This is a genomic window from Agrococcus sp. Ld7, assembly GCF_045064095.1.
Lineage (GTDB): Bacteria > Actinomycetota > Actinomycetes > Actinomycetales > Microbacteriaceae > Agrococcus.
This window is the reverse complement of record NZ_JBISGY010000037.1, coordinates 276,141-332,120: the sequence shown is the minus strand read 5'-3', so window position 1 is coordinate 332,120 and position 55,980 is coordinate 276,141. Positions and strand designations below refer to the sequence as shown.

At 70.3% G+C, this 55,980-nt stretch carries 56 protein-coding genes, 4 tRNA genes and 1 pseudogene (2 of these 61 running past the window's edge); 18 read left to right on the top strand and 43 right to left on the bottom strand.

All coding sequences use genetic code 11. The annotated features are described in order from the left end of the window. From nusG to ACJJVL_RS14110, 3 genes and pseudogenes are all read right to left on the bottom strand, one after another. Positions 1 to 449 (bottom strand): annotated as a pseudogene (nusG, locus tag ACJJVL_RS14120) (transcription termination/antitermination protein NusG) (its annotated part extends 157 nt beyond the left edge of the window); the annotation flags it as partial. A 120-nt stretch (positions 450 to 569) separates the two neighbouring features. Continuing rightward, complete coding sequence (gene secE, locus ACJJVL_RS14115) at positions 570 to 836, bottom strand: preprotein translocase subunit SecE (RefSeq protein WP_405219688.1); 267 nt, start codon at positions 834 to 836, stop codon at positions 570 to 572. Positions 837 to 904: 68 nt separating this feature from the next. After that, positions 905 to 977 (bottom strand) — tRNA-Trp (locus tag ACJJVL_RS14110). A gap of 175 nt (positions 978 to 1,152) precedes the next feature. Here ACJJVL_RS14110 and ACJJVL_RS14105 point away from each other — a divergent pair. Next, positions 1,153 to 2,349, top strand: a complete 1,197-nt coding sequence (locus ACJJVL_RS14105; RefSeq protein WP_405219685.1) for a pyridoxal phosphate-dependent aminotransferase — start codon at positions 1,153 to 1,155, stop codon at positions 2,347 to 2,349. A gap of 103 nt (positions 2,350 to 2,452) precedes the next feature. On the opposite strand, the gene ACJJVL_RS14100 is transcribed toward ACJJVL_RS14105, so the two are convergent. The 7 genes from ACJJVL_RS14100 to ACJJVL_RS14070 form a co-directional block, all read right to left on the bottom strand. After that, the gene (locus ACJJVL_RS14100; RefSeq protein WP_405219682.1) at positions 2,453 to 2,845 is read right to left on the bottom strand and encodes an SRPBCC domain-containing protein; all 393 of its coding nucleotides are present in this window, start codon (positions 2,843 to 2,845) and stop codon (positions 2,453 to 2,455) included. Positions 2,846 to 2,962: 117 nt separating this feature from the next. Next, positions 2,963 to 3,403 (bottom strand): VOC family protein, encoded by a 441-nt coding sequence (locus ACJJVL_RS14095; protein WP_405219681.1) that lies wholly within the window; start codon positions 3,401 to 3,403, stop codon positions 2,963 to 2,965. 75 nt (positions 3,404 to 3,478) lie between these two features. Then, complete coding sequence (locus ACJJVL_RS14090; protein WP_405219679.1) at positions 3,479 to 4,663, bottom strand: UDP-N-acetylmuramate dehydrogenase; 1,185 nt, start codon at positions 4,661 to 4,663, stop codon at positions 3,479 to 3,481. Between the two features lie 8 nt (positions 4,664 to 4,671). After that, positions 4,672 to 5,100, bottom strand: coding sequence for a MaoC/PaaZ C-terminal domain-containing protein (locus ACJJVL_RS14085; RefSeq protein ID WP_405219677.1), 429 nt, complete (start codon positions 5,098 to 5,100; stop codon positions 4,672 to 4,674). Further along, positions 5,097 to 5,543: a MaoC family dehydratase N-terminal domain-containing protein gene (locus ACJJVL_RS14080; protein WP_405219675.1), complete on the bottom strand. Its 447-nt coding sequence runs from the start codon at positions 5,541 to 5,543 to the stop codon at positions 5,097 to 5,099. The genes ACJJVL_RS14085 and ACJJVL_RS14080 overlap by 4 nt, the downstream gene beginning before the upstream one ends. 78 nt (positions 5,544 to 5,621) lie before the next feature. Further along, positions 5,622 to 5,695, bottom strand: a tRNA-Met gene (locus ACJJVL_RS14075). 38 nt (positions 5,696 to 5,733) lie between these two features. Continuing rightward, a tRNA-Thr gene (locus ACJJVL_RS14070) sits at positions 5,734 to 5,805 on the bottom strand. Positions 5,806 to 5,873: 68 nt separating this feature from the next. Here ACJJVL_RS14070 and ACJJVL_RS14065 point away from each other — a divergent pair. After that, positions 5,874 to 6,872, top strand: a complete 999-nt coding sequence (locus ACJJVL_RS14065; protein WP_405219673.1) for an epimerase — start codon at positions 5,874 to 5,876, stop codon at positions 6,870 to 6,872. A 290-nt stretch (positions 6,873 to 7,162) separates the two neighbouring features. Here the strand turns inward: ACJJVL_RS14065 and ACJJVL_RS14060 are convergent, their stop codons facing one another. From ACJJVL_RS14060 to ACJJVL_RS14045, 4 genes are read right to left on the bottom strand one after another with little or no spacing between them, the layout of a single operon-like run. Then, positions 7,163 to 7,969 (bottom strand): galactosyltransferase-related protein, encoded by an 807-nt coding sequence (locus ACJJVL_RS14060; RefSeq protein ID WP_405219740.1) that lies wholly within the window; start codon positions 7,967 to 7,969, stop codon positions 7,163 to 7,165. A 2-nt stretch (positions 7,970 to 7,971) separates the two neighbouring features. Next, complete coding sequence (locus ACJJVL_RS14055; RefSeq protein WP_405219671.1) at positions 7,972 to 8,958, bottom strand: glycosyltransferase; 987 nt, start codon at positions 8,956 to 8,958, stop codon at positions 7,972 to 7,974. Next, positions 8,955 to 10,088, bottom strand: coding sequence for a glycosyltransferase (locus ACJJVL_RS14050; protein ID WP_405219669.1), 1,134 nt, complete (start codon positions 10,086 to 10,088; stop codon positions 8,955 to 8,957). The genes ACJJVL_RS14055 and ACJJVL_RS14050 overlap by 4 nt, the downstream gene beginning before the upstream one ends. After that, on the bottom strand, positions 10,085 to 11,104 hold the full coding sequence (locus ACJJVL_RS14045; protein ID WP_405219668.1) for a glycosyltransferase family 4 protein: 1,020 nt from the start codon (positions 11,102 to 11,104) through the stop codon (positions 10,085 to 10,087). Before ACJJVL_RS14045 ends, ACJJVL_RS14050 begins: the two co-directional genes overlap by 4 nt. Positions 11,105 to 11,332: 228 nt before the next feature. On the opposite strand from ACJJVL_RS14045, the gene ACJJVL_RS14040 reads away from it, so the two are divergent. From ACJJVL_RS14040 to ACJJVL_RS14030, 3 genes are read left to right on the top strand one after another with little or no spacing between them, the layout of a single operon-like run. Next, complete coding sequence (locus tag ACJJVL_RS14040; RefSeq protein ID WP_405219666.1) at positions 11,333 to 12,232, top strand: WcbI family polysaccharide biosynthesis putative acetyltransferase; 900 nt, start codon at positions 11,333 to 11,335, stop codon at positions 12,230 to 12,232. After that, positions 12,229 to 13,203, top strand: a complete 975-nt coding sequence (locus ACJJVL_RS14035; protein ID WP_405219664.1) for a glycosyltransferase — start codon at positions 12,229 to 12,231, stop codon at positions 13,201 to 13,203. Before ACJJVL_RS14040 ends, ACJJVL_RS14035 begins: the two co-directional genes overlap by 4 nt. Continuing rightward, positions 13,200 to 14,480, top strand: a complete 1,281-nt coding sequence (locus tag ACJJVL_RS14030) for a glycosyltransferase family 2 protein (RefSeq protein ID WP_405219662.1) — start codon at positions 13,200 to 13,202, stop codon at positions 14,478 to 14,480. Before ACJJVL_RS14035 ends, ACJJVL_RS14030 begins: the two co-directional genes overlap by 4 nt. 336 nt (positions 14,481 to 14,816) lie before the next feature. Here the strand turns inward: ACJJVL_RS14030 and ACJJVL_RS14025 are convergent, their stop codons facing one another. The 6 genes from ACJJVL_RS14025 to ACJJVL_RS14000 form a co-directional block, all read right to left on the bottom strand. Continuing rightward, positions 14,817 to 16,784, bottom strand: coding sequence for a glycoside hydrolase family 13 protein (locus ACJJVL_RS14025; RefSeq protein WP_405219660.1), 1,968 nt, complete (start codon positions 16,782 to 16,784; stop codon positions 14,817 to 14,819). 23 nt (positions 16,785 to 16,807) lie between these two features. After that, positions 16,808 to 16,936, bottom strand: coding sequence for a methionine/alanine import family NSS transporter small subunit (locus ACJJVL_RS14020; protein ID WP_405219658.1), 129 nt, complete (start codon positions 16,934 to 16,936; stop codon positions 16,808 to 16,810). Next, positions 16,933 to 18,465 (bottom strand): sodium-dependent transporter, encoded by a 1,533-nt coding sequence (locus tag ACJJVL_RS14015; RefSeq protein WP_405219656.1) that lies wholly within the window; start codon positions 18,463 to 18,465, stop codon positions 16,933 to 16,935. The genes ACJJVL_RS14020 and ACJJVL_RS14015 overlap by 4 nt, the downstream gene beginning before the upstream one ends. A 76-nt stretch (positions 18,466 to 18,541) precedes the next feature. Beyond that, positions 18,542 to 19,471 (bottom strand): sugar ABC transporter permease, encoded by a 930-nt coding sequence (locus ACJJVL_RS14010; protein WP_405219654.1) that lies wholly within the window; start codon positions 19,469 to 19,471, stop codon positions 18,542 to 18,544. Continuing rightward, on the bottom strand, positions 19,471 to 21,015 hold the full coding sequence (locus ACJJVL_RS14005; RefSeq protein ID WP_405219737.1) for an ABC transporter permease subunit: 1,545 nt from the start codon (positions 21,013 to 21,015) through the stop codon (positions 19,471 to 19,473). Before ACJJVL_RS14005 ends, ACJJVL_RS14010 begins: the two co-directional genes overlap by 1 nt. 158 nt (positions 21,016 to 21,173) lie before the next feature. After that, positions 21,174 to 22,427, bottom strand: coding sequence for an extracellular solute-binding protein (locus tag ACJJVL_RS14000; protein WP_405219652.1), 1,254 nt, complete (start codon positions 22,425 to 22,427; stop codon positions 21,174 to 21,176). Between the two features lie 229 nt (positions 22,428 to 22,656). On the opposite strand from ACJJVL_RS14000, the gene ACJJVL_RS13995 reads away from it, so the two are divergent. Continuing rightward, a complete protein-coding gene (locus ACJJVL_RS13995) occupies positions 22,657 to 24,312 on the top strand; it encodes a glycoside hydrolase family 13 protein (protein WP_405219650.1) in 1,656 nt (551 codons plus the stop codon). Positions 24,313 to 24,338: 26 nt separating this feature from the next. Here ACJJVL_RS13995 and ACJJVL_RS13990 read toward each other — a convergent pair whose 3' ends face one another. After that, complete coding sequence (locus ACJJVL_RS13990; RefSeq protein WP_405219648.1) at positions 24,339 to 25,481, bottom strand: peptidoglycan DD-metalloendopeptidase family protein; 1,143 nt, start codon at positions 25,479 to 25,481, stop codon at positions 24,339 to 24,341. Positions 25,482 to 25,700: 219 nt separating this feature from the next. Further along, positions 25,701 to 26,504, bottom strand: a complete 804-nt coding sequence (locus tag ACJJVL_RS13985) for an inositol monophosphatase family protein (protein ID WP_405219646.1) — start codon at positions 26,502 to 26,504, stop codon at positions 25,701 to 25,703. A 91-nt stretch (positions 26,505 to 26,595) separates the two neighbouring features. On the opposite strand from ACJJVL_RS13985, the gene ACJJVL_RS13980 reads away from it, so the two are divergent. From ACJJVL_RS13980 to ACJJVL_RS13960, 5 genes are all read left to right on the top strand, one after another. Then, positions 26,596 to 26,677, top strand: a tRNA-Tyr gene (locus ACJJVL_RS13980). A 504-nt stretch (positions 26,678 to 27,181) separates the two neighbouring features. Continuing rightward, positions 27,182 to 27,901, top strand: coding sequence for a hypothetical protein (locus ACJJVL_RS13975; RefSeq protein WP_405219644.1), 720 nt, complete (start codon positions 27,182 to 27,184; stop codon positions 27,899 to 27,901). A 212-nt stretch (positions 27,902 to 28,113) separates the two neighbouring features. Then, a complete protein-coding gene (locus ACJJVL_RS13970; RefSeq protein ID WP_405219642.1) occupies positions 28,114 to 28,527 on the top strand; it encodes a hypothetical protein in 414 nt (137 codons plus the stop codon). 102 nt (positions 28,528 to 28,629) lie between these two features. Beyond that, positions 28,630 to 29,115 (top strand): YajQ family cyclic di-GMP-binding protein, encoded by a 486-nt coding sequence (locus ACJJVL_RS13965; RefSeq protein ID WP_405219640.1) that lies wholly within the window; start codon positions 28,630 to 28,632, stop codon positions 29,113 to 29,115. 34 nt (positions 29,116 to 29,149) lie between these two features. Next, positions 29,150 to 30,601, top strand: a complete 1,452-nt coding sequence (locus ACJJVL_RS13960; RefSeq protein ID WP_405219638.1) for a phospholipase D-like domain-containing protein — start codon at positions 29,150 to 29,152, stop codon at positions 30,599 to 30,601. A 167-nt stretch (positions 30,602 to 30,768) separates the two neighbouring features. On the opposite strand, the gene ACJJVL_RS13955 is transcribed toward ACJJVL_RS13960, so the two are convergent. From ACJJVL_RS13955 to ACJJVL_RS13945, 3 genes are read right to left on the bottom strand one after another with little or no spacing between them, the layout of a single operon-like run. After that, positions 30,769 to 32,118, bottom strand: a complete 1,350-nt coding sequence (locus ACJJVL_RS13955) for an FAD-dependent oxidoreductase (protein WP_405219636.1) — start codon at positions 32,116 to 32,118, stop codon at positions 30,769 to 30,771. Between the two features lie 40 nt (positions 32,119 to 32,158). After that, positions 32,159 to 33,169, bottom strand: a complete 1,011-nt coding sequence (locus tag ACJJVL_RS13950) for a polyprenyl synthetase family protein (RefSeq protein WP_405219634.1) — start codon at positions 33,167 to 33,169, stop codon at positions 32,159 to 32,161. Next, positions 33,169 to 33,918, bottom strand: coding sequence for a class I SAM-dependent methyltransferase (locus ACJJVL_RS13945; RefSeq protein ID WP_405219632.1), 750 nt, complete (start codon positions 33,916 to 33,918; stop codon positions 33,169 to 33,171). Before ACJJVL_RS13945 ends, ACJJVL_RS13950 begins: the two co-directional genes overlap by 1 nt. Before the next feature lie 89 nt (positions 33,919 to 34,007). On the opposite strand from ACJJVL_RS13945, the gene ACJJVL_RS13940 reads away from it, so the two are divergent. After that, entirely contained in the window at positions 34,008 to 35,216 is a 1,209-nt protein-coding gene (locus ACJJVL_RS13940; RefSeq protein ID WP_405219630.1) for an isochorismate synthase MenF, read from the top strand. A 19-nt stretch (positions 35,217 to 35,235) separates the two neighbouring features. Here ACJJVL_RS13940 and ACJJVL_RS13935 read toward each other — a convergent pair whose 3' ends face one another. Genes ACJJVL_RS13935 through ACJJVL_RS13915 form a run of 5 tightly spaced genes read right to left on the bottom strand, consistent with a single transcriptional unit; the run spans position 35,236 to position 40,498 of the window. Next, a complete protein-coding gene (locus ACJJVL_RS13935; protein WP_405219629.1) occupies positions 35,236 to 36,273 on the bottom strand; it encodes a polyphosphate kinase 2 family protein in 1,038 nt (345 codons plus the stop codon). 9 nt (positions 36,274 to 36,282) lie between these two features. Continuing rightward, the gene (locus ACJJVL_RS13930) at positions 36,283 to 37,461 is read right to left on the bottom strand and encodes an AI-2E family transporter (RefSeq protein WP_405219628.1); all 1,179 of its coding nucleotides are present in this window, start codon (positions 37,459 to 37,461) and stop codon (positions 36,283 to 36,285) included. Further along, positions 37,458 to 38,333 (bottom strand): SDR family oxidoreductase, encoded by an 876-nt coding sequence (locus tag ACJJVL_RS13925; protein WP_405219626.1) that lies wholly within the window; start codon positions 38,331 to 38,333, stop codon positions 37,458 to 37,460. Before ACJJVL_RS13925 ends, ACJJVL_RS13930 begins: the two co-directional genes overlap by 4 nt. Continuing rightward, positions 38,317 to 40,053 (bottom strand): 2-succinyl-5-enolpyruvyl-6-hydroxy-3-cyclohexene-1-carboxylic-acid synthase, encoded by a 1,737-nt coding sequence (gene menD / locus ACJJVL_RS13920; RefSeq protein WP_405219624.1) that lies wholly within the window; start codon positions 40,051 to 40,053, stop codon positions 38,317 to 38,319. Before menD ends, ACJJVL_RS13925 begins: the two co-directional genes overlap by 17 nt. Then, positions 39,995 to 40,498: a PLDc N-terminal domain-containing protein gene (locus ACJJVL_RS13915; RefSeq protein ID WP_405219622.1), complete on the bottom strand. Its 504-nt coding sequence runs from the start codon at positions 40,496 to 40,498 to the stop codon at positions 39,995 to 39,997. Before ACJJVL_RS13915 ends, menD begins: the two co-directional genes overlap by 59 nt. Positions 40,499 to 40,546: 48 nt before the next feature. Between ACJJVL_RS13915 and ACJJVL_RS13910 the strand changes: the two genes are divergently transcribed. Further along, entirely contained in the window at positions 40,547 to 41,014 is a 468-nt protein-coding gene (locus ACJJVL_RS13910) for a DUF4229 domain-containing protein (RefSeq protein WP_405219620.1), read from the top strand. Positions 41,015 to 41,253: 239 nt separating this feature from the next. Here the strand turns inward: ACJJVL_RS13910 and ACJJVL_RS13905 are convergent, their stop codons facing one another. The 8 genes from ACJJVL_RS13905 to ACJJVL_RS13870 form a co-directional block, all read right to left on the bottom strand. Beyond that, positions 41,254 to 42,213 (bottom strand): 1,4-dihydroxy-2-naphthoate polyprenyltransferase, encoded by a 960-nt coding sequence (locus tag ACJJVL_RS13905; RefSeq protein ID WP_405219618.1) that lies wholly within the window; start codon positions 42,211 to 42,213, stop codon positions 41,254 to 41,256. Positions 42,214 to 42,296: 83 nt separating this feature from the next. Next, positions 42,297 to 43,298, bottom strand: coding sequence for an AMP-binding protein (locus ACJJVL_RS13900; protein ID WP_405219616.1), 1,002 nt, complete (start codon positions 43,296 to 43,298; stop codon positions 42,297 to 42,299). Positions 43,299 to 43,335: 37 nt separating this feature from the next. Beyond that, on the bottom strand, positions 43,336 to 44,262 hold the full coding sequence (locus tag ACJJVL_RS13895) for a 1,4-dihydroxy-2-naphthoyl-CoA synthase (RefSeq protein WP_405219614.1): 927 nt from the start codon (positions 44,260 to 44,262) through the stop codon (positions 43,336 to 43,338). 116 nt (positions 44,263 to 44,378) lie between these two features. Next, a complete protein-coding gene (locus ACJJVL_RS13890) occupies positions 44,379 to 45,440 on the bottom strand; it encodes a hypothetical protein (protein WP_405219613.1) in 1,062 nt (353 codons plus the stop codon). Positions 45,441 to 45,512: 72 nt separating this feature from the next. Then, positions 45,513 to 46,577 carry a hypothetical protein gene (locus ACJJVL_RS13885; RefSeq protein ID WP_405219611.1) on the bottom strand — a complete coding sequence of 355 codons (1,065 nt, stop codon included), beginning with the start codon at positions 46,575 to 46,577 and terminating at the stop codon, positions 45,513 to 45,515. A gap of 130 nt (positions 46,578 to 46,707) precedes the next feature. Next, a complete protein-coding gene (locus ACJJVL_RS13880; RefSeq protein WP_405219609.1) occupies positions 46,708 to 47,757 on the bottom strand; it encodes a hypothetical protein in 1,050 nt (349 codons plus the stop codon). A gap of 81 nt (positions 47,758 to 47,838) precedes the next feature. Beyond that, complete coding sequence (locus ACJJVL_RS13875; protein WP_405219607.1) at positions 47,839 to 48,228, bottom strand: hypothetical protein; 390 nt, start codon at positions 48,226 to 48,228, stop codon at positions 47,839 to 47,841. Positions 48,229 to 48,284: 56 nt separating this feature from the next. Continuing rightward, positions 48,285 to 48,617 (bottom strand): hypothetical protein, encoded by a 333-nt coding sequence (locus ACJJVL_RS13870; RefSeq protein ID WP_405219606.1) that lies wholly within the window; start codon positions 48,615 to 48,617, stop codon positions 48,285 to 48,287. A 34-nt stretch (positions 48,618 to 48,651) separates the two neighbouring features. Here ACJJVL_RS13870 and ACJJVL_RS13865 point away from each other — a divergent pair, with 34 nt between their 5' ends. The 3 genes from ACJJVL_RS13865 (at position 48,652) to ACJJVL_RS13855 (ending at position 50,870) form a co-directional block, all read left to right on the top strand. Then, positions 48,652 to 49,623, top strand: a complete 972-nt coding sequence (locus ACJJVL_RS13865; RefSeq protein ID WP_405219604.1) for an o-succinylbenzoate synthase — start codon at positions 48,652 to 48,654, stop codon at positions 49,621 to 49,623. 366 nt (positions 49,624 to 49,989) lie between these two features. Further along, positions 49,990 to 50,190: a hypothetical protein gene (locus ACJJVL_RS13860; protein WP_405219602.1), complete on the top strand. Its 201-nt coding sequence runs from the start codon at positions 49,990 to 49,992 to the stop codon at positions 50,188 to 50,190. A 188-nt stretch (positions 50,191 to 50,378) separates the two neighbouring features. Beyond that, entirely contained in the window at positions 50,379 to 50,870 is a 492-nt protein-coding gene (locus ACJJVL_RS13855) for an endonuclease domain-containing protein (protein WP_405219600.1), read from the top strand. A 205-nt stretch (positions 50,871 to 51,075) separates the two neighbouring features. Here the strand turns inward: ACJJVL_RS13855 and ccsB are convergent, their stop codons facing one another. The 5 genes from ccsB to ACJJVL_RS13830 are packed head-to-tail and all read right to left on the bottom strand — an operon-like array spanning position 51,076 to position 55,633. Next, positions 51,076 to 51,957, bottom strand: coding sequence for a c-type cytochrome biogenesis protein CcsB (ccsB, locus tag ACJJVL_RS13850; protein ID WP_405219735.1), 882 nt, complete (start codon positions 51,955 to 51,957; stop codon positions 51,076 to 51,078). A 47-nt stretch (positions 51,958 to 52,004) separates the two neighbouring features. Then, positions 52,005 to 53,630, bottom strand: a complete 1,626-nt coding sequence (locus tag ACJJVL_RS13845; protein ID WP_405219598.1) for a cytochrome c biogenesis protein ResB — start codon at positions 53,628 to 53,630, stop codon at positions 52,005 to 52,007. After that, entirely contained in the window at positions 53,614 to 54,396 is a 783-nt protein-coding gene (locus ACJJVL_RS13840) for a cytochrome c biogenesis CcdA family protein (protein ID WP_405219596.1), read from the bottom strand. The genes ACJJVL_RS13845 and ACJJVL_RS13840 overlap by 17 nt, the downstream gene beginning before the upstream one ends. Next, a complete protein-coding gene (locus tag ACJJVL_RS13835) occupies positions 54,393 to 54,968 on the bottom strand; it encodes a TlpA family protein disulfide reductase (RefSeq protein WP_405219594.1) in 576 nt (191 codons plus the stop codon). The genes ACJJVL_RS13840 and ACJJVL_RS13835 overlap by 4 nt, the downstream gene beginning before the upstream one ends. 11 nt (positions 54,969 to 54,979) lie before the next feature. Next, a complete protein-coding gene (locus ACJJVL_RS13830; protein ID WP_405219592.1) occupies positions 54,980 to 55,633 on the bottom strand; it encodes a histidine phosphatase family protein in 654 nt (217 codons plus the stop codon). Positions 55,634 to 55,687: 54 nt separating this feature from the next. On the opposite strand from ACJJVL_RS13830, the gene ACJJVL_RS13825 reads away from it, so the two are divergent. Further along, positions 55,688 to 55,954, top strand: coding sequence for a hypothetical protein (locus ACJJVL_RS13825; protein ID WP_405219590.1), 267 nt, complete (start codon positions 55,688 to 55,690; stop codon positions 55,952 to 55,954). Positions 55,955 to 55,963: 9 nt separating this feature from the next. After that, positions 55,964 to 55,980: the start of an aspartate--tRNA(Asn) ligase gene (aspS, locus tag ACJJVL_RS13820; RefSeq protein WP_405219588.1), read on the top strand. The gene runs 1,291 nt beyond the window's last position; 17 of the gene's 1,308 nt are visible here — the first part of the coding sequence; its start codon is at positions 55,964 to 55,966; its stop codon lies off the right edge, out of view.

The window sequence follows — 55,980 nt, the reverse complement described above, 5'->3', positions numbered from 1 at the left end:
ACCTCGAAGTCGACCTCGACCGTGAGCTGCGTCGGCTTGTGGTCGGGCGTGGACTTCTGCTGCTCGGCGAGCTGCTCGTCTGCGATGGGCTTCAGCATGGTGAAGGCCTCATCGAAGCGCAGCGGCGCCGGGTTGTGCGCGTTGCCCACGAAGCCGGTGACACCGGGCGTGTGGCGCACGATCGACCAGGTGTCCTCGTTCAGCTCCATGCGCACCAGGACGTAGCCGGGGATGCGCACGCGGTTGACCCGCTTCGCCTGGCCGTTCTTGGTCTCCAGCACGTCCTCGGTCGGAACCTGGATCTCGTGGATGCCGTCGATCTGCATGTTCTCGGCGCGCGAGGCGATGTTCGCCTTGACCTTCTTCTCGTACCCCGCGTACGAGTGGATGACGTACCAGCGACCCGGCTTCATGCGCATCTCGCGCTTGAAGTCCTCATAGGGGTCGGTCGCCGGCTCCGCCGGCTGCTCGTCGGCGGGAACGAGGTCGTCGAGGGCCTTGTTCAGCTCGATGTCGAGGTCGTTGACGTCAGACACGTATCCACTTCTCCTTCACGTCTCGAATCGGGCTCAGACCAGGCCGAACAGCGGCAGGTCGCCGAACATCCAGCCCACGAATGCGCCGAACACAAAGTCGAGCCCAGACACCAGGAGCATCATGAAGACCACGAACACCAGCACGACGAGCGTGTAGCGGATCAGCTCCTTGCGCGTCGGTGTGACGACCTTGCGGAGCTCGATCAGCACTTCCTTGAGGAAGGCGACCAGGCGCGCGAACGGGTTGCGAGAGGCGGCCTCGCGTGAGCGGGGTGCCTCCTCGATCGCGTTCTCAGCCACAGTGACCCTTCGTCTGTTCAGCCCGGCGAGTGCCGGAGCCCGTCAGGCTCCGATCCTGGAGCCTCGAGCAGGGCGGACAGGACTCGAACCTGCAACCTGCGGTTTTGGAGACCGCTGCTCTACCAATTGAGCCACCGCCCTGGGCTGGTGGTGCCCCACACCCTCGTGCACCCGGAGGCACGCGACAGCATGGCAGTCGTCAACCACCAAGGGAACAGCATACTTCGACTCGGACACGCCTGTCCACTTGACCGCGCGTCCCGGTCGCGCGCGGGAGGAACTGTCTCGCGGTCGCGCCGCACCCTAGGGTGTTGGTGTGAACCGCATCGCAGCGCGCATCGCCGCCATCAACGAGTCCGCGACCTTGAAGGTCGATGCCAAGGCCAAGTCGCTGAAGGCCGCTGGCCGCGACGTGATCTCCTACGCCGCGGGCGAGCCCGACTTCGCCACGCCGCCGAACATCGTGGAGGCCGCGCAGCGTGCGCTCGCCGATCCCAAGAATTATCGCTACACGCCTGCGGCCGGCCTGCCGGTGCTGCGCGAGGCCGTCGCGGCGAAGACGCTGCGCGATTCGGGGCTGCAGGTCGATCCCAGCCAGGTGGTCGTCACCAACGGCGGCAAGCAGTCCGTGTACCAGGCGTTCCAGACGATCCTCGACCCGGGCGACGAGGTGCTGGTGCCGACGCCCTACTGGACCACCTACCCCGAGGCGATCGCGCTCACCGGCGCAACGCAGGTCGACGTGTTCGCGGGCGCCGACCAGGGCTACCTCGTCACGGTCGACCAGTTGGAGGCCGCACGCACCGACCGCACCAAGGCGCTGCTCATGGTCAGCCCGTCGAATCCCACGGGTGCCGTGTACTCGCCCGAGCAGGTGCGCGCGATCGCCGAGTGGGCGGACGCCCACGGCCTCTGGGTGATCAGCGATGAGATCTACCAGAACCTCACCTACGACGGCGAGCGGGCCGTGTCGATCGTGGAGGCCCTGCCCGCGATCGCCGACCGGGCCATCCTCGTGAACGGCGTGGCGAAGACCTATGCGATGACCGGATGGCGCGTGGGCTGGATGGTCGGCCCGGCCGACGTGATCAAGGCGGCCGCGAACCTGCAGTCGCACCTCACGAGCAACGTGAACAACGTGGCGCAGCTCGGCGCCGTGGAGGCGCTGAACGGCCCGCAGGACGCCGTCGCCGAGATGCTCGCGGCGTTCGACCGACGGCGCCACACGATCGTCGACGAGCTGTCGAGGATCCCCGGCCTCTCGGTGCCGACGCCGAAGGGCGCGTTCTACGTCTATGCAGATGTCTCCGAACTGCTCGGCCGTGAGTGGGGAGGCGTCACACCCAGCTCGAGCCTCGAGCTCGCCGACCTCATGCTGGAGCAGGCCGATGTGGCAGCGGTGCCCGGCGAGGCATTCGGCCCGTCGGGCTACCTCCGGTTCTCGTACGCGCTCGGCGACGACGCGCTGCTCGAGGGCGTGCAGCGCCTCCAGCGCCTGTTCGGCACCAGGTAGCCGGGCAGCACGCCGCGACCGAAGCGTGACGGCCCGCTGGAGCGCACAGCCCGCTGGCGCGCACAGCCCGCTGGCGCGCACAGCACTCGTGCGTCGCTGAACCCTAGATGTGCTGGGCGTAGGCCTTGAAGCGCTCGAGCAGCATCGGCCAGTCGGCGTGCTTGCCGCGCGCCTCGCTGTTCGAGTCGTTCCAGCCGCTGTGCACCAGGCGCACCTCGGTGCCGCCGTGCGGCAGATCCTCGAACTCGACCGCGATGGTGGTGACATCGCCGTGCTCGGTGAGCCGCAAGGTGTGTGCGAAGTGCGAGCCCGGCACCGCCTCCTGCACCTCGCCCCACACGCGCTCCCGGCCGTCGCGCGCGTGCTCGACGATGCGCCCGCCCTCGTGCGGCTCGACCTCGATGTGCTCGAGCCCGGCGCTGTAGCCGGTGAGCCCGGGACGCCACCACTCGGTCATGCCGTGGACGTAGGCATCCCACGCACGGTCACTGCTCACGGCCACAACGATCGAAGATTCGATCGGTGACGTCAGATCACGGTCTTCAGGCTGGTCAACCTCGTGCTGCTCCATCGCACCCCCAAGCCTCGACTCTCCCATGCTCACCTGCATGGATCAACCGTCCAAGACGTCGGCACCGCCAACGACGTGCTCCTCGCCGTCGAGCTCTTGGAAGATCGTGAGCTGCAGCTGCGCCGGCGCATCGAGGCGCGCGTTGAGCGATCGCCAGGGCGTCTCGACGGGCGAAGCGACCAGGGTCGCACCCGCACCCTCCAACCGTCGCGTGACCCCGGCGGCATCCTCGACCTCGAAGGCGACGCGGATGCGCGGGCTCGGCTGGCCGCTCGCCTCCACCTCGTCGATCATGCGCTTCTGCGCCGCGTTGGCAAGCTCGAGCGTTGCGCGGCCCGCGTCGAGGATCGCGACCCTCGCATCCCCGTCGCCCTGGAACGCCGCGATCTCGGGCAGCCCGAGCGCGTCGCGGTAGAAGGCGAGCGCCTGGTCGATGTCGTCGACCTCGACCACGAGCCGCAGCTGTCTGGGTGCGTCTGTCATGGTCACCGCAACGCGACCGCGCCGCGGTGCATTCCGGTGGCGGTGCGCCCGCCGAGCGCCGGCTCGGTCGCTGCGCTACAGCGGCAGATGCACGAGCACCGGCTCGGGCACGAGGTGCACGCCGAACTGGTTCTCGACGCGAGCCTGCACGAAGCGCGCCAGCTCGGCCACCTGCTCCCCCGTCGCGCCTCCGCGGTTCGTGAGCGCGAGCGTGTGCTTCGACGAGACCGCTGCGCGGGAGCCCGGCAGCGCGAAGCCGCGCGCGATGCCCGCGTGCTCGATGAGCCACGCAGCCGAGAGCTTCACCTGCGGCACAGGCCGCTCGAGCGACGGCAGCGCGTCGAAGGCTGGCGTGTCAGCGTCCAGTGGCAGCACGGTCGCAGCCAGACGGGGCGCGACCGACCATCGCGGCGCGTCTGCCGGCAGCGTGTTGGCGAAGCGCGCGGAGACGATGGGGTTGGTGAAGAACGAGCCGGCGCTCACGGAATCCGGATCGTCCGAGAGCACCATGCCCTTCGATCGCCGCAGCTCCAGCACCGTCGCTCGCACGTCCTCCAGCGGCACGCGCGTGCCGAGGTCGACGCCCAGCGCCGTCGCGAGCTGCTGGTAGGCCACCGGCTGGCTGCGACCGTCGGGCGCACGGTGCAGGCGCAGGTCGACCGACAGCACGATGCCGGAGAGCAGCCCCTGCTTGATGGCCGAGTCGCGGTACCCGAGACGCAGCTCCGATGCCGGCACCCGGCGAACCTGCAGCGTCTCGCGCTCGAGCAGCTCGATACCCACCAGGGTGGAGGCGATCTCCTGACCGTAGGCGCCGATGTTCTGGATGGGCGCCGCGCCGGTCGAGCCGGGAATGCCGCTCAGTGCCTCGAGGCCCGCGAGCCCATCGGCGACGGTCTGGGCGACCAGCGTCTCCCACGGCTCGCCGGCCTCGACGCGCAGCACCACGGTGTCGTCGACCGGTGGCTCCTCACCCGCCGGACGTCGCGGCGGTTCCGCAGCGGCCAGGGTGCGGATGCCGCGAGTGGCGACCTGCAGCACCGTGCCCTCGAAGCGCTCCGAGCCCGCGACCGTGTTGGAGCCGCCACCGAGCACCAGCAGCGGGGTCTCGTCATCATCGACGGCGTCGGCGTATGCGGCTTCGATGGCCTCGCGCGTGGTCGCGACGGCCCAGTGCTCCGCCTCGCCGCCGACGCGCATGGTGGTGACGTCGGCGAGCGTGCGGGGCGCGGGAGCGGTGTCGAGGGCAGGAGGGTGCATCGGAGCGGTCATCGATCGGTCGCGACGATGACCTGTGCCTTGCCGAGCACGGTCTTCTCGTCGAAGGTGACGGTCAAGTCGATGCGCGCGGTGCCCTCGCCGAGCTGGCCGACGGTGGCGAGCACGTGCAGGCTCGCACCGGCATCCGCATCGACGACGACGGGGCGCGTGAAGCGCACCTGATAGTCGAGGATGCGCGCGGGCCCCGCCCAGTCGACGACCGGCTGCACAGCGGCACCCATCGTGAGCATGCCGTGCGCGAGCACGCCCGGCAGCCCGACCGCGGCCGCGACGTCGTCACGGTAGTGGATGGCGTTGAAGTCACCGGAGGCTCCCGCGTAGCGCACCAGGCTGTCGCGCGTCAGCTGCAGCTCGCGCTCGGCGACCACCAAGCCGACCTCGAGCTCGCCGAGCTCATGCTGCGTCTGGCCCATCATGCCTCCCCCGCCACCACGAGCGATGAGGTGGCCGTCACCACGTGGCTGCCAGCGGCATCCGTCACCTCGGTCTCGCAGGTGACCATGTCGTTGCCCCCCAGCGAGCGCACGCGCGTGACCGTCAGCTGCGCGGTGAGCTCATCGCCCGCGACGATCGGCCTCGTGGCGGTGAAGCGCTGATCGCCGTGCACGATGCGCTCCAGCACGATGCCCGCCGCCGGGTCGTCGAGCAACTGGTTCCAGGTGAGCTGCTGGATGACGATCGGGAAGGTGGGCGGCGCGATCACGTCGGCGTGGCCGGCTGCCCGGGCGGCGTCGACATCGTGGTGCTGGGGATGCGTCGCCAGCACGGCGCGCGCGAACTCGCGCACCTTCTCGCGACCGACCAGATAGGGCGCCGTGGGCGGGTACTGCCTGCCCTGGATCTCTGGGTTCACTGCCACCCGCCCAGCCTAGCGAGGGCGGTGAGCGGAGCCTGGAACGAAGAAGGGCCCGGTCTGAGACCGAGCCCTTCCTGGCGGTAGCGAGGGCGGGGTTCGAACCCGCGACCTCACGATTATGAGTCGTGCGCTCTCACCAACTGAGCTACCCCGCCAGAACGCTCACCCAAGCACGAAGCATCAAGCGAACGCGAGCCCCGAGCGAGGATCGAACTCGCGACCCCTTCCTTACCATGGAAGTGCTCTACCGCTGAGCTATCGGGGCGCTGCCGTGCAGGCAACCGAACGATCATAGCATCGGCTGAACCGTCATCGCACCCGCCGGGAGGCACCGTGGACCACGTCGTCATCGCTGGAGCATCGGGCTTCATGGGCAGGCACCTCGCGAGCGCCATGCGGCGCGACGGTCGCTACGTGCGAACGGTCGGGCGTGGAGCGTCGGCGGATGCGACGTGGGGCGACCGGGATGCGCTCGCGCGAGCGGTCGATGGTGCCGCACTCGTGATCAATCTGGCGGGCAAGCCGGTGCACGCGCGCTACAACGATGCCACCAGGGACGAGATCCTGCGCTCGCGCGTCGAGACCACTCGTGCGCTCGGCGAGGCGATCGCAGCGGCTGCGGCACCGCCTCCGGTCTGGCTCAACGCGTCGACGGCGACCGCCTACGCGCACAGCACCGCGAAGGCGCACACGGAGGCTGATCCCACGAGCCAGCAGGGATTCTCGGAGGACGTCGCTCGGGCGTGGGAGCGCGAGCTCGACGCGGCAGCAACGCCAGCGACCCGTCGAGTGGCGCTGCGCACCACGATCGCCCTCGGACACGACGGTGAGGCGACGCGCCTGCTCTTCCGCCTCGCGCGGCTCGGACTGGGCGGACCGCAGCTGGACGGGCGGTGGTTCGCGCACGAGCGCTATCGGGGACTCACTGCTGCGCGAGGCACCCCGGAAGCCTCGGCGCCGAGCGCAGGAAGGGCGACGCGCGGCGGGCAGCGCTTCTCGTGGATCCACATCGATGACGCGGTCGCTGCCGTGCGCCACATCGAGGCGACGCCGGCGCTCGTCGGCCCGGTGAACCTCGCGGCCCCCGAGGCGTCCACCAACCGCGAGCTCATGCGACTGCTGCGGCATACGGTCGGCATGCCGATCGGGATTCCGGCGCCCCGCTTCGTGCTGGAGCCGGCCATGTGGGCGCTGCGCACGGAGAGCGAGCTGGTGCTCAAGAGCCGATGGGTGTCCCCGGGCAAGCTGCTGCAGAGCGGGTTCGCGTTCCAGCATCCTCGGCTTGACTGGGCGCTGCGGGCGATCTGGGCGAGGATGCGGGCGGCGGGGTGAGGGGGCGGGTTGCGGGGTCTCGTGACGGGGCCTGCGGCCCCTCCTCGACCAACGGAAGAGCCCGCAGATCGAGGAGCGGGCGGGCGCAGCACGCCCGCGTCACGAGATCGCAGACCGCGGCAGCTCGGGTCTTGAGACGGAACAACCCGCAGATCGAGGAGCGGGCGGGCGCAGCACGCCCGCGTCACGAGATCGCAGACGGCGGCAGGTCGGGACTCGAGACGGGGGCGGCTGGCCGCGCGGGGTCTCGTGACGGGGCCTGCGGCCCCTCCTCGACCGACGACGCGGGGTCAGGGGGCGGCGGTTCGCTGCCAGGAGCCGTGCACGTGCTCGACGGCGCCGGCGGCCTCGAAGGCCTCGAGCCATCCCCGCATCGGCCAGAACCCCCAGCGATCGGCGAAGAGCCGGCCGTTGCGCAGGATGTCGTCGAGGTGCTGCCACGGCGGGCTGGAGGTGGGATGGAACTGGTGGTACGCATGCGCCCCACCCACCCACGAGAGCGTCACCGATGTGGCGCTCGCGCGCATTGCGAAGTCCGTGTCCTCCGCGCCATACCCCACGTACGACTCGTCGAAGCCGCCGATGCGGCGCCACGTGTGATCCGTGAGCGCGAACGACAGCGACCAGAAGAGCACCTGCTGCTCCTCTGTCGCGTCCTGCACCGTGCCGTCGGGCGGTGACGGCCGCGCCGCGTGCGGATCGGTGAGGGCGGACAGATCGGTCGTCTCGTCGACCAGCGCCGCCTCTGGCAGGTAGGTGACCGGACCGCTCAGCAGGCCGTCGGGCCGGGCCTGCAGCGCGGAGGCATAGGCGGCGAGCAGCCCATCCCCCGGCACGCAGTCCGCATCGAGGAACACGAGCGCATCGCAGCCCCGCTCGATCGCCGCAGCCGCGCCCGCGTTCCGCGCTGCCGCGAGTCGCATGCCGGCAGCCGCCGGGGGAACGTGCAGCACGAGGGTCGCGGGAACGTCGGATGGCGGCGGATCGGTATCCAGCCAGACGACGATGCGCTCGAGCCCCGGAGCGTCGCGCAGCCGCTCCTGTTGTCGCCCCAGGTGCAGCGCGCGCGAGCGCGATGCGAGCGTGATGGTGGCCATCGTCACGGGTGTCCTCCCTCGGCGATGCGATCGATGATGGCTGCTGCGCGGCCGGCCGCTCCGGTCACGCCCCAGCGGCTCCAATCGGGCTCCAGCGCCCCCGCCCGATCGAGCACGTCGCTCCAGTCGCAGCCGGCGGGGTCGTCGACGACAACCGCGAGACCGAGTCGCTCGAGCGCCGCCGCCGTGTGCTGCTGCTCGCCGAAGGGCCGCGGCCGTGGCACCACCACTGCCCTGGCGCCGGCGGCTGCGACATCCGCGATCGCGTTCTGGCCGCCGGCGGTGATCACGACGTCTGCCTCGCAGAGCGCATCCCACGGGTCCTCCAGCCAGCTCGACCCGCCCGCGAGCCGCCACCGCCGATCGGGCGCCGCCGCCTGCGCGGCGCGCAGCATCGCGTCCCACTCGGCGTCCTCCCCACCGCCGCCGAGCGCGAGCACCGTCCCCGGCCGCCGATCGGCGCTGCGTGCGCGAGATGCGTGCCGCGAGATGCCGCCGACATGCTCGAGCCCTGCCTCAGTCGCGGATGACGCCGCCGCGGCGGGCCAGGGTGCGAGCACGGCGCCTGCGAGGCGTCGGCCGAGCAGGTGTGGCTCATCGCGCCGGTCGCCCGGCTGCGCCACCAGCACCACCCGGCGGCCCAGCAGCCGGGCCAGCAGCGTGACCTCGACGGACACGTCGACGACGAACGCGTCGAGCCGAGGCGCGAGCGCCGCCATCGTCGACATCCGCGTCGCGTGGCCGCGATGGCCGATCGGCGCCCAGTGGAGTGCGCCGGCAGCCGAGGGATCCGCGTGCGCCGGGTTGCCCCGACCCTCATCCCCGTCGTCCCTCGGCAGCTCGACCCAGGTCGTGTCGGGCGGCAGCGCAGCGGGCCGCGGCAACGAGCTGCAGACGACGACGGATGCCTGCACGTTCGGTCGGATCGCGCGGAAGCGGGCGAGGTGCCCGAGCCCGTGGTGGTGGATGTACCAACCGATCTCGGTCACGGCTCCGCCGGCACGCGGTCGAGGGAGACGACAGGGCGCGACACCTGCTGACGGTAGAGCGCGTCGAGCCGCGGCAGCCACCGCTGCGGGGAGAAGCGCTCGATCGCGTGCTGGCGGATCGTCTGGCGCTCGGCGGGCGTGGTCTGCAGCAGGGCGGATGCGGCGGCAGCCAGGGCCGCTGTGTCACCGGGCGGCACGAGTCGGGCGCCGGGGAGCCCTCGGACGACCTCCGAGATGCCGCCGCGGTCGAACGCGGCCACCGGGGTGCCGGTCGTGAGCGCCTCTGCCACCACCATCCCGAAGGGCTCGTCCCAGCAGGGCGTCACGAGCGCGCATCCGCTGCTGCCCACGACCTGCGCCAGGCGGCGGCGACGCAGCGGGCCGAGGTGGCGCACGTCGGCGCCGAGGCGCGGAGCGACCGCCTCGTCGAAGTACTGCACGTCACCGACCCGGCCGAGCACGGTGATCTTGCGTGCGAGCATGCGTGCCGCATCGATGGCCAGGTGCGCGCCCTTCTCCGGTACGAGGCGACCGAACCACACCAGATCCTGCCCACCAGGCCCGAGCGGCCACGCCCCGGGGTCGACGACGTTCGGCAGCACGGTCGAATCCACGCCGAACGCTCGCCACTCGCTCGCCGTGTGGCTGCTCACGGCCACGAACGAGTGGGCTGCGCCGGCGACGACGGCGGCCGCGACGAGCTCTGGCAGCGGCGGCGTGTGCAGTGTCGTGAGCATCGGGATGCCGTGATCGGCGGAGCGCTCGATCGGCGTCGGGTGCAGGCTGTGGTTGTCGATCAGGTCGAAGGCGTCCGGATTCGCGATCAGGTGGTCGACGACACCGCCCAGCACGCTCGAGACCTGATCGAGGTAGCCATCGGGGTAGGCCTCGTCCGACGTCCGCGCGCCGCCCCAGACGACACCGGGCAGCAGCATGCGCTCGGGCGTGCGGTCGAGGAAGTCCGAGCCGCGCGCCGCGATGAGCGTGACCTCATGCCCGAGCGCGCGCAGCGAGCGCACACGATCCCAGACCGCCGCCTCCAAGCCGCCGGGATGGGGCTGGCGGATCAGGTGCCGGGACGGTGCGATGACGAGGATGCGGAGCCGTTCCGCGCGAGCGAGCCGGGTCACTCGGCCGCTCCCGCACCGACGACGAGCGAGCGGTAGAGCGTCGCATGCGCGTCGGCGATCGCGGCGCGCTCAGCGTGCCGCGCTGGTGCCCGATCGGCGACGAGCGTTCGACGCGCCACGGACCCGGCGCGGGTGCCGCCCGCGAGCGCCTCGCGCACCGCTCGCCCGGCGTCCGCCGGCTCGGTGAAGCCGGAGTAGGCATCCGGATGCTGTCCGGCCATGGCCAGCGCGCCGGGCCCGACGACCGGGACGCCACGATCGAAGCAGAGCTCGACCCATCCGGAGTGCGTGCCGTGGCCGTAGGGCAGCAGGGCGGCGTCGAGCTCGTCGATCTCGGCCAGCAGCGCGGCGTCGTCCGGGCGATCGCGCACGATCAGCTCGCAATCCGGTCGCTCACGCAGCATGTCCGTGAGGTGACGGGCGAGTGGGGCATCCCTGGTGGTTGCGTTCAGCAGCACGCGCCCCACCGTTCGCTCGCTTGCGAGCGAGTGGTCGTCCAGAGCCAGCAGCAGCGCCTCGATCGCCGCAGCCGCCGCGATGTTCGGGCGCAGATCTCGCAGGTGCACGCCGATCACGCGCTGCGTCCGCTCCTGAGCGGCAGGGGCAGGCGCATCGAGCGGCAGCAGCGTCGGATGCGCGAGCACGGTCGCCTCCCGGCCCCACCCGCGGCGCACGTCGTCGGCAGCCGCTGTCGTGAGCGTCAGCACGGCGCTCGCGCGCGGGATGAGGAGGTCGAGGTCTCGCAGGTGCCGACCCTGGTCGGTGAGCTGCGGATTCTCCACATCGTGCACGGTGTACACGAGCGGCCTGTTGCACTCCCGCAGCGCCTCGATCGCTGCCTCGAGCCGCCCCGCCGGCAGCGACTCCATGCCGAAGTGCACGTGCAGCACATCGAAGTCGGCGGCGTGGTCGCGGATCCAATCGGCGTCGAGCATCACGGGCGGCCACCATCGCTCCGGGTGCCGCGGGTCGGGCGCGAGCTCGTCGTGCACCGCGATGCCCGCATGCGCGGTCACGGCGGCAACATACGGATGGCGGGCCGGCACGGCGGCGACGCGCACAGCGGCGGCATCGCGCTCGGCAGCGATCGGGGACCGCGACGCTCGCGAGGCTGACGGGCGCGGACGTGGTTCGTCGACGCTCGGGATGAGGTGCACCGGCATGCATACACTATTGCCGAGAAGCCTGAACCTGTACCCCAGGCCTGGCGCCATCGCCCGGTGCCAAAGCCGAGAGGAGCACGCATGCCTGGCGAGGATGCCGCACGTCGGCAGCACTATGCGGACTTCTACGCGCCGGCGGACACCGACGGCCCTCGCGGTGTGGTGCTGGGCAATTGCCAGGCGGAGTCGCTGCGGCAAGCGCTCGCCGGCTCCGGCGTGCGGTTCTCGCGCGTACCGCCGGTGCACGAGCTCGTGACCAGCGACATCCCGCACCTGCAACGACTACTCAGCCGGGTCGACGTGATCGTCGCCCAGCCGATCCGCGATGGCTACCACGGGATGCCCCTCGGCACCCGCCAGATGCTCGATGCGGCTCCTCCCGGCGTGCGCTCTGCGCTCGTGCCCGTGATCCGCTTCGCAGGGCTCTACCCCTGGCAGGCGATCGTGCGCCCACCGCAGGATCCGTCGGCCGATCCGCCCGTCGTCCCGTACCACGACCTGCGCACGCTCGCGGCTGCCGCCGGATCGGCGACCATCGCGCGACCGTCGCAGGCCGCGCTGCGCTCGATCGCCGATGCCTCCCTGGATGAGCTGCGATCCCGCGAGGAGCGGCACCGCACCGTGCCGATCTCCGACGCCTTCGCGCATCCGTCGTTCGCCCTCATGCGCACGATCAATCACCCGGGGAACCCGGTGCTGGAGGTGCTGGCCGAGCGCGTGCACGACCGGCTCGGGCTCGACGGCGCGACGGCGCCGCTCGGCCGCCCGATGCTCGATCGCGTGCACGCGCCCAGGGAGGAGCCCGTCATCGACCTGTTCGGGCTGCCCGACGAACCCCGCGCGCACTGGCTGGTCGACGGCGAGCCGGTCGACGACGCCGAGGTGCGTGCCGCGCAGCTCGCCTGGTATCGCGAGCACCCGGATGTCGTGCAGGCGGGCCTCGACCGGCATGCCGAGACGATGCGGGCGCTCGGCCTGTGACGGCTCAGCTGCCGCTGCTGGTGCACTTCGGCGATCCGCAGCACGGGGTCGATCGCTGCGCCCGGGCGCTCGCCGAATCGGTGCAGGCGCTTCGGCCGGAGATCCGGCTCGCGCGCATCGAGCGCGCTTCCGACGCGCCGCGGGTGCACATCCACTTCACCGACCGGCTCTGGGGCGCCGACGCCGAGTCGGCGGCTGCCGCGGTCGAGGCACTGGCGGCGGATGCGCGCGTCGCCGTCACCGTGCACGACGTGCCCCAGCGCTCGGACGGTGAAGAGGGCATGCGGCGGCGCGCACGCGCCTACCGACGAGTGGTCGAGGTGGCAGACGTGATCGTCTGCAACAGCGAGCACGAGCGATCGCTGCTGCAGGCCTGCACGGGCACCGACGCGGCCATCGATGTCATCCCGCTGCCCTCGGCCGTGCCGCTGGTGCGCCCTGCGGCCGGCACGCCGCGGAACGAGGTGGCCGTGCTCGGATTCTTCTACCCGGGCAAGGGGCACCGGGAGGTGGTCGATGCCGTCGCGGTGCTGCCCGAGGCGCCGGCCGTGACCGCGATCGGGCGCGCAGCCCCCGGACACGAGGCAGAGCTGGCCGAGCTGCAGGACTACTCGGCCGGCCGCGGCGTCGCGTTCACCGCGACCGGCTTCGTGCCCGACGACGCGCTCCTCGAGCGCGCCCAGCAGGTCGCCGTGCCCGTTGTCGCGCACCAGCACGTCTCCGCCTCCGGATCGCTGAACGACTGGATCGCCGCGGGTCGGCGGCCCATCACCGTCACGAATGCCTACTTCCGGGAGATGGCAGCGCTGCGGCCGGGCACCGTGCGCCTCGTCGAGCCGGCTGGGCTCTCGGATGCGATCGCCGCAGCACTCGAGGACCCTGCCAAGACGTGGCTGTCCGATCGCGCGCAGACCGGACCGCACGCCGACGACGTCGCGATCGCGTACCTCGCGCGATGGAGCCGCTGGTGAGCGCGCCGTTCGGACGTCCGATCATCGGCAATCGATGGGACGCGGCGGCGGATGCTGCCGAGCCGCGCTCGGTCTCCGTGATCATCGCGCACTTCGACCAGCAGCGAGAGCTCGACCGCACGTTGGCGGCGCTGCGGCGCCAGACGCACCCTCGCGCGCTGCTGCAGATCATCGTCGCGGACGACGGCTCGCCGACGCCGCCGGTCGTCCCGGCCGACGTGACGCTTGCGCGCCACGAGGATCGCGGCTTCCGGCTGGCTGCCGTGCGGAACCTCGGCGTGCGGCACAGCACCGGCGACATCCTCTGCTTCCTGGACGCCGACACCGCCCCCGAGCCCGACTACGTCGCACGCATCACGCGTCTGCCGTCGCTCGCTCCGGACGTGGTCGCGGTGGGGCGCCGTCGGCACGCCGCGCTAGCGGATGACGATCGGCCGATCGAGCTCGCGGGTCCCGCCAACGAGATCGCGGAGCCCGCATGGCTTGACGACGCCTATCGGCGATCACGGGATCTCCTCGATGCCGACGCGCGCTCCTACCGCTTCATCATCGGCGCCGTCGTTGCGTGCAGCCGCTGGCTGTTCGACCATGTGGGCGGCTTCGACGAATCGTTCGAGGCGTACGGCGGCGAGGATTGGGAGTGGGCGTATCGGGCTTGGCTCCAGGGCGCAGCCTTCGCGCACGTGCCCGACGCCGTGGCGTGGCACGACGGGCCGGATTGGGCCGGGCGCGACGAGGCGGACCGCCGCGCCCGGAAGAACGAGGAGACGCTCCGTCTGATGCGGTCGATCCGAGCGCCCGGCGCTGCGCCCTTCGCGCTGCTGGGCCCGAACGCCGATGTGCTCGTCATGCTGCGAGCGGCCGAGTCGGTGGCCGCGGGCGTGGTGTGCGTCGACAGCCTGCTGCAGGCGCTGCCCGACGCGCGCGTCGTCGTGCCGCCAGCCGTTCGAACGGCCCTCGAGGCCGACCCGCGCGTCGTCGACGACTGGCAGGGCCGAACCAGGGTGGAGGTCGAGGTGCCCGCGCCCGTGCACGTCGACTCGGATGCTGCGCTCCGGCTGCGAGCGGCCGTTGCCGCTGTCGGCGACGGCGACCTCGGTGCGATCGCGTTCGGCTCGCACGCGATCGTGCGGGCGTCGCGGGCGAGAGCACGGGATGCGCGCTGGGGTGCGCCGACCGGGTGGCGGACGGAGACGCGCTCGGCGGCGAGCATCACGCCGCTGCATGATGCGCCCGATCTTGAGGCCTACTTCGGTGGCTGGTGGCCGCCGGGGTAGAGCGCCGAGCCCGGCCTCGAGCCGGGCACCCGCAGATCGAGGAGCGGGCGGGCGCAGCCCGCACGCGTCACGAGATCGCACACGGCGACAGCCCGGTCTCGAGCCGGGGCCTCCGGCCCCTCCTCGACCTACGGGGATGACCGGCCTCCGGCCCCTCCTCGACCTACGGAGGGCAACGCGGCACCCCGCAGATCGAGGAGCGCGCGGGCGCAGCCCGCACGCGTCACGAGATCGCAGGCGGCGACAGCCCGGTCTCGAGACGGGGCCTCCGGCCCCTCCTCGACCTACGGAGGGTGACGGGGCCCACGGCCCCTCCTCGACCTACGGAGGGCCCCGTTACTCCTCCAGGGTGTCCTTGCTCCAGGCGGCGGTGAGCGTCGGCTCGGCGGCCTCGCCGTGCGCGAGCGCGGCATCCTGCGCCGCGTTCTCGTCGAGCATCTCGCGCTGCGCCTGCTCTTCGTCGCCATCGGTGTACGGCAGCGCGACCCCTGGCATGCCCCAGGCCGCGAATCCGGGCCCAGCGCCGGTCAGGCGCAGTCCGCTGTCACCGAAGACGCTGACACCGCCGTCGCCGAACAGCCGCGCGGGCTCCCCCGCGAGCCCGACGTCGCCCTCCTCGATCACGACATCGTAGAAGCCGCGCGCGGCCACGCACAGCACGCTCGAATCAGCCGTCTCACGGATCCAGACCAGCGCCTCCTCGCCCACGTGCAGCCACCGCATCCCGCCGCCGCGCAGCGCCGGCTGCTCGCTGCGAAGCGCCAGCAGCTCTTTGTGCAGCGCGATGGAGTCGGCGTGCTCGTCGATGGTGTCCCACGGCATGGGGGTGCGGGAGTCCTCGCCGTTCACGCCAGTGAGGCCGAGCTCGTCGCCCGACCAGATCACGGGGATGCCCGGCATCGACACCGCCATGCCGAGCGCGACCGGCACGGCGCCGGGCAGCGCGTTGGTGGCGAACCGCGGGGTGTCGTGCGTGTCGAGCGCGTTCATGTTGTGCAGCCGCGTGCGCCACGGGATGCCGGCGATGAAGCGCTGGTGCTGCGCGTGCACATCGACACCCGTGTAGGAGGGAATGACCGAGCGGGCCATGCCGAGGCCGCCGAACGCGGCGGATCCGGGCACCGACAGCCAGCCCCACACCGGGCGCGTGAAGTTCGCGTAAGTCATCGCGCCGTGCCAAGCATCGCCCTGGAAGTCGTCGGTCGCGTCGTTGGTGGACTCCCCCAGCAGCAGCGTGTCGGGGTTGATGTCGATCATCGTCCTGCGGATGATCTGCCGCACCTCGGCGTTCAGGTCGTCGGTCTCGTAGCGACCGGTCATGTTGGCCACGTCGATGCGCCAGCCGTCGAACGAGTAGGGCGGCCGCAGCCACGTGCCGACCACGGAGTCCGGGCCCTCGATGAAGCGGTCGCGCAGCTCCTGCGAGTTCCAGTTCAGCTTCGGCAGCGAGCCGTGCCCGAGCCACGAGGCGTAGGTGCCTTCCTCGTGGAAGTAGTAGAACGCGCGCTCGGGAGCCTCCTCGTCGGCCTGCGCAGCCTGGAACCAGGCGTGCGTGTCACCGGTGTGGTTGCTGGTGAGGTCTCCCATCACCTTGAGCCCGCGCGCGTGCGCGGCCTCGACGAGCGAGATGAGCGCCTCGTCGCCGCCCAGCAGCGGATCGACGACGTCGAACGTGGACGCATCGTAGCGATGGTTCGAAGCGCCGGGGAAGACCGGCGTGAGGTAGAGGACGGTGGCGCCCAGCTCGACGAGGTGGTCGAGGTGCTCCTCAACGCCCGGCAGGTCGCCGCCGTAGAGCTGGGTGGAGACACCCGGGCCCGAGCCGATCACCGGCTCGTCCCAGTTGGCCGCCTGCGCCCACTCGGGCGTCGGGTGCTGCGCCGCCTGCTCGGAGCGCGCGAACCGGTCGGGGAACACCTGGTAGAGCACCGCATCCGTCGCCCAGGCGGGCGGCGCCGGGTGAGCGACGAGCGCGAAGTCGGCATCGTCGCGGGTCTCGATCGGGTGCACGCCCTCCTGGTTGATCCAGTCGGTGTGGCCGGAGGCGTAGTGCACGAGCCAGCGATAGCGATGCACGGGATTCACCACCCGGATCTCGGCCTCCCACCAGTCGTACGCGCCAGCGGTGCCCACGTGCACCGCCTTGTTGAAGAACGGCTCGCGATCGGGGTTGGAGCGCACGAGCACCTCGAGCGGCGTGTCGTGCGAGACGGGCACGCGCAGTCGCACCGTGACGATCTGGCCCATGGCGGGCGTCAGCGTCGAGACGTGCAGGGATGAGCCGTCGTGGTGGGGTTGGAGCACCAGACCACGCTAGGTCATCGCGGTCACAGGTCTCGCATCGAGTCGGCCGGCTCCGGGCCCTTGAACCGGACGATGTTGATGATCGCGGCCGTGAGGCCGCCCCATAGGACGACGATGCTGATCGTCATCATCACGATGGCTCCGATGGTCATCGGATCACCTCCTCGTCATGCTCGGGCGCCTCGAGCGGCGTCGCGGTCTTCCACTTGGGGATCGAGAGCAGGACTGCCGCTACGAGCGCTGCGCCGGCGACGCCCCAGCCGAACACGCCCAGCATCCACGCAGGGTAGCCCTCGTAGGGCGTCGCGATCGCGGCGCCCACCTCGAGCACGAGGATGAACGCGATCGCAAGCGGCGTGATGACCATCACGAGCGCGACCCACCACCGCCCGAGCCTGACGGATCCGTAGCGGTTCATGTGCGCCGCGAGCGACGGCACGCGTCGCACGGCCCACGCGACCGCGAGCATCGCGACGAGCGCCACGAGCAGGATGCCGAAGCGGTTGATGAAGTAGTCGGCGATGTCGAGCACGAGCACGCCGCTCGTGGTCGAGAACAGCAGGATGCTCACGGTCGCCATGGGCACGGTGACGACGAGCGTCGCCGTGATGCGTCCGAGCTCGAGCTTGTCGCGCACGGCCGAGATCACGACCTCGAGGATGCTCACGAGCGAGGTGAAGCCGGCGAGCACCAGCGAGGTGAAGAAGAGCACCCCCAGCAGCGCCCCCAGCGGTGCCTGGGAGATGATCGCCGGGAAGGCGACGAACGCGAGGCCGATGCCGTCGGCGACGACGTCCGCGACGCCGAGGCCCGTGGACTGCGCGAGGAAGCCGAGCGCGCTGAACACGCCGATGCCGGCGAGCAGCTCGAAGCCCGAGTTCGCGAAGCCGACGACGAAGCCGGATCCGGTCATGTCGGTCTTCCTGCCGACGTAGGAGGCGTAGGTGATCATGATGCCGAAGCCGACCGACAGCGAGAAGAAGATCTGGCCGAAGGCGCTCGCCCAGACGGCGGGCTCGAGCAGCGCCGCCCAGTTCGGCTCGAACAGCGTCTGCAGCCCGGTGAGGGCACCCGGCAATGAGAGCGCCTGCACGACGAGCGCGCCGAAGGCGATCAGCAGCACGGGGATGAAGATCACCGCGGTGGCGCCGATGCCCTTCTGCACACCCAGCGCCATGATGACGATCGTGAGGGCCCAGATGATGAGCATCGGGATGAGCACGGCGGGCACGAACTGCAGCGTCGCCTCGTTGTCGGCCACCTGCAGGAAGTCAGTGAAGAAGAAGGCCTCGGGGTCGTCGCCCCAGGCCTGTGTGAACGAGAAGCCGACGTACTGCGTCGACCAGGCGAGGATCGCGGCGTAGTAGACGGCGATGACGACGCAGATCGTCACCTGCCACCAGCCGATGAACTCGAGCCTGCGCGACAGGCGCGCGAACGACAGCGGCGCGGAGCCGCGCTGGGAGTGCCCGATCGCGTAGTCGAGCAGCAGCAGCGGGATGCCCGCGACCAGCAGCGCGATCAGGTACGGCAGGATGAACGCGCCGCCACCACCCTCGTACGCGACGTACGGGAAGCGCCAGATGTTGCCGAGGCCGACCGCGGAACCGATGGCGGCCAGGATGAAGACGGTCTTGTTCGAGAACCGACCGCGGTCGATGGGGGCCTTGGTGACGGGCATGGCGGCTTCCTCCGGGGCGACGACGCGGACGGTGACGGACTCACCTTGCCACAGCCGCAACCGGTGCGGCAGTCGGTTACTTCACCGCGCCCGCGGTGAGGCCGCTCACGATGTACTTCTGCAGCCACAGGAATAGCGCCATCACGGGAATGGCGGCGAGCACCGCACCGGCGGCGAACACCGGGTAGTTCGTGTTCGTCTCCTCGGAGACGTAGCGGAACAGCCCGACCGCGAGCGTGAGCTTGTCGGGACTGTTGAGGATCACCGAGGCGAGCAGGAAGTCGTTCGTGGTGCCGATGAACGACAGCAGGCCGATGACGGCGAGGATGGGCGCGACCAGCGGCAGGATGATGGTGAAGAAGATGCGGGCGTGACCGGCGCCGTCGATCTTCGCGGCCTCGTCGATGGAGGCGGGCACGGTGTTGAAGAAGCCATACATCAGGTAGGTGTTCACGCCCAGCGCCCCGCCCAGATAGACCATGATGAGGCCGATGAGGGTGTCGAGGCCGATCGCAGGGAAGACCTGGCTGATGCCGCGCATCAGCGCGTAGATCGCCACGACCGCGAGCAGCTGCGGGAACATCTGCACCAGGATCAGCCCGAACAGTCCCTGGCGCCTGCCCGTGAAGCGCATGCGCGAGAAGGCGTAGGCCGCGAGCGCACCCAGCAGCACCGTGCCGAGCGACGTCACGATGCCGACGATCAGGGTGTTGCCGAACCACGCCGCGTAGGGTCGACGGGTGTCACTGAGCAGCTGCACGTAGTTGTCGATCGAGAACGAGCGGAACAGCTGGTTGGAGCCGGTCAGGGTGCCGGTGGGGTTGAACGATGCGCTCAGCACGTAGATGAGCGGGAAGGTCGCGAAGATCACGATCGCGATGCCGACGAGATGCCGCCAGCCGAGCACGCGCAGCCACTTGCCGAACCGCATGCGCGGCTGCGGGGCAGGCCGTCGGCGCTCCGCGCTCTCGCCGTCGCGCGCCACCGGGTCGATCTCTGTGCTCATCAGTTGAGCTCCTCTAGCGCCTTGGTCCGCGAGAATGCGACGAACGACACGGTCGCCACGATCAGGAAGATGATGATCGACAGCGCCGATGCGAGGCCGTAGTCACGCGTGCCCGCCTCGAACGCGGTCTTGTAGACCAGGGTGATGAGCAGGTCGGTGTGGCCGACGTTCTCCTCCACGCCGGCCATGCGCGGCCCGCCGCGCGTCAGCAGGTAGATGGTGTTGAAGTTGTTGAAGTTGAAGGCGAACGACGAGATCAGCAACGGCGCGGTCGACACCAGCAGCAGCGGGAACTTGATGCTGCTGAACACCTGCCAGCCGCTGGCGCCGTCGACCGTGGCCGCTTCCGTGAGCTCCTCGGGGATCGACTGCAGCGCACCCATGCAGATGAGGAACATGTACGGGAAGCCGAGCCAGACGTTGACGAGCAGCACCGAGAACTTCGCGAGCCACGGCTCGGTGAGCCACGGGATGTCTGCGGAGCCGAAGAGCACCTCGTTGACGAACCCGAACTCCGTGTTCAGCAGTCCGAGCCACACGAGCGCGGAGAGGAAGGAGGGGAAGGCGTACGGGAGGATCGAGAGCACCCGGTAGACCTTGCGCGAGCGCATGCGCGGATCGTTCAGCGTCAGGGCGAGGAACAGCCCGAGCACGAAGGTCACCGCGACCGACAGGATCGCGAACGAGAACGTCCACAGCGTCACGCCGAGCAGTGCCTCGCCGTACTTCGGGTTCTGGAACGGGTACAGGAAGTTCTCGAAGCCGACCAGGATCTGCCAGCCGGTGCCGAGCGCCTGCCCGTCCTCGGTCTCGAACTGTCCGTTGCCGAGGTCTCGGTAGACCGTGTCGGTCGACGTGTCGGTCATGGTGTCGGCAGCAGCGTCGTAGACGAAATTCGATTGGAACACGAACGCCTGCACAGCGTTTGTCGTGCGCAGAAAGCCGTTCGAGAGCTCGTCGTCGAGCGGCACCTGCAGCGCGGTGATCTCCTGCTGGCGCTGCAGGATGTCCTGCGTCGACAGGCTCGTCCAGCCCTCGAGCGCGGTCGCGCGCGCACCCTCCATCGTCACCGCGGCGGGGTCGGCAGGCTCGAGCGCATCATCGGCGGTGCCGATGAGCACGGTGCCGTCGGGCGCGGTCGCGAGCAGTCCCAGACCCCCGGGAGCCTCGACCATCTGCACCTGATAGACCGGCGAACCCTCGATGCGCTCCGTGTTCTGCGACACGAGCGCGGCGATCGCGTCGTCCTTGGTGGAGTTGTGTCCGTCTCCGTAGTTCGTGAACGCGATGTAGCAGGAATAGAGCACGACGAAGATCTGGAACACGGCCAGGAACACGAGGCCGGGGGTCAGATACTTGGCCGGGAGCATCCCCGGCGAGAGGTAGATGATGTTGACCAGCAGCGTCGTCAGCACCAGGATGCCGAGGACGAGCCAGCTCTCCTGGAAGAACAGGATGGTCATCGCGAACACGGCGACCGCGTCGACGATCGCGAGCATCGCGATCTTCGCGAGCATCGCTCGCGCGCTGGGCGGCTGATGCATGATGCCGCGCTTCGGGGCCCTGCGTGCAGGGGCGGACGTCGTCGTCACTCGGGCTCCTCGCCGACGGACAGCACTGCCTGCGACGCAGGTCAGCGGTAGTGCGTTTCAGGTGCTGCGGCGGCCGGCTCCCGAGAGGAGTCGGCCGCCACAACGAGGACTCAGTCCTCGAGCGTGCCCTGGATCTTGTCGGCCATCGACGTCCAGAGCTCTGCCGGGTCGCCGTCGCCGGCGATGATCTGTGCCTCGGTGGTGCCCCAGTCAGCCCAGAGCGCGTCCATCTCGGGGATGTTGGGCATCGGCACGCCGGCAGCGCCGACCTCGCCGTATGCCGCGACATCCTCGTTCGACTGCGCCGCCTCGAAGGCGGACGAGAGCGCGGGAGCGCGCTGACCCGACTCGAAGATCGCGGTCTGCGCCGTCTCGCCGGCGATGTAGTCGGTCAGGAACTGCGCGGCGACGATCGGGTTGTTCGCGTACTGCGACACCATGAAGCCCTGCACGCCGACGAAGGGCGTGGCGGGCAGCCCACCGGCCGACGGGATCTCGCTGACCGCGTACTCCACACCCGCGTCCTGGAAGGTCGAGAGGTTCCAGGGACCGGTGATCGTGTACGGCGAGGCACCGCTGGCGAACTGCTCCTTGGCGATGTCCTGCGAGATGTTGAGGTTGATGATGCCGTCAGCACCCCACTGCGCGAGCGCACCCGCGAACTCGACGTTGCCCTCGTTGCCGAGCTGCAGGTCGTCGGGGTTGTAGGAGCCGTCGTCGTTCATGCCGAAGACCGGGCCGCCGAAGGAGGCCTGCATCGGGTACAGGTGGTACGGGTCGGCATTGTTGGGGTCGATCCCGACGAGCAGCGGGAACTCCGCGTCGCCCGACTCCACGGCCGCCTGACCGGTCGAGACCAGTTCGTCCCAGCTGGCGGGCGCGTCGGGCGCCAGCGCGGTGTTGCGCACCAGAGCGATGTTCTCGATTGAGACCGGCACCCCGTAGACGGATCCCTCGTAGGTCATGGCCTCAATCGACACGTCTTCGAAATCGCCAGCGAGCTCGCCGAGCTCGACCGGCGCGATGACGCCGTTCTGCACGAGCTTCCCGATCCAGTCGTGAGCGCCGACGACCACGTCCGGGCCCTCACCGGAGGGCGCCTGGGTGGTCAGGTCGTCGCGGATCGTTCCGAAGTCCTTGACGACCAGGTCGACGGCCGTGCCGGTCTCCTCCTCGAAGGTCGCGATGACACCCTCGAGCGCCGTCGCGCGGTTCTCGTCCATCCAGATGACGAGGTCGCCGCCCTGCGGGGCCGCGCTCTCGCCCGAGCTCGACGGGGCGGGCGTACCGCCCCCGGAGCAAGCAGCGAGCGTCAGCGCGAGTGCGCCGACTCCTGCCACCTTCATGAAACTGCTGTGCTTCACGGTGCCTTCCTTCAGCTGTGGGGGCACCTCTCCCGACGGTCGCCGAGAGCAGGGCCCGGCTAATGCTGTCGCCGCGCCCTGTGAATCGCAACACGACTCGGGCCTCTGTCGCCGATCGTTCGCAAATCGTGACCATTGCGCCCCTCCCGCGCAGCGTCGTACGCGGCCTCTCGGCCGCTCGCCGACGAACGTCCATGCGTGACCCAGCGCATCCGCATAGCCTGGTGGCATGACTGATCTTTCGACGCAGCCCGTCGCACCCCAGGACTCCAGCACTGCCGGTGCCGAGTGGTGGCGCTCTGCCGTGATCTACCAGATCTATCCCCGCTCCTTCGCGGATGCCTCCGGCGACGGCGTCGGCGACCTGCAGGGCATCGCCTCCCGCCTGCCGCAGGTGGCCGAGCTCGGCGTCGACGCCATCTGGCTGAGCCCGTTCTACCGCTCCCCGCAGAAGGACGCCGGCTACGACGTCGCCGACTACCGCGACGTCGATCCGATCTTCGGCACCCTCGACGATTTCGACCGCATGCTCGAGACGGCCCACGGGCTCGGCCTGCGGGTGATCGTCGACCTGGTGCCGAACCACTCCTCCAGCGAGCACGTCTGGTTCCAGGAGGCGCTCGCCGCGGCCCCCGGCAGCGAGGCTCGCTCCCGCTACATCTTCCGGGACGGCAAGGGCGAGTCAGGCGAGCTGCCGCCGAACAACTGGCAGAGCGTCTTCGGCGGACCGGCGTGGACGCGCGTGCCCGACGGACAGTGGTACCTGCACCTGTTCGACTCCTCGCAGCCCGACTTCGACTGGAACCACCCCGCAGTCGGCGACATGTTCGTCGACGTGCTGCGCTTCTGGCTCGACCGCGGCGTCGACGGCTTCCGCGTCGACGTGGCGCACGGCAACGCGAAGGCTCCCGGCCTGCCGGATGTCGACGAGGAGCTGCTCGCCGCCGGATCGATGGACTCGCCGTACTTCGGCCAGGAGCACGTGCATGAGATCTACCGCCGCTGGCACCTGGTGCTGGAGGAGTACGAGGGCGACCGCGTCCTGTGCGCCGAGGCCTGGGTGCAGCCGCTCGAGAAGATGGCGCGCTTCGTGCGCCCCGACGAGATGCACCAGGCCTTCAACTTCGTCTACCTCGAGACCCCGTGGGACGCGCAGCGACTGCGCACCGTGATCGACGAGTCGATCGAGGCGTTCGGGGCCGTCGGCGCTCCTCCGACGTGGGTGCTCTCGAACCACGACACGATCCGCCACCGCACGCGTCTCGCCCTGGTGCCGCCGCCGACCCACGGCGCCGGCATCGGTGCGACCTCCGAGTCGAAGGCCGACCCGACGGTGTCGCTGCGCCGCGGCCGCGCCGCCACGATGCTCATGCTGGCCCTCCCCGGCAGCGCCTACATCTACCAGGGCGAGGAGCTGGGCCTGCCGGAGGTCACGGCGATCGAGGACCATCAGCGGCAGGATCCCACCTTCGCCCGCACGCAGGGAGCGCTGTGGGGTCGAGACGGATGCCGCGTGCCGATCCCGTGGGAGGCCGCGGCACCCGCCTACGGCTTCAACGCCAGCGGCGATAGCTGGCTGCCGCAGCCGCCCGAGTGGGCTGCGCTCGCGCGCGATGCGCAGGATGGCGTCGCGGGCTCGACGCTCGAGCTGTACCGTCTGGCGCTGCGACTGCGCCAGGAGCTCTCGCTGGGCACCGGCACGCTGGAGTGGATCGACGTGGGCCCGACCGCGCTGTCGTTCCGGAACGGCTCGGTCACGGTCGTCGCGAACCTCGGCCACGACGCGGTCGACGTGCCGCGCGGCGAGATCCTGCTGACATCGTCGCCGCTCGATTCGGCGTCGCTCGCGGCCGATGAGGTCGTCTGGGTCAGGACCGGCGCGTAGCGTCACTGATGCGCCTGGGGTGCCGCTTAGCGGTGCTCCAGGTTCATCTCGCGCGTCTGCAGCCACAGCATCGGGTCGAACGAGACGTAGTCGGCGTTCTTGAGCTCAAGGTGCAGGTGCGGGCCGGTCGAGCGGCCGGAGCTGCCGACCTGACCGACAACGTCGGTGATGTCGACGACCTGGCCGACCTCGACGTTGATCGTGCCGGGCATCATGTGCGCGTACCAGGACTGCACGAACTCGCCATCGATGTTGTGGTCGATGAAGACCGCGTAGCCGCCGCCGCCAGGGTTGTTGCCCTGCCATACAGCGGAGACGACGCCGTTGGCGATCGGACGGATCTCGGTGCCGAGGCCAGGCGTCAGATCACTGCCGCCATGGAACCCGCCCGGCCGATAGCCGAACTGGCTCGAGAGCGCCACCTGATCCATGGTCGGGAACGGCGTCTGCACGAACCCGGTCTTGAGCATGCTCCAGACCTGCGGGAACGCGGGGTCGCCCGTATAGGAGCGACCCACGGGCTCCCCATCGGCGACCGCCTGATAGGCGGCACGCTCGCCGGCCGACATCCGCGCGACAGCCATCTGGTCGTTGACCGTCACGTCGTCGCGCGCGAAGTAGGTGGTGGACTCGGCGGAGACGCTGTCGAGCGTCTGCGCGTCGTCATGGATCTGCGCGACCTCTGGATCAATCCCGGCACCGGGCTGGACCGCCTGCGCGGGCAGCGAGGTGACGACGACCAGCGAGCCGATGAACAGCAGCGCCCCGCCTGCCGAGAGCTTCTGCGCCACGCGGCGCCCTCGCCCTGGCTTCGGCTGCGGCGGCGGCGCAATCGAAGCCCGGCGGATGACGCGCGGGGCGAGCGGCCGTGCGGGACGCACGCCGGGCACTGCCTCGCCTCCGTTGCCCAGCGACGGCGCATCCACGGTGATGATGGGCGCCGTGTAGGTCGGCTCGGCGATCGTGACCGAGAGGTCACGGGCAACGCGGGTCGCGGCCTCGCGCAGCGCTCGGCGGCTGACGTACAGGGTCGCAGCACCCTCGACGACCGTCACGCGCTCAACCGCGCGGGCCTCGCTCGCCGTCATCGCGATGGCCTCGGCGGCCCGCTCCTGCTCGCGCAATGCGCGGCGGGTCGGCTGCGTCGCGTCGGTTCGCGCAGCGTCCACAGCAGACGAGCGGAGTGCTCGTCGGGTGGGATACGTCACGCTGTTGCCGTCCTCAGGAATTGGGGGTCACGGTCGGATCGCGCTCTCGCGCCAATCCGAGGGATCGACCGGCACCGATCGTCGCATGGACCGATGCTCGGGTGCAACGGCATGCCGAGGGCACGCGCATCGCCTTGTCCGACCACCAAATATAACGGATCGGTAACGGTGTGGCAAGGGTCAGACCTCGGTCGGGCGCAGCGGCGCGAGCAGAGCCATCAGCTCGTCGGCGAGTGCGGGAGCCGCCGCGATCAGGAAGTGGCCGCTCGCGGGAGCACCGTCCCAGCCGCGCACGACGCCGCCCGCCTCCTCCACGATCAGTGCACCGGCAGCCATGTCCCACGGCTGCAGACCGCGCTCGAAGTAGGCGTTCAGGCTGCCGTTCGCGACCGACGCGAGGTCGAGCGCTGCGGCGCCGATCCTGCGGATATCGCGCACCGACCCGATGAGCCCCTGCACCACGGCGGCCTGCCGCACGCGGCGCTCCGCGTCGTATCCGAAGCCGGTGCCGACGAGCGCGATCCCGGCGGGCACCGCATCCGCCACCCTGATCGCGCGACCGTCCTGCTTCGCTCCGCCACCGCGCTGCGCCTCGAAGACCGTGCCGGTGGCCGCGTTCACGACCGCGGCGGAGACGGCTCGCCACGTCGTCGGGTCGGGGTCACCCTCGACGAGCGCGATCGACACCGCATAGGCGGGAATGTCGTAGAGGTAGTTGACCGTGCCGTCGATCGGGTCGATGACCCAGGTGAGACCCGAGGTGCCTGCAACGCTCGTCCCCTCCTCGCCGAGGATGCCGTCGTCGGGTCGGGCAGCGCGGATGCGGTCCACGATCAGCCGCTCGACCTCGCGGTCGGCATCGGTGACGATGTCCTCGAGGCTTGACTTGCTGGCGGCGATCGTGACTCCCTCAGCGCGGCGGCGCTTCGCGAGCGCCGCCGCATCAACGGCAGCGCTGCGGAGCAGGTCGTGGAGCTCGTGCATCTGTCGAATCTATCCCCGTCGCAACGCCCTCTGCGCGGTCGTCGCGCGGCGTTGCCGACATGTATGCTGGACGGCGGCCGTGATCGGCCACGGCGAGTTACCCAAGCGGCCAAAGGGATCTGACTGTAAATCAGACTGCTCAGCATTCGGGGGTTCGAATCCCTCACTCGCCACGCTCCGAAGCCCCGTCCGCGCGACGGGGCTTCGTCGTTGGCGGCCGGCCGCCGCACCACGGGGCTTCGTCCTTGGCGGCCGGCCGCCGCACAACGCAAGCTCCGATCCCCGACCCTGCGGCTCGCTGCCCGGATCGCCCGGCTGTGCCGCTTGCCGAGACTGCCGGGCTTGCGTTGTGCGAGGCCGGGCGACCGGAACAATGCGTAGGATCGGGCCATGGCAGATTCCTCGTTCGACAACGTCGCATCCAAACGGTCGACACATTCGACCGAGGCTTAGGCCTCCCAGCGCGGCACGACCTGGAAGGTCCGCGAGTGCCGTGTCTCGCGCGAGCTCGGCGGCACCAGGACGTGGTCGATCAGCGGCCGCAGCAGCACGTTTCGGTCGGTCGCATCGAGCGTCGGCCACAACCTGGCGAGGCCCGTCGTGCGCAACCCTCAGCATTTGATAACGATCGAGTAACACTGGATGTTGGAGGTGCGCGAGAACGTCATCATCTGCCTATGAAGCGATCCCACGGCGCAGCGCTTAGCAGCATTGCCATCTGTGCTGCCTTGTCTGTTATTGCATCCCCCGCAATTGCGGCTGATCCCCCGGGTGGCAATGTTCCCTACGCCGACCTTTCTCGTGCTCAGGCGCAAGTAGCCGCCGAGCCAGCGCCTGATGAGGTCCTTCCGGCTCTGACAGCGGCAGAAATGCAGGCCTTTGTGAACACCGAACCTGGCACTCAGCTCCCTGATGAGTGGTCGATCAATTCCACGGAGTCCTATGCCATCTCTGAGGAGATGATGCAGACCGACCCCTTGCCGATGGTGAGCCCCTACGACTCGACGTCGAGCACCGGCCCGGTCGACCCTACAGTTGCGACGGCTGCTAAGGGTCCGCGATATGCGATCTACTGCAGTGCAATTCAGGACCGACCCCACCGCTCGTCAACGATCAATCGTCGCGTCAACACTCATATGCGTGGCAAGTGCCCGGTGCCCCCTGTGTTCCACTCGTTGGCGGGGGCGACTTACCGTCAAATGTGGTACGGCTGGCTCATGCAGGTCGCCGTGGCCGACGTCTCATCCTCGGCGCACATGGGGATCAACCTCGCGTTCCGGTGCCACAGCGGGAGCTATGAGCGCTACCGCTCCTTCGGTCGGTTCCATGCACAGTTCACGAACGGCTACAAGGGTGTCACGTACCGCGACACTTACGGGTACGCCGAGTGCCGTTAAGGGCTTGGCGGAAGCGAGTTCTGGCAACGGTTGTTGGAGGCATCGTGATCTGTTCTGTAGGTGGATGCGGTCTCAATCCTGACGAAACGCAGGTCAGCTCCGAGCCCACTGCAGGGTCCTCCCCAACTGAACCGCCATCCGCTGAGTCGCGGGAGGTCAGCATTGATGCATCCACTCTTCCGACCGAAGCCGATCTAGAGGAGGTGCCAAATTTGCAGGTCGCCGGAGTTGCGGTTGCACCTTTCCTCGTGATGTCCACGCGGACCGCGGCTCCGACGCGCGCACCCGAAGAGGTGGTATGGCACGAAGTGCCGGAAGCCGATTTCGTTACGCTAACGACCTCGTTCCCGCCACGATCCGTATTTTTCGCAGGTTCTTCCGAAGTAGACGAGGACGGAATACCGGACGTCGACGAGCAGACGTACGCTGACTGCCAGCTGGGGATGGACGGCGGGTGCGGCTACGACGCCACGGGTGACCAGATAACGATGCGCATTCCCGCTCAGATCGAGCGATCCGCGCCGCTCTATCTTGTGGTGCAGGCGGAATGGGACGTGGTGAGCCCGTCTTCGCCTTCGAAGTTCAACTCCGTGTTGGCGAGCTACGCGGTTCTCATTCAGCCGTAGCGAGACCACGCGTGGGGCGTGCGCCGGGTATTGCAGCTCGACGCACAGCGAGGTCCCAAGTGACGGTCTCACATACGAAGCGCCAGCGGTAATGTCGACTGTATGGACTCGAGTTTCGATGTGGTCAGCAAGGTCGACAAGATGGAGGCGGAGAACGCCGTCAATCAGGCGCGCAAGGAGGTCGAGCAGCGCTACGACTTCAAGGGCGTCGGCGCAGACGTCGCCTGGAGCGGCGAGAAGGTGCTGCTGAAGGCGACCTCCGAGGAGCGCGTGAAGGCCGTGCTCGACGTCGTGCAGTCGAAGTTCATCAAGCGCGGCATCGAACTGAAGATGCTCGAGCAGGGCGACCCCTACCCCTCCGGCAAGGAGTTCCGCATCGAGATCGCGCTGAAGGACGGCATCTCCACCGAGAACGCCAAGAAGGTCACGAAGCTGCTGCGCGAGGAGGGCCCGAAGTCGGTCAAGGCGCAGATCCAGGGCGACGAGGTGCGCGTGAGCTCCAAGAGCCGCGACGATCTGCAGACGGCGATCAAGCTGCTCAAGGGCGGCGACTTCGAGATCGACCTCCAGTTCCTCAACTTCCGCTAGGCCGAGCGACGGTGACCTGCGCGAAGCAGATGCAGTGGAGCTGACGCTCACTCAAGCGCTCACGTGGCTCTACGTGGTGGTCGACGTGGGCCTGCGGCTGCTGGCCCTCGTGACGGTGCCGTACAACCGCAAGCCCGCATCAGCGATCGCGTGGCTGCTGATCATCATGATCCAGCCGATCGCGGGCTGGATCATCTTCGCGCTGCTCGGCAACAACCGGCTGCCGAAGAGCCGCCGCAACAAGATGGCGGCGATCCAGAAGCTGATCGGCGAGACGACGCTCGAAGTCGCTGATGCCGAGGCGTTCCCAGGCCGGCCGAGCTGGCTCGCCGGTGTCGTGCAGCTCAACCGCGAGCTCTCCTCGATGCCGCACGTCGGCCCCGTCAGCGGCGTCGTCTGGGGCGAGTTCGATGCGCAGCTGGAGGCGATGGCGCGGCACATCGATGAGGCCGAGCACTTCGTGCACATCGAGTTCTACCTGCTCGTCGCCTCCGAGCGCACGGAGGTCTTCTTCGGCGCACTGGAGCGCGCAAGGGGGCGCGGCGTCATCGTTCGGGTGCTCGTCGATCACCTGACGAGCATCCGATACCCGCGCCGCAAGGAGACCATCGCCCGGCTGGAGGCGATGGGGGCCGAGTGGCGCGACATGCTGCCGCTGCGCCCGTTGCGGCGGCAGTGGCAGCGGCCGGATCTGCGCAACCACCGCAAGCTGGTGGTGGTCGACGGCGCGGTTGGCTTCACGGGGTCGCTGAACCTCATCGATCCGTCGTACTTGCTGCGCAAGAACATCCGACGCGGCCTGCAGTGGCGCGACGCCTGGGTCGAGCTCACCGGCCCGACGGTCGTTGCGCTCGACGCGCTCTTCTGGTCGGACTGGTGGGCGGAGTCGAACGAGCTCGTTGAGCTCGCCAGCGAGACCGAGGCGCCCGGGGGCGACCTCAACGCATCCGTCATCCCGTCCGGGCCCGGGTTCGAGGGCGAGGTGAACCTGCGCATCTTCTTGGAGCTCGTGCACGCGGCCGAGCAGCGCATCACGATCGTGAGCCCCTACTTCGTACCCGACGAGGCGATGCGTTACGCCATCACGTCGGCGGCGCTGCGGGGCATCGAGGTCGAGCTGTTCGCGAGCGAGGTGGGCGACCAGTTCTGGACCTATCACGCTCAGCGCTCCTACTACGAGGAGCTGCTGCGCGCCGGGGTGAAGATCATCCTGTTCGCCAAGCCCACCGTGCTGCACTCGAAGTTCATGACCTTCGACGACCGCGTCTCGGTGATCGGCTCGTCGAACATCGACATGCGCTCGTTCGGGCTGAACTTCGAGGTCTCGATGCTGCTTGAGGGCCCATCGATGGTCGCACAGCTGCAGGGCATCACGGACGCCTACCGGCGGCAGTCGACGGAGCTCACGTTGGCGGCATGGATGGCGCGGCCGCGGGTCGCGCAGGCGTTCGACAGCATTGCGCGGCTGAGCTCGGCGCTGCAGTAGCTGCAACCGGTCTCGTGACGCGCCCTCCGGGCGCTCCTCGACCTACGGGGAGGCAACCGGTCTCGTGACGCGCCCTGCGGGCGCTCCTCAACCTACGGGAGCGCAGCAACCGGTCTTCTGGCGCGCCCTGCGGGCGCTCCTTGACCTACGGCAGAGGGGTGCGGGGGCTACTCGGTGCGGGAGACGGCGATCATCTCGTCGCGCGGCACGACCTTCACGCGCGCCCGGCCGTGCGGCGAGCCCAGGGCCTGCTCGTGCTCGTCGAGCCGGATCCAGCCCGCGATGTCGGTCCACGCGACCTCGCGCTCCGCCAGCAGGGCGGGCACGGCCTCGGCGTCATAGGCCTGCGGCTTCCACCAGGAGTGCTCGTCCGAGAGCAGCTGCTCGATGGTCTCCTTCGCATCCGACTTCGTGTGGCCGATGAGGCCGACGGGGCCGCGCTTGATCCAGCCGGTGGCATACATGCCCGGCATCGGGCGCGAGCCGTCGTGCACACGCCCGGCGATGTTGGGGATCACGCCGCGTAGGTCGTCGAACGGCACGTCGGGCAGCGGTGACGAGAAGTAGCCCACCGCGCGGTAGACCGCCTGCACCGGGATGTCGCGGAACTCGCCCGTGGCCTCGAGCCCGTGCTCCGCGGGCCTCGTGCGCTCGACACGGAGTGCTTCGACGCGCTCCTCGCCCAGCACTGCGTCCGGCTTCGACCAGAAGTGCAGGTGCAGCCGGCGGCTGGCCTTGCCGGTCTCTCGCTGGCGCCACTGGTCGAGCACGCGCGAGATCACGAGGATCTGCTTGTTCTGCTTCAGCGTCTCCTCATCGGGGTCGACGCCGAAGTCGTCGTGGTGCAGGATCATGTCGACGTCGCGGAGCTCACCGAGCTCGCGCAGCTCGAGCGGCGTGAACTTCACGTGCAGCGGGCCGCGACGACCGAACACGTGCACGTCGGTGACGGGGGATGCGCGAAGTCCGTCGACGACGTTGGCGGGCACCTCGGTGGGCAGCAGGTCCTCCGGATGCTTGACCAGCATGCGCGCGACATCGAGCGCGACGTTGCCGTTGCCGATGACGGCGATCTCCTTCGCCTCGAGCGGCCACTCGCGCGGCACGTCCGGGTGGCCGTCGTACCAGGAGACGAAGTCCGCGGCACCGTATGAGCCGTGCAGGTCGATGCCGGGGATCTCCAGCGGCGCATCCTTGGTCGCTCCAGTGGCGAAGATCACGCCGTGGTAGTGCTGCTCGAGGTCGTCGAGCGTCACGTCCTCACCGAAGCGCACATTGCCGAACAGGCGGACGACGCCCGACTCCAGCACCTCGCGGAGCGCCGCGATGATGCCCTTGATGCGCGGATGATCGGGCGCGACCCCGTAGCGCACGAGGCCGTAGGGCGCGGGCAGCTGCTCGAACAGGTCGATGAAGACGTCGCGGCCCTGCTCGGCTGCCGACTTCTTCAGGATGTCGGCGGCATAGATGCCTGCGGGGCCTGCGCCGATCACGGCGATGCGGAGCGGTTCGCTCACGGTTCTCCTTCAGCGTGCGAGGCGGCTATGCCGCCGGGGTTCAACGGTCGCGCGAGACGACGTGCCGGGCAAAGGCTTCGAGGCCGCGCCGCACGGTTCCCGCGGGCAGCGCCTGCAGCGCGTCGAGCGCGCGCCGCTGGAAGCGCTCGGCCTCATCCACCGATTCCTGCACCACCGGGTGCGCGGCGAGCTCGGCGATGGCCGCTGCCAGGTCGGTGTCATCAGCCGGTGACTCGAGCCGAGCGCGCAGCGCGATCGACGCGGCGTCGTCGCGCTTGGCGAGCAGCAGCACCGGCAGCGTCTCGACGCCGGCCCGCACATCGTTGCCCTGGTCCTTGCCCGTTGCGGGGTTGGACGAGAGGTCGATGACGTCGTCGATGAGCTGGAAGGCGACGCCGATGTGCTCGCCGAATTCCCGCAGCGGCTCGCGGTAGGCCGGGTCGGCGCCGCTCACGACGATGCCGAGCTCTGCGGCGGTGGCGATGAGCGACCCGGTCTTGTCGCTCAGCACCTGCATGTAGTGCTCGACCGGGTCGGCGTCGCCGGGGCCCAGCGTCTCGTGCAGCTGGCCGAGGCACAGGCGCTCGAAGGTGCGGGCCTGCACCGTCGCGACCTCGCTCCCGAGCGGCGCCGAGACAGCGCCCGCGCGCGCGAACAGCAGGTCGCCCGCGAGGATGGCGACCGAGTTGCTCCAGACGACATGGGCCGCGGGCACGCCGCGCCTGGTGTCTGCCTCATCCATGACGTCGTCGTGGTAGAGGCTCGCCAGGTGCGTGATCTCGACCACCTGGGCGGCCGCCAGCACCTCGTCGTCGATCCCACGACCCAGGTGGGAGGCGAGCAGCAGCAGCAGCGGCCTGGCGCGCTTGCCGCCGGCCTCATTGAGGTAGCGAGCCACGGCATCCACCACCGGATCGGCAATGCGCAGGTGCTGCTCGAGCAGCACCTCCATGCGCTCGAGCCCGGCGTCGACCGCACGGATGACCCGTGTGTCGGCAGGCAGCGCGAAGCGCTGCCCGTGCAGCCCGAAGGCCGAGGTGACCGAAGCCATCAGGCGTCCTGCTCCTCCGACTGGGCGTGCCGGGCGATGCGCATCGCACTCGTGATCTCCGACGGCTTGCGTCCCCGGTGCAGCGCGACGACGCCCATGGTGAGATTGCGGTGCGCGACCCGCGTGAAGCCGGCGGTCCGGATCCACTGCGAGAGCACCTCCTGTTCGGGCCACGCCTGGATCGACTCGACGAGGTAGCGGTATGACTCCGGGTTGCTGCTGGCGCGCGCCATGCCGGGCAGCATGGTGCGCAGGTAGAGCTCGTAGCTGCGGCGCACCACGTTCACGGGAGGCTGCGAGAACTCGCAGATCACGACGCGACCGCCGGGCTTGAGCACGCGGAGGAACTCGCTCAGCGCGGCTCGGGGCTGCTGCACGTTGCGCAAGCCGAAGGAGATCGTCACTGCATCGAAGGTGTCGTCGTCGAACGGCAGCTCTTCTGCGGTGCCATGCACGAACTCGATGTCGGGGTGGCGCTTGCGGCCTTCGTCGATCATCCCCTGGCTCAGGTCCAGCGCCGTCACCAGCGCGCCCGCCTTCGCCATCGGTGCAGCGGACGCGCCGGTGCCCGCGGCGACATCGAGGATGCGCTCGCCTGGCTTCGGTCGCACGGCGCGCTGCATGTGGATGCGCCAGAGCTTGTCGTTGCCACCGGAGAGCAGCGAGTTGAGCAGGTCGTAGCGCTTGGCCGTCGCGTCGAACATGCCCGCAACCTCATCCGGGTCCTTCTGCATGTCAGCTCGGCTCACTCCTCCATCCTAGGCTCCCGCGGGTGCGCGTTCGCTGACCACCGTTCGGGCTGCGCGGCCATCCCGCGCGGCGCGCGTAGGCTGGCTCCATGCCAGGCTTGCGGGTGCGCACCGAGCGCGCGGAGCTCGGGCGCCTGCTGGAGCACGCCGACCCGCGGTTCCCGCTGGCCGTCCGACGCGGTGCCGACGGCATCGTGGGCCGCGGCGAGGCGATGCGACTCGAATTCGACGGCCCGTCCCGCTTCACAGATGCGGCGGATGCGTGGCGCGCGGTCGCGCGGGACGCCACCGTGGACGACGCGGTCGGGGTTCCCGGCACGGGCTTGATCGCCTTCGGCGCGTTCGCGTTCGACGACGCGTCGGCGGCGACCAGCGTGCTGATCGTGCCGCAGGTCGTGGTCGGCCGCCGCGGCGACGACGAATGGGTCACCTGGATCGGTGACGAGGGTCGCCTGCATCCGACCGCCGTGGACGACGTGCGGGTCGAGCTCTCCGACGGCTCGATCGACGGCCCCCGCTACCTGGCCATCGTGACCGAGGCGACCGAGCGGATCCGAGCGGGCGAGGCCGAGAAGATCGTGGTCGCGCGCGACCGGGTCGGGCAGCTGCCCGAGAGCGGCGACGTGCGGTCGGTCGCGGTCGGGCTGGTGCAGCGATACCCGGACGCCGTCACATACGCGGTCGACGGCCTGATCGGCGCGAGCCCGGAGACGCTCATCGCCGCCGACCGGGGCCACTTCTTCTCGCGCGTGCTCGCCGGCACTGCCGCGCGCGGCGCGACGCCGGGCCTCGACGCCGAGATCGCCGAGACGCTCGCCTCCGACGACAAGGATCTGCGAGAGCACCGTTTCGCCTCCGCGTCCGCGATGGAGGTGCTGCGCACGCTCGCCCCTGACGCGCGGGCGTCGGAGCCGTACCCGCTGCGACTGCCGAACCTGTGGCACTTGGCGACCGACATCACCGGCACCCTCAGCGCCGGATCCACGCTGGATGTGCTCGCGCTGCTGCATCCGACCGCCGCCGTCGCCGGCACTCCGCGCGCGGCATCCCTCGCGATCATCAGCGAGCTCGAGGGCGTCGACCGCGGACGCTACGCCGGACCGGTCGGCTGGATCGACGGTGAGGGCGGGGGCGAATGGGTGATCGCGCTGCGGGGTGCAGACATCGCCCGGGACGGCTCGATCCGGGCATTCGCCGGCGCGGGCATCGTCGCCGGCTCCGACCCGGATGCCGAGCTCGCGGAGACCGCCGTGAAGCTGCGGCCGATCACCGACGCGCTCGCCGACCCGCTCCCGTAGCCAGCCGGCTCGCGTCGACTCAGCCGCTCTTCTTGGCCTTCTCGGCCTGCTTCGCCTTCTTCTTGGCCTGCTGCTTCGCTTTCTTCTTAGCCTTCTTCTTGGCCTTCTTCTTCGCCTTCTTCGACTGCTGCTTCGGCTCCTCCACCGCTTCGGCGGACTCCCCCACCGCTTCGGCGGACTCCTCTACCGCTTCGGAAGGCTCCTCCTCCGGCTCGGGCACGCCGCCGAGGGCGAGCAGCCGCTCTCGCTCGCCCGCCACGTCGTAGTCGGCGGCGGGCCACTGCGGGTCGACCTCCTTGAGCGCCTCGAGCAGCAGCTCGCGCACGGCGAGCCGGGCGTACCACTTGTGATCGGCAGGCACCACGTGCCACGGAGCGTCCGCGCGGGCGGTGCGGTTGATGGCGACCTGGTACGCCTCCATGTAGTCGTCCCAGTGGCCACGCTCATCGACGTCGCCGGGGTTGTACTTCCAGTGCTTGTCGGGGCGGTCGAGTCGCTCGAGCAGGCGGGCTCCCTGCTCCTCGAAGGAGATGTGCAGCATGACCTTGACGAGTCGGATGCCGCGGTCGGCGATCTCGCGCTCGAACTCGACGATCCTGCCGTAGCGCTCCTGGATCTCTGCTGCCGGCGAGAACTGCTGCACCCGGTGGATCAGCACATCCTCGTAGTGCGATCGGTCGAAGACGCCGATCATTCCGGGCTTCGGCAGCGCGCGCTCGATGCGCCAGAGGAAATCGTGCTTCCGCTCGGTCGCTGTCGGCGCCTTGAACGCGGTGATGTCGACGCCCTGCGGATCGATCTGCCCGACCACGTGGCGCATGATGCCGCCCTTGCCGGAGGTGTCCATCCCCTGCACCATCAGCAGCACCGAGCGGTCCCCGCCCGCCCTGCTGGCTGCGAACAGCCGTTCCTGCAGGTCGGCGAGCCGGTCCACGCCGGCCGCCAGCGCGGCTTCGCCGTCGGCCTTCTTCCCGGTGAAGCCGGGGGTCGATCGTGGATCCACCTCCGCCAGCTGCACGGAACGGGTGATGCGGAGAGCGTCCGTGATCGCGGTCATGCGCCGACCCTACTGCGGCGGCCGCCCGCGGCCCTGGACGCCGGGGCTGATCGCCTGACGGATCCGGCCGTCGGCGGGTTGGTCGAGCTTGTTGGAGATGAAGCGGCTCACCCACGCCAGCTTCGGATCCGGGTCGATCAGCAGCGTCTTCACCGCGAGCGTCGCCGGCAGCGCCAGCAGCGCACCCACGGGGCCGAGCGCGAACGCCCACACCAGCAGCGAGAGGAACGATGTCGCCGGTGTCACCCCCACCGCGTCGCCAGCGACCTTCGGCTGGATGAGCGACTGCATCACGAAGTTGATGACGCTGAACAGGATCGCCGTCAGCAGCGCATTGAGCGGACCGTTGGCCAGCAGCGCCATGAGCGTCGGCGGCACGACGCCCAGCACGAAGCCGACGTTCGGGATGTAGTTGGTGACGAACGCGAAGACCGCCCACACGAGCGCCAGCGGCACGCCGAGCGCCGAGAGCGCGACGAGGTCGAGTGCCGACACGATCAGCCCGAACACCGTCGCGACCACCCAGTAGCGCTGCACTCCGGCGGCGAAGTGGTCGATGCCGAGGACGATGCCGGGGTTCGTCGAGGCGATGCGCTTCAGGCGCTCGGGCAGCCCCATGGAGTCCCAGGCGAGGAAGAAGATCACCACGAAGAGCGTGGCGATGAACACCAGCGCACTCCCCGCCTCCGAGGCGAGCGACCCGAGCGTGGTGGCGATGGCGCTGGGGCTGAATGCGTTCTGCAGCTGCTGCAGTGCCTCGTCCTGCGAGATGCCGAGGCTCGCCATCCACGCGAGCATGTCGCGGTACATCGCGTTGAACTCTGTCGAGTACTGCGGCAGCTCGGTGACGAGCGATTGCACAGACCAGTACATCGACCACAGGAGCGCGATGAGGAAGGCGTAGACCGTCGCCGCCGACGCGAGTGCCGCGAGCGCGCGGGGCACGCCGCGCCGCAGCAGCCACTGCTGGAGCGGCATCACCGCGATCACCAGATTGAACCCGAGGAAGATCGGCGCGACGAACGCGGCCACCTGGCTGAGCAGGATCAGCACCCCGATGACGGCGATGATCGACAGCAGGACGATGAGCGTGCGCGGCAGCATCCAGCGCTGCTCGGTCTCCGGCGAGATCTGCGGCACCGGCTGCACGGGCGGCCGCCGACGCCTGCGCCACGGCCAGCGGATCATCGGAGTCGCCCTCCATCCGAGCGCGGATGCGCGGCATCGTCCGCGCGCCCGATGAACCCGTCCATGCCCTCGTTGACGCCCAGCGCATCCGCCAGCCAGTCGCCCATGGCCGTCGGCAGCACCTTGACAGCGGGCACGAAGCGCACGAGCGGCGGCAGCGCGAGGAGCACTGCGCTCGACTCGATCGCACGCATGATCCGAGTGGTGGCGTGGGCCTGCGACATGATGGGCAGCAGCGCGGGCACCTTGGTCGTCACACCCGCGAACATCCCGGTGTCGATGTAGTACGGCGCGACCGTCAGCGCCGTGATGGGCGAGCGGGTCTTCCGCAGCTCGGCGCGGAGCGACTCCATGAAGCCGACCGCCGCGAACTTGCTCGCGGCGTAATCGGTCTGCCCCGCAACGCCGATGAAGCCGGCCGCGCTCGCCACGGTCACGATCCGGCCGCGACCCGCATCGCGCATGGAGGGCAGGAACGCGCGCGTGACGAGCATCGGAGCGATCGCGTTCACCCGCATGGTGCGGTCGATCTGCGCGGCGGTGAGCTCGGTGAGCGGCCTGCCGGAGACGACGCCCGCGTTGTTGATGACCACATCGATGGGCCCTTGCATGAGGGTCTCCGCGGCGGCGAGCTCGATCGCATCGGCATCGGCCAGGTCGACCACGACGGCCGTTCCGCGGCCGCCGGCCTCGCTCACCTCCGTCGCGACCCGGCGGGCGCTGATCTCGTCACGGTCCCAGATGACGACGCGCGCACCCTTGCGCGCAGCCGCGAGCGCGAGGAGCCGCCCGATGCCGCTCGCGCCGCCCGTGATGACGAGCGCAGTGCTCGGGCCGATCCGATTGCTGTGACGATCAGAGCTGCTGCGCATCACTCTCCCCTTCGACGACTGCCTCGATGATGCCCGGCCGAGACTGCGAGAGCGCCCGACGCAGGCCGGCGCGATCGGTGACGCGCTCGTACGGCCAGCCGTAGGCGGCCGCGAGCGGCGCGAAGTCGACGTCGTGCGGCGTGCGCTGCACGCGGGCGAAGTCTGCGGCATCGGCGCTGCCCGCTACTTCCAGCAGCTCGAACAGGCTGCCGCCGCGATCGTTGCCGATCACGATCTGCAGGTGCGGGCGCTCCTCCCCCGGCGGCACGTGCAGCCCACCGGCGTCATGGAGCATGGCAAGATCACCGATCAGGAGCCGAGTGAGGCCGGGGGCGCCGGAGCGTGCGTGCGCGATCGCGATGCCGGATGCGGTGCTGACGGTGCCGTCGATACCCGCGAGGCCGCGGTTGGCGCGTGCTGTCACCGCCTTCGGGCCCGCCCAGGTGTCGAGCTCGCGGATGAGGCGCGATGCGGCCACCACCAGGCGATCATGCGGCCAGGTGCGGTCCCAGACCTGCGTGACGAGCTCACGGCGGGTGATGGGTGCGCGAGCGTCGGCCAGCTCCGACCGTGCGTAGGCCGATCGCGACAGCTCGGAGTCGGGCGCGGCGGTCGCATCGCGCTCGGCGGCGATGGCGCGTCCGGCGCCCACCCAGCGCTCGATCCACGCCCGCCCGATGGTGTCGCTCTGCTCCTCCAGCTGCTCGACCTGGATGCGACCCGCGAGCACGGTGGTGGTGCCGGAGCCGCGCACGTTCTCCTGCCGCGCACGGCCGAGCACCACGACCTCGACGTCCGCCCGGCGGATGAGGCCCGTCACGGCGCGCGACAGGGTCGGGTGGCCGAGGACGACCACGCGCCGCACCAGGCTGCCCAGCTGCGCGATCACGTCGCGGCCGTGCGGCACGAGCGCGGGCCCGAATCGTGCGCCGGACGTCGGCTCGGCGATCAGCGGCGCGCCGATCGCCTCGGCGACCTCGGCAGCGGCGGGACCGGCATCGGCGCCGGCGATCACGACTGTGGCCGCAGCCGCACAAAGCACCGCCGTCGGCATCGGCGGGCGACCGACCGCGTCGACGCGCGTGCCCCGCGCGGGCTCGCCACCCGAGAGCGGGTCGCGGAACGCGACGTTCAGCTGCACCGGCCCTGGCTCGGTGTGCGCGGCGTCGCCGGCGTGCCGATCGCGCCAGCCGAGCGACGCCTCGACCGCGCGGACGGCGTCGCCCTCTGGGTCGTGCAGCGCATCCGCGCTCACGTCGAGCACGACGCGAGCGGCCGCGCCGAAGATGCCCGGCTGGAGGGTGGTCTGATTGGCGCGCATGCCCTGTAGCTCGCTCGGACGGTCGGCGGTGATCGCGATCAGGGGCACGTCGCTGTGGTGCGCCTCAAGCATCGCCGGGTGCAGGTTCGCGAGCGCGGTGCCGCTCGTGACGACGATCGCGACCGGATTTCCGGTCTCTCGCGCAAGCCCGAGCGCGAGGAATGCAGCGGACCGCTCGTCGATGCGAACGTGCAGGTGCAGCAGTCCGTCGCGATCCGCGCGCGCCGCCGCGAGCGCGATCGCCTGCGAGCGCGAGCCGGGGCAGACGACGAGGTCGATGACTCCGGCGGCGGCGAGCGCGACGATCAGGCGGTCGGCATACGCAGCTGCCGGGGAGGCCTCACGCACGCGCTGCGTCGCCGCCGTCGGGAGCGCGATGCTCCTGACCGTCGGCGTCATCCGCAGGCTGCTTCTTGGGTGCGGTCGCCTTCGGCGGCACGGCGTCCGGCTCAGGCTCGGCGGCGGGAGGGGCCTCGGGCTCGCTCTCGGCAGCAGCGGCCAGCGAGCTCTTCGCTTCGGGCTCCACACGGAAGTCCTCGTCGTCGAGTGCTGCAAGCTGCGCCTCGATCTCGGCGATGCGACGGTCGGTCTCGCTCGTGCTCACCGTCGATGCCCGCGAGAAGGACGGGTCATCGTCGGGCGCCATCGGCGGTGCGGTGGCCCGCGGACCCTTGCCCCACGTGAGCCAGCCGAGCGCACCCGCCAGCGGCAGCACCACGATGAGGACCACCCACAGCACACGATTGAGGCGGCGGATGCGGCGGTCGTCGGTCACCGTGAGATCGACGAGCGCATAGACCGTGACCACCAGGGCCAGGATCCCTCCGATAATGAGCCAGCGCATGACCCCAGGGTAGGCCCCATCGCTATGGGTCGCTCATAGACTTGTCCCATGTCCCCCTCGATGCGCTACCTGATCGTGCGCGCGCTGCTCTTCATCACCCCGTTCACGCTGCTCATGGTCGCTCAGGTGCCCTGGCCGCTGTCTGCACTCGTGTCGGTGGCGTTCGCCTTCGCGGCCTCGATCGTCTTCTTCCGCCCGCTGCGGAACGAGGCTGCCGCGGATCTGCAGCGCATCCGCGAGGGGCGCAAGCGCGACGGCGCCGGCCCCGACGACGCCGACATCGAGGACTCGCTGTACGCCGAGCCGCGCGCATCCGCCACCGCGTCTCCCGCCGATCCCCCGCACACCGCCGCCGCGCACCCCGCCGACCCCGCGGCTCCCGCCGCCGCGCACCCCGCCGACGCCGCGGATCCCGAGCACTCCGCGACTCCTGCCGACCCAGCGTCTCCCACCAACTGCGCGACTCCCGCCGACCCTGCGCACCCCACCGACCCCGACGCATCCGCGCGCCCGTAGGCCGCCTCGCACCGAAGAGATGTCGCTATCGGCGCTCCTGAGCGGCGCTTGCGCGCCGATTGCGACATCTCTGCGGCAGGGCGAGCGAGAGCAGGGGAAAGCGAGGCCGCGCAAGGGCAGGCCGTGAGCGAAGGTCGCGCCAGGGCAGGGCGAGGGCGAAGGTCGCGCCAGGGCAGGGCGAGTGTGACGGCACGCGGATGCCCGCTCGCTCTGCGGCAGGGCAAGGCGTGCCGCTCGCGTCAGCTGACGGTGACGAAGCCGGCGGGGCCGCCCCAGATCGCGATCGCCAAGCCGACGCCGTACAGCAGCGCCGTCATGCCGGTGAGGCCGAGCGCAGTGATGAGATCGCGGGGCGTGCGCGCCATCACCACGATGACCATCGCGGGCACCGCCAGCAGCAGCACGATGAAGACCGCGATGCCGTAGGCGAGCGCGTAGGAGAAGATCCAGAGGATGCCGAACGGCACGAGCATGAGCGCGACGTAGAGCATCTTCGAGGCGCGGCGACCGATGAGCGTCGCGAGGCTGCGCTTGCCGACAGCCCGATCGGTCTCGATGTCGCGCAGGTTGTTGCAGAGCATCAGCGCGGCGGAGATCGAGCCGATCGCGATGCCGAGCGCGACGGAGTCCTCGGTGATGCGGCCGATGATGGCGTAGGTGGTGCCCACGACGGCGACCGGGCCGAAGAACAGGAACGCCATGAGCTCGCCGAGCGCGTAGTAGCCGTACGGGCGCTTGCCGCCCGTGTAGCCCCACGCGGCCACGATGCAGACGACGCCGACGAGCAGCAACCACCATCGGCCGGAGAGCAGCACCACCAAGACGCCGGCGACGGCGCCCGCGGCCAGGAAGCCGATCGCGACGTTGCGCACTGCTCTCGGCTCGGCCTTGCCCGCGCCGACCAGTCGCCCAGGGCCGACGCGCACGGCGTCTGTGCCCTTCACGCCGTCCGAGTAGTCGTTGGCGAAGTTCACCCCGATCTGCAGGAACACCGCGAGCGCGAGGCAGGCGAGCGCGATCCCCAGGTGGAAGCCCTCGGCGTTGAACGCCGCTGCGGCGCCGAGCGCGACGGGCGCGATCGCCATGCCGAGCGTGCGGGGGCGGGATGCGGCGATCCAGTCGCGCGACGTCGCCGGGCTGGGTGCGGTGCCGGCGATCTGCGCGCGTTTCGCGGGATTGCCGGAGCGAGGAGAGGCCATTCCCTCGATGCTAGCCGCGCAGGCGGACCCGCACACGACGGCGCCCGCGAGCCGAGCGCCTGCAGCGCCCGAGGCAGCCGGCGTTAGCCGAAGAAGCCGCGACGGCGCCGCTCCTGCGTGCGACTCGCGACCAGCCGCCCCAGGCGCTTGCGATCGGGCTTGCCGGAGGCGGTGGTCGGCATCACGGACACCGTCACCAGATGGTTGGGGCGCGCGGGCTTGCCGAGTGCGTTCGCGACCGCAGCGCGGATCTCGGCCAGCGACGGCTTGAGCGTCGTGACCACGGCAGGCACCTCGCCCCATTCGGGATGCGGAGCCGCCACCACGACGGCGTCGGGCGCGAAGACCTGCACCACGTGCTCGATGGCCGCGAGCGAGATCTTGATGCCGCCGGAATTGATGACGTCGTCGATGCGCCCGGAGACCTGCAGCGTGCCCGCCTGCAGCGAGCCGGCATCGCCGGTCTTGTACCAGCGGTTGCCGGTGCCGTCGGTGTGGAAGCGCAGCTCCGTCAGCTCGGGATCCTCGTAGCCGTCGGCGAGCTGCGGACCCGAGATCTCGATCTGATCGGTGAGCCGCACCTTCACGTCGCGGAGCGGGATGCCGTCCCAGACGCATCCGCCCACCGTCTCGGTCGCACCGTAGGTACGGGTGATGCGCCAGCCGAGGCGCGCCGCGCGCTCGATGAGGCCGAAAGGTGCGCGCTGGCCGCCCAGCAGGATGCGGTCGAGCCGCGCGATGGGACCGATGAACGAGCGGTCGAGCGCGGCAGCATCGACGAGTCGTGCGAGCTGCGTCGGCACGAGCGAGGTGTACTTGCGGTCGTGCTCGAGGCTCTGCACGGCCTCGACGAACGCTTCGGCCGTGAACGCGCCGGCCGTGCGCACGAGCGGTGCGCCACTGACCTCGTTGCGCCAGACCACGTTGTGACCGGCGATGTAGTGCTCCGGCAGCGCGAGCACCCACTGGCCCGGTGCGCCGAGCCGGTCGATCGCCGCGGAGGTCGACGCGGCGATCGCCTCGTCGGAGATGATCACGCGCTTGGGCACGCCACTGGATCCGCTCGTCTCGACGACGACTCCCACGGTGCACCTCCTCGCGCGTGCTCTCGGTCCGGTTCTGTCAGTAGTGGTACGGGAACGCCGACCAGTCGGGGTCCCGCTTCTCGAGGAACGAATCGCGACCCTCGACGGCCTCGTCCGTGCCGTAGGCCAGCCGCGTGGCTTCGCCCGCGAAGATCTGCTGCCCCACGAGCCCGTCGTCGACCGCGTTGAACGCGAACTTCAGCATACGGATCGCTGTCGGGCTCTTGCCGAGGATCTCGCGCGCCCAGTCGATGGCGGTCGCCTCGAGCTCGGCGTGCGGCACGGATGCGTTGATCGCGCCCGCCTGCAGCGCGCGGTCGGCGCTGTACTCGCGAGCGAGGAAGAATACCTCGCGCGCGAACTTCTGGCCGGTCTGCCGTGCCATGTACGCGGAGCCGTAGCCGGCGTCGAACGAGCCGACATCGGCATCCGTCTGCTTGAACCGCGCGTGCTCGCGGCTCGCGATCGTCAGGTCGCAGACGACGTGCAGCGAGTGCCCGCCGCCCGCCGCCCAGCCGGGCACGACCGCGATGACGACCTTCGGCATGAAGCGGATGAGCCGCTGCACCTCGAGGATGTGGAGTCGGCCGAGACGCGGGTCTGCGGGGCCCGGTCCCTGAGGAGCCGTGTCAGCGGCGTCTCGAAGGGCGCCATCGTCATAGCGGTAGCCGTCGCGCCCCCGGATGCGCTGGTCGCCGCCGGAGCAGAACGCCCAGCCGCCGTCCTTCTCGCTCGGCCCGTTGCCGGTCAGCAGCACGACGCCGACACGGCTGTCCTGCCGCGCACCGTCGAGCGCCCGATAGAGCTCGTCGACCGTGTGCGGCCGGAAGGCGTTGCGCACCTCGGGGCGGTCGAACGCGATCCTCGCAATGCGCCCGTCGCGCGAGCGGTGCACGGTGATGTCGTCGTAGCCGGGTTCGGCGTCGGCCCACTCGGCGGGGTCGAACAGGGGCGAAATGGTCACCCGGTCAGCCTAGCGATCGGGCGCTGCGCGATGGGTCGGCATCGACGTCGAGCATCGGCTCGAGCGCCGGTGCCGCCCGCCGCACGAGCGGCACCGCCTCCCGACTGGGCACCCGCTCAGCCAACGGACGGGCACGGTTCCGCATCGGCGAGTTCGTAGGCATCCAGCGCACTGCACAGCCACGCCGCCTCGTCGCCGACCGCGGCTCGGTCGATCTGCATCAGGAGCTGATGCCCGCCCATCCAGCTCGAGCGTGCGGAGGAGATCTGTGCGATCACCTCCACCGACTGCGGCGAGACGTTGACGATGAACATCTCGCCCTCGACTCGCACGTTCGCATCGGCGGGGATCCCGCAGTCCTCCGTCGCCTGGCAGCGCTCACCGACCGCGAGCGCGACCGCCTCGGCGCGCTCGGCGACACTCGGCGCGAGCGACAGCTCGATGAAGGGCTCCGACGGCGTCGTGGGATCCCCGTCGACCGTGAACGGCTCCGACCGCGAGACGAGGACCGGGTCTTCGAGCTCGGCGTCGAAGGTGTAGATGCCGGGATACAGGTGCAGTGCATGCTCGACCTCGAGCTCGAACCCCGCGATCCGAGCACCCGTGGAGCCACCGTAGTGGTGGAACGGCACGGCTTCGGTGAGGGGCCTGCTGAGCTGCCAGGCTCCGTCGATCCGTTCGGCCTCCAGCGTTCGCGAGATCTCCTGCTGGCCGAGCGTGTACGCGGCCTCCACGGTCGCCGCATCGCCATCGATGTGCACCAGGCGCACCTGGGGCTGCGTGATGCGCGTGGCCGACTGCAGCACCGCATCCGGCACCTGCTCCCCGGTCGCTCTCGCTGCCACGACCGCCGTCGCGTCGCTCGCCCTGCCATCGGCGATCGCCGTCAGGTGCTCCATCGCGACATCGCGCAGATCGGACTGATCGCCACGTGCCGCAGCGCGCTCGGCCACCTGGATGCCGCCGGGGAGCGCCGCCCCGGCGAGCACACCGACCACTGCGGCAACGATGACGTGGCGCCAGTTGACGCCTCGTCGGCCGCCGACGGCAGCGCGTTCATGCGCAACGCGCTCGGCTGTGTGCGCGGGCGCCGCGGCAGCGGGTGCGGGCGGAGCGGAGGGCCGAGCGGGGTCGTGCACGATCGAGGGCATCTCGAACTCGGGCATCTGCTGCGACACGGGTTCATCATGGCGCGGATGCCGCCGCCCGCGCGACCCCGGACCCAGGGTCGCCGAACGGCGCCGACGCGCTCAGAGCCCGCAGCGGAAGCGAACCTCGGTCTCGCCCGGCTCGCTGCACAGCCATTCGCTCGGCACGCCGTCGTCGTCGAGGACCGCACGCAGCCGCACGTCGAACCACTGGCTGTCTGCGCCGTCCAGCGCCATGATCGGCACCGACAGGTCGATGACGCCCTGCTCCGTGTCGACGTCGACCGGATAGGGCTCGCCGACCGGCAGCAGGCGCAGGCCGACGGCGACCGGGCAGCCCATCCGCATCTGGCAGTCCGCGACCGTGTCGAGCGCGAGCTCGGTGGCGTAGTCGCGGATCCGCGGCGCCAGGCCAGCCGTGACGTAGGGCGCGGTCGGCGTGCGCAGGTCGCCGTCGACAGTGAAGCGGTCGCCGCCCGAGAGGAAGAAGGGTCCGGTGAGGGCATCGATCGTGTAGCTGCCGGGATAGAGCAGCACGGGCGAGGGCCCGTCGAGCGGCACGTTCGCGACCTGCACCCGCACGATCGGATCGCTGAAGCGCACGTCGGCGATCTCCGCGAGCGTCGTCCGCAGCTGCCACTCACCGTCGAGCCGCTCGGCAGCCAGTGCGCGGAACACCTCGGTGCCGCCGACGCGGTAGTGGATATCCGCACTCCCGACCTGGCCGTCGACCTGCACGAGCTGCACGGAGTAGTCGGTGATCGGGTCTGCCGACTGCAGCACGACATCGGGCGCCACCCGTCCGCTGCCCTCGACGGGCACCAATTCGGTCGCCACCCCTGCGCGACCGCTCGCGATGGCCGTGAGGTACTCGAGCGCGACGGAGCGCAGGCTCTCGACCTCTGCGGATGCGGCGGAGTCGTCGAACGACTGCATCGTCGCCGGGATCCCGGCGCCCGCGAGCACCCCCACGAGGCCCGCGATCAGCAGCTGGCGCCAGCCGAAGCGGTGTCGCAGCGCTCCCGCGGGCCCCGGATGGAGCGGGGGGTCATCCGGTCGCTCAGCAAGCATCGCGCCGACGTCGGCTGCGACGGCTCCGGCGTCCTCTGGCCGAGGGGGATCCTCCGCCTGGTGCGGCATCTCGAACTGCGGCATCGCCGTCGACACGGTCTCAGTCTCCCGCCGAGTCGTCGGTGACGGAAGAGGCGACTTCGGCGTCGACCCGAGACGCGACGCCCGCCGCTGGCCCCGGGCGCAGCGCGCCCGCGGTTGGGCGCAGCACCGCGCGCCGCCGGGCTCAGGCTGTGCAGTCGACCGGCTCGTCGCTGAATCCCGCGAGCCCCTGGCAGCGCGCGCCCTCCACCTCGCCGTCGCCATCGAGCGACAGCCACACCGAGACCGGCTGCATCTCGTTGTCCACACCGTTGAAGACCTCGATCATGGCTTCCAGCTGGACCTCGCTCGCGGTGGCCGGCGCGAAGACGACCGCACCGGCACCGGAGATCGTCGCTGCCTGCGACCACTCGCAGGCGCCCGCAGCCCGGCACGCCTCGGCGTGCTGCACCGCGCGGCTCTCGGCCTCGCCGAGCATGGCCTCCGACCATTCCGGGAATGCGGTGATCTCGGTGAGGGTGCCGGGATCGCCGTCGATGACGAACGTCTCGTCATCGAGCTCATAGATGGGGCTCACTGGAGGGTCGAGCGGGTAGGTCCCCGGATACAGCAGGAGCGCGCTCGGCCTGCTCAGCGCTGTGCCGGCCACTGCGGGAACGATGACACCCTCGTAGTTGGCGACGCTCGGCAGCTCCGCAAGCGACGTCGTCAGCTGCCACGCTCCGTCGACGTGCTGCGCCTCGAGCAGCCGCGAGACGGTGAGTGCGGTGGGCCGCGAGGGCACGTCGTAGCGGACCTCGACCACCCCCGAATCGCCATCTGCCCGCGCGAGCACGATCTCCGGGTTCTGGATGCGCTCCGCTGCGTCGAGCAGGGCAGCCGGGGCGACGGTGGCTGGGCCCGTCGTCGGCACCAGCGAGGTCGCCTCCTCCCACTCGCCGTCGGCGATCGCCGAGAGGTACGACCCTGCCGCATCGCGCATCGCCTCGGTCCTGGCCGTCGCTGCAGACTGCTGGGCGGAATTGAGGGCGATCGGGATCGCGGCCCCCAAGAGCACACAGATAATGCCGATGATCAGCAGGTGGCGCCAGCTGAAGCCGCTTCGACGCCGCGGCTCGCGGTCGCCGAGAGCCTGCGGGGCGTCGCCGTCCTCATGCGAGACCCGTGATCCGGCACCGGCGTCGTCGTGCTGCGGGCGCTGCGGCATCGCGAATCCGGGCATCTCAGTCGGCATGCGCCCATCGTGCCCGAAGCGACCCCGGGCTGACCGTTCCGTGACCGAAACGATACCGAGATCGCATCGGTTGGTCCGGCACTACACGGACGTCGAGAGCGCCTCCAGAAAGCCCCATCCGAACGACGTCGCCGCGGCGAACAGCACCAGGAACGCGATGCCGAGCGACGCGCCCAAGGCGCCCGTGCGTCGACCTGCCGCTGTTGTCGCACCGATGACACCGCACGCGACGCCGGCGACGCCCACGAGCACAGCAGCACCAGTGACGACGATCAGCCACGGGAGCTCGCCGGGCTTCGGCGCGAACAGGTAGCTGAACTGCTGCGCGAGCGAGACGACCTGCAGCACCGCCGAGAGCGCCAGCAGCCCGAGCGAGCCCGGCCCGAAGCGGGCACGGCGGCGAACCGCGGGGGAACTCGTCGATGCCGATCGAACCGGCGCCTGCTCGACGAGCTGAAGGTCTTCGATCATCGGGCGATCGTATGGATCTTCTTCGGGGTGCGCGCGGAGGCGCGCCACCGCATCCGCTACTGCAGGATTCCGAGTGCGAGCGACAGGATCAGGAAGACGACCGGGTTGGAGATCACGAGCGTGCCTCCGGCGATCGCGGCCATCGTCACGTTCGCAGTGCCGCGCTTGACCAGCGCGGTGACGGCGAACGCGAGCGCGAGCAGGGTGATGACACCCCAGATCGGCAGCGCCCAGACCACGAGGCCGTCGAGATCCACCCACGCGACCCCCATTGCGATGAGGAAGCTCGCGGCGCAGAGTCCGGCGCCGACGAGCGCGAGCACGCCCCACACGGGATTGCGGCGCCTGGTCACGGCGCGCGTATCGATCACCCAGGGCATCTCGGTCACGCATCGATTCTGCCAGTCGTGCGAGCATGAGCGCGTGGATGTCGACTTCGAACGGCTCGCCGACCGGATGCACGTCGTATCGCTGCCGCTGGCCACGCGGTTCCGGGGGGTGGAGCACCGCGAGGTGGCGCTGTTCTCGGGCGCGGCGGGCTGGGGCGAGTGGAGCCCGTTCCTGGAGTACGAGCCTGCGGAGGCCGCGCGCTGGCTGCGTGCAGCGCTCGAGGATGCGGACCTGGAGCGGCCGGCGCTCGTGCGGGAGCGCATCCCGGTGAACGCGACGCTCCCGGCAGTCGCGCCGGGCGCGGTCGCAGGTGTGCTCGCGCGCTACGACGGCTGCCGCACGGTGAAGGTGAAGGTGGCTGAGCGTGGTCAGACGCTGGCAGACGACGTCGCGCGGGTGGCAGAGGTGCGGGCGCTGCTGCCCGATGCTCGCATCCGCGTGGACGCGAACGGCGGCTGGAACCTCGACGAGGCGGAGAGCGCGGTGCGCGCACTCGAGCGCTTCGATCTCGAGTACGTCGAGCAGCCGTGCGCAACGGTGCCCGAACTGGCCGAGCTGCGAGCCCGCCTGCACCGGCTCGCGATCCCGATCGCGGCGGACGAGTCGGTGCGGAAGGCCGAGGACCCACTGCTGGTCGCGCGGGCCGGCGCGGCCGACGTCCTGGTGGTGAAGGCCCAGCCGCTCGGCGGGATCCGCGCCGCGCTCGCCATCGTGGCAGAGGCGGGATTGCCGGCCGTCGTCTCCAGCGCGCTCGATTCGTCGGTCGGGCTCTCCCTCGGCGCGGCGCTGGCCGGCGCGCTGCCGTCGCTGCCGTTCGACTGCGGCCTCGGCACCGGTGCGCTGCTGGCCGCGGATGTCGCGACCGAACCGCTCGTGCCGGTCGACGGCTCGATCGCGGCCGAGCGCGTCACGCCCGACCGCGCGCTGCTCGCCGAGCACGCGGCGTCGGCCGAGCGCATCGAGCACTGGCGTGCGCGCCTCGCTGCAGCGCTCCCCCACCTCTGAGCCCGACCCCGCGCCCGGCCGGCACCACCCCGGGCCGGCACCGCGCCCGGCCGGCGCCACCCCTGGGCGGCGCCGCGCCCGTCTCGTGCCGCGTCCGGCCGCCGCCGCCCCCGGCCGCCTCCACTTCCGTTCGTCAACCGAGCGCTTGGCCTTAGCAGCGAAAACGGCGGTTGTGAGACCAAGCGCTCGGTTGACGGACGAGGATGTGTGCTCGGTCGATGACCTGCGGCTGTGCTCGGATCGCGCGGGTCTGCGCGCCGCGCCCCCAGGACGCCGTCGGCGCTCTACGAAGAAGCGCGCGCAACGCTCCACAGGCGACACGGGCGACGCCGCGCCGAGGCCGCTCGGTGGCGCACGATGCGCTGCATGGACTTCCTGGATTGGCTCCGCGCGATGGGCGGCGTATGCGCGACGAACACCGCACTGGAGCACGTGTCCAAGCCCACGGTGCGCAGACTGCGCGACAGCGGCGAGCTCTGGGTCCCGCTCCGAGGATGGGTGGCGCTCGGTGACCTGCGCAACGACGTCACTCGGTCACTCGCGCGCTCGAGCTCGGCGGCATCCTGACCTGCGTGTCGGCACTCCGAATGCACGGGCTGTGGGTGCCGCACGGCGACACCGATCTGCACGTGCGCCCGAATCGCGAGACCCACAGTGATCGCGTCAGCCAAGCGGCGGGCAAGAGCGGCGTCCGGCTGCATCGACAACACCGGCGACTTTCCGACCAGAGACCGTGGGATGGCGTTGACGGTGCGTTGAGTGCACTGGTCGCCGCAACCGGCTGCGTCTCGTCAGCAGACGCGACCGCGGCTGCCTCCAGTGCGCTCGCGGGCGGGCTGCTGCAGCAGGACGACCTGACCGAGGTCGCGCTCGAACTGCCGAGACGGCGGCGCCTCCTGCTCGAACGCGCGACGGGCCAGTCAGGATCGGGGACCGAGTCGATCTTTGCCGAGATGCTGCGCCGAGCGCGGATCGCGTTCGTGCAGCAGCCCGAGCTCCTGCCCGGCGAGTACTTCGACTTCCTGGTCGGGAAGTCCTTGGTGATCGAGATCGACTCGCTCGAGTGGCACGGATCGCGAGCGCAGATGGCGAACGATCGCAGTCGCGACGCACGTCTGACGGCGCTCGGCTACCGCATGCTGCGGTTCACCTACGAGCAGGTGATGTTCAACCCTGATGACGTGATGCGCACGGTGCTCGATCTCGTCCGCCGCAATGTGCACCAGCGCGCGCTGCTGCGCTCGTGACCGCAGCCGAGTGGGCGCGCCCGCCGACCGACCCTGCGGTCTGGCAAGCGGGCAATCGGGCGCTCGCGCCACAGAACCGGTTGACGAGCAGGCCGGGCCTCAGAACAGGGCCGGGCGCGCGGGATGGCCAGGCGCGCGGGATGGCCAGGCGCGCGGGATGGCTCGGCCGGCAGGTTCGCTCGGTCGGTGAGCCGGCTCTGTCGGATCAGAGGCCGCTGTAGGCGTGCAGGCCGGCGAAGAACTGGTTGACGATCGTGAAGTTGAACACGATGGCCATGAAGCCGATGATCTGCAGCCACGCCGAGCGCGACCCGCGCCAGCCGCGGGTGGCGCGGGCGTGCACGTAGCCGGCGTAGATGACCCAGATCACGAAGGTCCAGACCTCCTTCGTGTCCCAACCCCAGTAGCGACCCCAGGCGTGCTCCGCCCAGATCGCGCCGGCCATGAGCGTGAACGTCCAGAAAATGAAGCCGATGACGCCGACCCGGTAGGCGATGTCCTCGAGCGTCACCGCGGAGGGCAGCGAGCGGAGGAAGCCGTTGTCGCGCTTCTCCTTCACCAGCTGCAGCACGCTCAGCGCGGTGCCGAGCCCCATGAACCCTGTTGCGAGGGATGCGACGAAGACGTGGATCACGAGCCAGTACGACTGCAGCGCGGGCGGCAGCGGCGTCGGCGGGACGTAGTAGTTCAGGGTCGCGACACCGAGGAACACGACCGCGAGACCCGAGAAGAACACGCCCAGGAAGTTGAGGTCCTTCCACAGCCGCGACAGCACGAACACGCCGACGATGACGGCGACGGCGGTGAGCGCGAACTCGTACATGTTCGACCACGGCACCCGGCCAGCCGCCAGACCGCGCAGGACCGCACCGGCCACGTGCAGGCCCCAGGCGAGCACCGTCAGGGTGAAGCCGATGCGGGCAGCGCGGCCAGGCAGCAGCGCGGCACCGGCCGTGCCGCGCTCGCCATCAGCCGCCGGTGCGCCGGCGCCGACGAGCTCGCGCACCTCCGCGGCCGCGGGCTTCGCGGCGGAGCGGCGCGCGACATCCCACGCATAGGCGATGAACGCGATCGTGTAGACCGCCATCGCCGAGTAGACGAGCAGCAGCGAGACGGAGTCGAGTTCTGGCGCGGTCACGAGTCGATCGTACTCTCGCGGCCGCGATCGGCGTCGGGCGGAGGACTGCCGGAGACGCGCTTCGCGAGGTCATCCACAGCCCGTTCGAGCGTCGGGTCCTCGCCGCGGGCGAGGCCCGCGACCTCGAGCCCTGCGGGCGTCGCCTTCACCCACATGCGGCGGCGCGGGATGAGCAGCGAGCCGAGCAGCGAGACGAGGATCGTCATGGCGATCCAGAACACGGGCGTCTGCGTGTGGTCGACGTGCACCTCGATGACGCCGTAGCGGCGCACGTCCTCAAACGTGATGGTGCCGAGGCCACCGGGAATCTCGACCGTCTCGCCGGGCGCGAGCGTGAGCGACGGCGTGCCGGAATCACCACCGGCGACCTGCTCCATCGCATCGGTCTCGAGCGCGTAGACGGACCTTGGGATGCCCGCGTCCAGCCCCAGGTCGCCGGTGAATGCCTGCAGGGAGAGCACCGGGTTCGCCAGATCCGGGTAGCCGGACGCGAGCGCGCCGGTGTCCAGCGCGACAGCAGTCGGATAGAAGAACCCGCGCAGGCCCAGCTGCTGCTCGAGCCCATCCGCGACCTTGATGACGCCGAGGCTCGTCATCAGGTCGTCCTGCGCGAGGAACGGCGTGTACTCGTCGTAGACGACGTCGCCGCTGGCATCGCGCACCGAGATCCTCGGCGCGTAGCCGTTCGAGATCAGGTAGAGGTCGGCGCCCGCAACGTCGAGCGGCTCGTTGACCTTGATCTGCGCGGCCCGCTCGGTACCGTCCTCGGTCACCGTCACGAACGCGGTGAAGTCGAGCGGTGCCCCGATCGCGTTCGGATTCTCGGTCTCGTAGACGACCTCCAGATCGTCGAGCTCCAGCGCGAAGGGCTCGAGCGCCGCCTCGTCGAACCACTGGCCCTCGGTGAAGGAGTCGTAGCTCGTCAGCGTGTTCGCGAACCCACGGCCCTCGACCACGAGACGCTGCCCGCTGTAGCCGAACCCGGAGCCGATGCCCACCACCAGGATCATCGCCAGCAGCGCGATGTGGAACAGCAGATTGCCCGTCTCGCGCAGGTAGCCGCGCTCGGCGGAGATCGACTCCCCGTAGCGCGCTGTGCGGTAGCCGAGCCGCTTGAGCGTGCTCTCCGCGCCGTCGAGATCCGCCGCGCGGCCGGGCACGACCTGGAATCCCACCAGTCGCGACAGCCGCGCGGGCGTCCGCGGCGGCAGCGACCGCATGGCTCGCCAGTGATGCATGAGACGGGGGATCACGCATCCGACGAGCGACACGAACAGCAGGATGTAGACGCCCGAGAACCACGGGCTCGAGTAGACGTCGTGGAGCGACAGCGCGTCGTACAGCCACACCAGGTCTGGGTTGTCGGCGCGCACCTGGATGACGCCGTTCGGGTCGCTGGAGCGCTGCGGGACGAGGCTGCCGGGGATCGCGGCGACTGCGAGCAGCAGCAGCAGCACGATCGCCGTGCGCATCGAGGTCAGCTGCCGCCAGAGGAATCGCAGCCAGCCGGCCGCGCCCAGCCGCGGCCCCGACGACGACTCGACGGGCTCCGCGGCGTCGATGTGGTCGCCGGGACGCAGCGGATCGGCGCTGGTGTTCGCGCTGCTAGATGACGGTGACAACGGAGGCGATCCATCCCTGAAGCGATTGCATGATGGCGTTCCATGCACCGGTGACCATCAGCACGCCGATGGCGATGAGCATCGCGCCTCCGGCGATGTTGACGGCGCGGATGTGTCGGCGCAGCCACGCCACGGCGCCGCTCGCCCAGCCGAGCCCGAGTGCGATCAGCAGGAACGGGATGCCGAGGCCGAGCGCGTAGGCGAGGCCGAGGATCGCACCCTGCCAGGCACTGCCGGTCGTGACCGTGAGCGCGCTGATGGCCGCGAGCGTCGGCCCCGAGCAGGGCGTCCAGCCGAGCGCGAAGACGACGCCAACGACGGGCGCGGCCCACATGCCGCCCGACTGCACCTGCTGCGGCTTCCAGATCCGCTGCAGGATCGAGAACTGGCCGATGAAGACGAGGCCGAGAACGATGAGCACCACGCCCAGGATGCGCACGAGCAGGTCGGCCTGCTGCAGCAGGAACGAGCTGGCCGCACCCACGATCGCGGTGCCGAGCACGAACACGAGCGTGAAGCCGCCGATGAAGAGCGAGACGCCCGCGATGAGGCGGCCGCGGCTGGCTCGCTTGTCGCCGACGAGCGAGCCGACCAGGCCGAGGTAGCCGGGCACGAGCGGCAGGATGCACGGGCTCGCGAACGAGACGAGCCCGGCCAGCAGCGCGATCGGCACCGAGACCAGCAGCTGTCCGCTGAGCACCGCGCCGGCCGGATCGAAGGCGGCGACGGGCACGACGGCGGCTGCCAGCGCGGAGACGGCTGTCACCGCTCGAGCTCCTCCTGCAGCAGCGTCGACAGGATGCTCGTGTCGGTCACGGCGCCGGAGACGCGGGCTGCCACGCGGCCGTCGGCGTCGAGGATGATCGTCGACGGCACGGCGTTCGGGGCAACGATGCCGGTGAACGCGAGCTGCGCCTGCGCGGATTCGTCGTCGAGGATCGAGGGGTAGTCGATGCCGAACTGCTCCTCGAACGACGCTGCTTGCGCGGCCCCATCACGCACGTTGACGCCGATGAAGTCGACGCGATCGCCGAACTCCGCGTGCAGGTCGGTGAGCACGGGCGCCTCGACCCGGCACGGCGGGCATGCGGCGTACCAGAAGTTGACGAGCGCGACCCCGTCCAGTTCGGTGGAGTCGAACGCGCCGCCGGCGACGAGCGGGCCGCCGAAGGCATCCGGCGCTTCGCGGTCGTCCTGCGCGAACTCCGTCACGAAGCCGTCACCGGCGATGTAGCCGGCATCGCCGACCTGTCCCGCGACACCGTCGGAGGACGCACAGCCGGCGAGTGCGAGCACGGCGACGACGGTCGACGACAGCGCGGCGGTGACCCGACCCATCCGACGGCGCGTCACACTGCCCCCGTGTCGATGGCGGCGATCGAGGCCGCCGGCTCGACGTAGTCGACCTCGGTGAAGCGGCCGTCGACGACGGCGAAGCTCGTGATCGAGGAGAGCTGGCAGCGGCGCTTCCGCGGATCGTGCCAGAGCCGACGCCCGGCGATGTCGAGGTGCGCCATCCAGATCGGCGACTGGTGGCTGACCATCACGATGTCGCCGTCGTCCTCGGACTCATCGAGCTCGCCCCACGCGTCCTCCATCGCGGCGCGCACGCGCTGTGCGATGGCCTTGTACGGCTCGCCCCAGGACGGGCGGAAGGGGTTGCGGAGCATTGGCCACGACGTGGGGTGCCGCAGCGCGCCGCTGGCCTCGAAGGTCTTCCCCTCGAACCAGTTCGTCGGCTCGATGATGCGGTGCTCGGTGCGGACCTCGAGGCCGAAGGCATCCGACCAGGCCTGCGCAGACTGCTGGGCGCGCTCGAGCGGGCTCGAGGCGAGCCGGACCACCGGGCGAGCGGTCTCACCGGTCGAGAGATGCTCGGCGGCGAGCGCCGCCATCCGGTGACCGCGCTCGGAGAGGACGTAGCCGGGGATGCGGCCGTAGAGCACACCGTCCGGGTTGTGCACCTCGCCGTGGCGCACGAGATGGAGGCGACGAGCAGGCATGAGGGCAATCGTACCGGCGCAGCCTATGAACCCGGGCCCGGCAGAATGGGCGACGTGCCCCTGATCCTGCCCCTCGTGATCGCACTGCTCGTCGTGCTCGCGGCGACGATGCTGTGGGTGTGGGCAGGCTCGATCGCGCACCTGCGCGACGGCGCGCTGGTCGCGAGCGCGATCGTGCTGCTGGCCGCCGCCAGCATCGTGCTGCTGGTGACGGATCCGACGCTCGAGTGGGCGGGCTGGACGCTGCTGGCGCTCTCGGTGGCTGCGGTCGTGATCGGCTGGGTCGGGCTGGCGCGCTGGGGCAGGCCTGCGCGTCGGTAGGATCGTGGCGTGACTCAGCGGACTCT

Bases quoted from the DNA above. Each gene is read 5' to 3' on its own strand.
- ACJJVL_RS13950 (WP_405219634.1), bottom strand. From the start codon at position 33,169: ATGGCTTCGGTCACCTCGGCCTTCGGGCTGCACGGGCAGCGCTTCGCG.
- menD (WP_405219624.1), bottom strand. From the start codon at position 40,053: ATGACGCCGACGGTCAGGAGCATCGCGCTCCCGACGGCGGCGACGCAG.
- ACJJVL_RS14020 (WP_405219658.1), bottom strand. From the start codon at position 16,936: ATGACCATCGGAGCCATCGTGATGATGACGATCAGCATCGTCGTCCTA.
- ACJJVL_RS13830 (WP_405219592.1), bottom strand. From the start codon at position 55,633: ATGCCTGCTCGTCGCCTCCATCTCGTGCGCCACGGCGAGGTGCACAAC.
- ACJJVL_RS13910 (WP_405219620.1), top strand. From the start codon at position 40,547: ATGTCCCCCTCGATGCGCTACCTGATCGTGCGCGCGCTGCTCTTCATC.
- ccsB (WP_405219735.1), bottom strand. From the start codon at position 51,957: ATGGCGGTCTACACGATCGCGTTCATCGCCTATGCGTGGGATGTCGCG.
- ACJJVL_RS13930 (WP_405219628.1), bottom strand. From the start codon at position 37,461: ATGATCCGCTGGCCGTGGCGCAGGCGTCGGCGGCCGCCCGTGCAGCCG.
- ACJJVL_RS14015 (WP_405219656.1), bottom strand. From the start codon at position 18,465: ATGCCCGTCACCAAGGCCCCCATCGACCGCGGTCGGTTCTCGAACAAG.
- ACJJVL_RS13925 (WP_405219626.1), bottom strand. From the start codon at position 38,333: ATGCGCAGCAGCTCTGATCGTCACAGCAATCGGATCGGCCCGAGCACT.
- ACJJVL_RS14090 (WP_405219679.1), bottom strand. From the start codon at position 4,663: ATGCACCCTCCTGCCCTCGACACCGCTCCCGCGCCCCGCACGCTCGCC.
- ACJJVL_RS13965 (WP_405219640.1), top strand. From the start codon at position 28,630: ATGGACTCGAGTTTCGATGTGGTCAGCAAGGTCGACAAGATGGAGGCG.
- ACJJVL_RS13835 (WP_405219594.1), bottom strand. From the start codon at position 54,968: ATGGGTCGGGTCACCGCCGCGCTGTCGTCGACCGTCGTCGCCGTGCTC.
- ACJJVL_RS13905 (WP_405219618.1), bottom strand. From the start codon at position 42,213: ATGGCCTCTCCTCGCTCCGGCAATCCCGCGAAACGCGCGCAGATCGCC.
- ACJJVL_RS14060 (WP_405219740.1), bottom strand. From the start codon at position 7,969: ATGGCCACCATCACGCTCGCATCGCGCTCGCGCGCGCTGCACCTGGGG.
- ACJJVL_RS14010 (WP_405219654.1), bottom strand. From the start codon at position 19,471: ATGAGCACAGAGATCGACCCGGTGGCGCGCGACGGCGAGAGCGCGGAG.
- ACJJVL_RS13975 (WP_405219644.1), top strand. From the start codon at position 27,182: ATGAAGCGATCCCACGGCGCAGCGCTTAGCAGCATTGCCATCTGTGCT.
- ACJJVL_RS13985 (WP_405219646.1), bottom strand. From the start codon at position 26,504: ATGCACGAGCTCCACGACCTGCTCCGCAGCGCTGCCGTTGATGCGGCG.
- ACJJVL_RS13995 (WP_405219650.1), top strand. From the start codon at position 22,657: ATGACTGATCTTTCGACGCAGCCCGTCGCACCCCAGGACTCCAGCACT.
- ACJJVL_RS13860 (WP_405219602.1), top strand. From the start codon at position 49,990: ATGGACTTCCTGGATTGGCTCCGCGCGATGGGCGGCGTATGCGCGACG.
- ACJJVL_RS14085 (WP_405219677.1), bottom strand. From the start codon at position 5,100: ATGATGGGCCAGACGCAGCATGAGCTCGGCGAGCTCGAGGTCGGCTTG.
- ACJJVL_RS13875 (WP_405219607.1), bottom strand. From the start codon at position 48,228: ATGATCGAAGACCTTCAGCTCGTCGAGCAGGCGCCGGTTCGATCGGCA.
- ACJJVL_RS14005 (WP_405219737.1), bottom strand. From the start codon at position 21,015: ATGCATCAGCCGCCCAGCGCGCGAGCGATGCTCGCGAAGATCGCGATG.
- ACJJVL_RS13940 (WP_405219630.1), top strand. From the start codon at position 34,008: ATGCCAGGCTTGCGGGTGCGCACCGAGCGCGCGGAGCTCGGGCGCCTG.
- ACJJVL_RS14095 (WP_405219681.1), bottom strand. From the start codon at position 3,403: ATGACAGACGCACCCAGACAGCTGCGGCTCGTGGTCGAGGTCGACGAC.
- ACJJVL_RS13880 (WP_405219609.1), bottom strand. From the start codon at position 47,757: ATGCCGACTGAGATGCCCGGATTCGCGATGCCGCAGCGCCCGCAGCAC.
- ACJJVL_RS14040 (WP_405219666.1), top strand. From the start codon at position 11,333: ATGCCTGGCGAGGATGCCGCACGTCGGCAGCACTATGCGGACTTCTAC.
- ACJJVL_RS13915 (WP_405219622.1), bottom strand. From the start codon at position 40,498: ATGCGCTGGCTCATTATCGGAGGGATCCTGGCCCTGGTGGTCACGGTC.
- ACJJVL_RS13935 (WP_405219629.1), bottom strand. From the start codon at position 36,273: ATGACCGCGATCACGGACGCTCTCCGCATCACCCGTTCCGTGCAGCTG.